Raw genomic sequence first — 57,671 nt, forward strand, 5'->3', positions numbered from 1 at the left:
TCTGGGCCTGGACGCCCTGACCGTCGCGGTCCAGGGCGTGCTGGACCACCACGACATGCTGCGCGCCCGGCTGAGCGGGGACGGGCTGGTCGTGCCACCGCCGGGCACGGTACGGGCGGCCGACGTCGTACGCCGCGTGGCGTTCACGGGCGACGAGGCGCTCGCCGAGGAGGCGCGTACGGAGGCCGGGCGGCTGGACCCCCGGCGGGGCGCGATGGTGCGGGTCGTCTGGCTGGACGCCGGTGCGGGCGGTTCCGGCCGTCTGCTGGTCGTGGTCCACCACCTGGTGGTGGACGGTGTGTCGTGGCGGGTGCTGGTGCCGGATCTGGAGGTGGCGTGGCGCGCGGTCTCGGCGGGGCGTGCGGTGGAGCTGGAGCCGGTGCCGACGTCGTTCCGCCGGTGGGCGCGCCTGCTGGCCGCGCGTGCGCACGAGCCCGGCCAGGTCGCCGAGCTCGACGCCTGGAAACGCCTGCTCGACGGCGACGATCCGCCGCTGGGCGACCGCCCGCTCGACCCCGCGCGTGACACGGCGAGCCGGCTCCGCACGGTGACGGTGACCCTGCCTCCAGAACGCACCGGGCCGCTGCTGAGCAGCGTGCCCGCCGCCTTCGGGACGGGCGTCGACGAGGTTCTGCTGACCGGCCTCACGCTCGCTCTCGCCGAACACCGCGGCCTGCGGAGCGTCCTGGTCGACCTCGAGGGCCACGGCCGCGAGCAGCTCGGCGACGCCGACGTCTCCCGTACGGTCGGCTGGTTCACCAACGTGCTCCCCGTTCGCCTGGACCCGGGCACCGCCGACGTCGCCGGGGTACGCGCCGGCGGTCCCGCCGCGGGCGACGCCGTCCGCCACGTCGCGGAACGGCTGCGCGCGGTTCCGGGCGACGGCCGCGGGCACGGGCTGCTCCGCCACCTCAACCCGGAGACGGCTCCCGCTCTGGCCGCGCTGCCCGCGCCGCAGGTCGGCTTCAACTACCTGGGACGCTTCACCGCGGGCGACGGCGGCGACTGGACGCCGTCCGGGCGGACGGTCCTCGGCGGAGGAGACGGCGCGGACACCCCGGCCGGCCACGCCCTGGAGGTCCTCGCCCACGTCCGCGACCTGGCCGGTGGCCCCGAGATGACCATCGCGCTGTCCTGGCCGGAGGGGATTCTCACCGAACGGGACGCGCGGGAGATCGCCGGCACCTGGCTCGCCGTTCTGGACGGCCTGGCCGCACACGCCGCGGCCGCCGGTGAGGGCGGCGCGTTCGCGAACCTCCTGCCGATCCGGTCCGAAGGGACCCGCTCTCCGCTGTTCTGCGTCCATCCGCTGGCGGGACTCGCCTGGTGCTACCGCGGGCTCGCCGACCTGCTGCCCGGCCGTCCCGTCTACGGGCTGCAGGCGCGCGGTCTCACCGCGGGCGCGCCGCCGGGCAGCGTCGAGGAGATGGCCGCCGACTACACCGCGCGGATCCGCGAGATCCAGCCCACCGGGCCGTACCACCTGCTCGGCTGGTCCTTCGGCGGCCTCGTCGCGAACGCGATCGCCGCCCGCCTCCAGGCCGGCGGCGAGCGGGTCGCGCTGCTCGCGCTGCTCGACGCCTATCCATCCGGCGGTCAGGACACCCGTACGACCGACACCCGCGCGCGGATCCGCTCCATCCTGGAGGCACTCGGCTTCGATCCCGAGACGGCGGCCGGCGTACGGGACCTGGACGGCGTCCTCGGCCTCTGCCGCCGGACCGGCGGGCCGTTCGGTGACCTGGAGGAGGCGCGTCTCGCGGCCGTCCTCGCCGTCTGGGCGGCAGGCATCGAGCTCGCCGCGGCCTACACCCCGGCTCCCCTCGACGGTCCCGTGCTCTTCTTCACCGCCGCCCGCGACCATCCCGAGGGGGCCGCAGGGGTCTGGGAGAAGCTCACCGGGGCCTCGGTGGAGGATCACCGGATCGACTGCCACCACGGCCAGCTCACCCAGCCCCGGCCTCTCGCGGAGATCGCCGAGGCCATCGAGAGAAAGGTCGGCTGAATGCCCGACAACACCAACCCCTTCGAGGACGAGGACGGCCGCTACCACGTGCTCGTCAACGACGAGGGCCAGCACTCCCTCTGGCCGGCCTTCATCGACGTCCCGGAAGGCTGGCGCGTCGCCTTCGAGGACGACACACGCGCGGCCTGCCTGGACTACGTCGAGAAGAACTGGACGGACATGCGCCCGAACTCCCTCATCGAGGCGATGCGGGAACACGAGGAGCGATCCTGAGGGCCACCGGGGCCATGCCGTACGCCGTCGGCGCGGCCCCGTGAGCACCCCGACGCTCGTCGACCTGTTCGCCCCGGAATGGCTCGCCGACCCGTACCCCTTCTACCGGCGGCTGCGCGAGGACCATCCTGTCTACCACGACGAAGTATTGCGCAGCTGGGTGGTGAGCCGGCACGGCGACATCGCCGCGCTCTCGACCGACGACCGGCTGACCGAGGACCGGGTCACGGCGTTCCAGGCGCGGCTGACGCCGGAGACCCGCCGGCTCATGCGGCCGCTCGCCGGTCTGCTGACGGACATGATGCTGTTCGCGACCGGCCCCCGCCACGCCGCCCTGCGGAACATGGCCAAGGCCGGCTTCTCCCGCCGGGTCGTCGCGGACCTGCGCGCCTCGATCGAGCGGCGGGCGGCCGCGCTGTGCGACGAGGTTCTGCCCCGTGGCGAGATCGACCTGGTCGGCGACCTGTCCGCGCCGCTGACCAAGGCGGTCATCGCCGAGATGCTCGGCCTCCCGCCGGAGCACCGGCACCTCCTCGACGACTGGCAGAGCCTCCTGCACGTCTACTTCACCCAGTCCGGCGCCGAGTCCGGGCGGCTCCGCCGCCTGCGCGAGGTGTTCGACGCGCTCGCGGCCCAGGACGAACCGCCGGCGCTCCTCGGGCACATGCTGGCGGCCGGCTCACCGGAGAGCCGCGATCCCGGCGTCGTCTTCGCGAACTTCCTGCTGATCATCGACGCGGGCCAGGTCACCACCACCCACCAGATCCCCAACGCCGTACGCGCCCTGCTGGCGGACCCCGGCCAGCTCGAGCTGCTCCAGGGGCGGCCCGAGCTGCGGGCCACCGCCGCCGAGGAGCTCCTCCGGTACGACAGCGCGGTGCAGTTCACGGCGCGGACCGCGCGGGAGGACATCGAACTGCACGGCCGGACGATCCCGGCCGGCGACCAGGTGACACTGCTGGTCGGCTCGGGCAACCGGGACGAGGAGGCGTTCGCCGACCCCGACCGCCTCGACGTGACCCGCGACGCCAAGGCGCACCTGTCCTTCGGCCACGGCCGGCACTACTGCCTCGGCGCCGCGCTCGCGCTCGCCGAGACCGAGCTGGTGCTCGGCGCGCTGCTCTCCCGTACGCACGGCCTGCGGCTCACGTCCGCGCGGCTCGAATGGCACGAGACCATCAACTTCCGGTTCCTCAAGGAGCTGCCGGTCGCGTTCGAGCCCCGATGATCAGCAGCGGCCGAGGAGACGGCGCTCGACCTCCGCGAGCACCTCGGTGGCGCGCGTCCTGAGCAGGAAGTGCCCGCCGTCCAGCGGACGCGTCGTGCACGTGCCGGTGGTCACCTCCGCCCAGGCCCCGGCGTCCTTCGCGGAGACCTCCTCATCACCGTCGCCCCGGAAGGCGAGGACGTCGCAGGCGATCCTTGGCTCGGTTCCGGTCGCGTACGTCTCCGCGGCCTCGTAGTCGGCGCGGATCGCGGGCTCGGTCACCTCCCAGAACTCCTCGTGCTCCAAGACGATCGGCTCGGTGCCGCCCATCTCCCGCAGGGCCTCCTTGAGCCGCGGCGTGGGCAGGTCGTGCACCGTCGCGGCCGGCGCGTTGCGGTGCGGGGCGGTCTGGGAACAGACCGCGAGCAGGGCCGGTGTCGCCGTCATCCGCCGCGCCGTCTCGAACGCCGCGAACGCGCCCGCGCAGTAGCCGAACAGCCCGACCGGCCCGCCGAGGCCGGCGACGACGCCGGCCACGGCCGCGCCGATCGCCGCCATGTCGCGCATCGGGGTCTGCTGGAACAGCGACTCCCGGCCCGGCAGGCGCACGGCGATCAGCTCGATGTCCTCGTCGACCCGTTCGCTCCAGACCTTGAAGGCCGCGACGCCGGCCCCGGCGTGGGGCAGGCAGACCAGGTGGGCGGCGGGGGAGTCCCGCGGGGTCAGGCGTACCAGGTTCTCGTCGGTGAGCACGGTCCTCCTACGTCGTGTGCCGGTCCTCAGGCGGTGCCGGCGACCGCGACCGCGTAGATCTCGGCCAGGCTGGATGCGGTCAGCGCGTCCGGCAGCGAGATGCCGTGCCCGGTGTCGCGCTCCAGCAGGGTCACCAGCTCGACCAGGTGCGCCGAGTCCCACTCGGTGACGTGGTCCAGATGCTTGTCCAGGTCATCGCGGGTGACCGCCATGCCCAGCTCGTCCCGCAGGAGGGCGAGGAAATCGTCGATGTCGTTCACGGGCTCCCGCCGAAGGTCAGCGTGATGTGGTCGGGCGGTGGTGCGATCTCGGCAAGGTCGTGCCGGAACGTCGCGACGTCGTCGCCTCTGTCGACGGCCGCGAAGCCGTGCCGCGGGTAGAACTCCGCGACGTTGGCGTTCTTCGGCGACCGCCGGTACGCCCCGGTCACGGCCGTGGCACCGCTCGTACGCGCGTGCTCCAGCAGCGCCGACAGGGCGGCCTGCTCCACTCCGCGGCCGAAGACCCGGCAGCTGAGCAGGAAGTTGCGGATCGCGAGGACGCCGCCCTCCCGGCGCGCCAGAATCGCGCCGGCGATGCCGCTGTCGCCGAACCGGTCGGCCACGTGCACCGCGAGCGTCAGCGCGTCCGGATCGCCGAGGAGCTCCTCCACGTCGGCGGGCAGCAGCCGCTCGGTGGTGAGGTTGAACTGGTTGGTACGCAGCGTCAGCTGCGACAGCCGCCCGGCCTCGCCGGCGACGGCGGGCGCGACGCGTACGGTGATCCGGAGCTCCCGCAGGTAGTCCTGGACCGTGGTGAACGAGCCGAGGAAGTCCCTTCGGGACAACTCGTCCCGGTAGCGCGCCGGGCGCTCCCGGTCCTCCGCCGTCAGCTCCACGCCGTCGAACCAGCCGTCCGCGAGGAGCCGGGACACGTGCCACGCCGGCTCGTCGTCCACCGCGACCACCGCGACCCCGGGCAGCTCGCGGCGGACCAGGCCGGTCTCGTGCGGGCTGTCGTCGACGAACACGATGGCGTCCACGCCGAGCCCCAGGTCCTCGGCCAGCTCGGCGAGGTTCTCGTGCTTGGGCCGCCAGTTCGCGGCGACCCGTACGACGTCGTCCTCGCGCAGCAGGATGTCCGGATGCTCGCGCAGCATCCGGCGTACGGGCTCCACGTCGTTCTTGCTCACCACGGCGACCAGCACGCCCTGCGCCGCCAGCTGGCGCACCGTCCGCTGGAACGCCTGGTAGGCCGCGCCCCGGTGGCTCCCGGCGACCTCCAGCCCGTCGGGACCGTCGTCGCCGAGGACACCGCCCCACACCGTGCCGTCCAGGTCGATGGCGAGGACCTTCTTCGCCCGCCCGGAGAGGTGCCGGGCCAGGTGCCCGGCCTCGCGGGCGTACGCGGCGAGCAGACCGGGCGTCAGATGGGCTCGGGTGTAGACGCTCAGGCGCGGGTCGGTGACGGCGACACCCTCCGCGGCGAGGGTGTCCAGGTCGAGCACGACGACCCGCGGATGCGTCTCGGCCAGCCGCAGCAGCCGGGCGTTCGCCTCGCGCCACAGCGCGCCGAGCGCCGCGCGGGACCGGTGGTCGACCAGCTGGGCGGCCATGAGGCGCGGGAGCGGAATCGTGTTGAGCACGAGCGTGCCGTGCCCGGTCTCCCCGAACCGCGCCGCCAGGCCGTCGAGCAGCGCGAGCTTGTCCGCGAGGACGCGCTGGACGTCGTCCGGGCGCCAGGGCGAGGGCACCTCGTCGAAGACGACCGCCGGGTCGAGCAGGCACAGCGCGAGGTCCGGCTCGGCGGCGTACAGCCGGCTGCCGGGGTCACCGAGGTCGAAGACGTACGCGTCGAAGTCGCCGATGACGGGCCGCAGGAGTAACCCGTGCCGGGCCGTCTCGGCGGTGAGCGGGGCGACCAGCGCGTCGAGCGTGCCGTGCCCGGTGATTGCGATGGTGGTGACCGGGACGTCCGGGTGGGCACGGAGCACCTCGTCCGCATCGAGCCGCGACAGCAGCCGCCCGGCCCGGTGGAGCCGGTCGTCGGGAAGCCCGTCGAGCAACCGCCGGACCTCGGGGTATTCGGCCAGGAGACGCCCGTCACGGTGCAGCCGGAGTATCGGGTCCTCGGGGTCGGCCGAGGACGAGTCCAGGGAGGAGGTGCTGCTCATCGCGATGACGCTCACCCGCCGGCCGGTCACTCGACGCCCGTTCTCGATCATGCAGTTTAGCCCGGCGGGCGCGGCCCGATAAGGCCGGCGTGGACAAGACCCTGGAGGACTGCCGCCGTGGGATCAGCGCCGCCCGTCCGGCTGGTCCAGATGTGACGCGACCGGCCTTTCCGACGCCCGGCCGGCGACGCGGGCGGTAATCCAGTCATCGATCGCGGCGCGGACGGCGGTCAGGTCATAGGCTCGCTGGTCGACGTTGTCGACCCGCAGTTCGAACACCAGGTACGAGTTGGTCAGGTGCCCGGTTTCAGGTGGGCGCCGAGCCAGCGCAGCGCCGGCGGGAGCTCGCGTTGCCAGGTGGTGAAGTTGTGGCCGCCGAACGGCAGCGTGATCGAGGCGACGTGGGTGGGCGGGTGCGCGAGGGCCAGGAACTCTCGCGTCTGGCCGTAGTCCTTCTCGCCGGTGCGGCTGGTGGTCAGCAGGAGGTTCGCCGGCGGCGGTGGCAGGTGCCGGAGTCGCCAGATCAGGTCGCACTCATCCCGGTACGCCCTGCTGTGACCGTAGAGATCCCCGGTGGTGAAGTCTCGGAGGGCGTGGTAGTAGCCGGCGAGTGACACCGCGGCGGAGTAGCGGTCGGAGTGCCGCATGGCGAGCTTGACCGCACAGTAGCCTCCGGTCGAGTCGCCCAGCGCGCTCCAGCCGGACGCGCGGTCGGCGGTCCGGTAGACGGCGGCGAGTGCGGCCGGCACATCCTCGGCGAAGAACGTCTCGGCCTGGGGACCGTGCGGGATGTCGGTGCACTCGGTGTCGCGAGGCGGGGCGACGGTGGGGCGCACCATGACGACGATCGTCGGGGGCATCCGACCTGCGGCGATCTCCTGGGCGACCGTCTGCGGCAGCCGCAGATGGGTGATGAGGTTCTCGGCGTTGCCCGGGTATCCCGTGAAGGCCACGGTCACCGGGAATCGCCGGGCCTCGTACGCCGGTGCGAAGTACTGCGGCGGAAGGTAGACGAACGCGGGCTCGCTGATCGCCGTGCGCACTCCGTGGATGACGACGGAGTCGATGCGGCCCTGCCCTGCCGGAAGCCGGTACCTCGGCGCCGAAGGGTCCGAGGTGACGGGCGCGGTGCGGACCGCCGAGGTGCCGAAACCGCCCGCCCCGGCCGCCATGGGTACGCCCGGACCGCTCCGCCCGGCCTGCGCGCCGATGAGGTCGCCCCACGACCCGTAGAAGTCGAAGGTGGCGTTGACCATGGTCAGTACGGCTACGACCAGGAAGAACTGGCAGCCGGCGACGATGCCGAGGCGCGCCAGCACGTGCGTGGACCGCCGGCCTGCCACCCGCGGGGCGAACCAGATCGCCGCGGCGAGCACGATCACCGCCACGATGACGAGCATGACCTGCAGGGGAACTCCGGTGAGTCTGATCACGGCCGGCTCCCCGGCGAGAGGTGGGTGCCCAGCCAGCGCAGGATCGCGGGAACGTCCTGCGCGGCGGTCACGGGCAGCGGTTCGGCACGCATCGGCGGGCGGGCGTCGGCGGAGAACCCGTCGTCGGCGATGACACCGACACTGATCGGCGGAGGCGGCCGGTGCCGGAGCCGCCAGCGCGGGTCGTACTCATCACGGATGGACCGGCTGTCGCCGTACAGCCTCCCGGGAGGCGGCGTGAGGGAGGGCGCGGCGAAGACCGCCGAGCCGAACCGGTCGGAGTGACGCATCGCGAGCAGCGCCGCGCAGTACCCCGCCGGCCCGCGGATGCCCGGCCCCGCCACCGACCAGCTCCCCGGGGCGGTGCCGACGCGGTACGCGGCGTCGACCGCGGCGGGCAGATCCTCGCTGAGGAACGTCTCGCCCTGCTTGCCGCCGGGCACGTCCACGCAGCCGGGGCCGGTCGGCGCGATCACGATCACTTCTGGACGCAGCCGCCCGGCGGCGATCTCACGCGCCGCGAGTTCGGGAAGGCGCCGCCGCAGGATCGTGTCGCGTGGAGAGGCGAGGAACAGCACGACGGGGAACCGCTGGGACCGATCCTGCGCGTACTGCGGCGGCAGGTACACGTACGCCCGGGTGCCGATCCCCGACCGCGAGCCGCGCAGGCTGAGGACGCGCAGCCGTCCCTCGCCGGCCGGCAACCGGCGGGTGAGGGCGTCATGCGACGGCCTGACGCGTGGCGCGGCCGGGGGCGGCTGCGCCACGGGAGACTGATCGGCGATCCGTACGGTGCCTGAGTCCGCACCGAACAGGTCCTCCCATGAAGAGTAGAACTGCATGTCGGAGTTGATCACGACCAGCAGCGCCAGCAGGAGCAGCACCTGACTGCCCACCAGCAGCCCCGCCCGTACGGCCGCCTGCCCGAGACCCGTACCGGAGTATCTCGGCAGCAGCCGGACGCAGACCACCACCGCCACCAGCGCGATGACGAGCGACGATGCGATGAAACCGGCTTTGGTCAAACCCAACAGCTCGGCCACAGGTCCCCTAGCGCGGTGAGGTGATGCCAGCCGCCGGCGCGGTGAGCGGTATCGCGACACTAGAAGAACGCAGGTCAGGGGAACCCTAGCGTTAGGCAATTCCGCCTTTGCCTACGTGTGGGCCCCGCCGTCTGTAGAAGGCAATTGCCTCTTTTACCTCGCCCGGATGCCTCACGGGGCGATGCGGGTGTCCTCTCGTTCTGCGTGCCCGGCGCAGAACAGCTCGACCAGGGCATGCAGGGCACCATGCGGTACGGCCTGGGCCTCATGCGGTACGCCGGCCCATGTGGGCCGGTGTGGGGACACACCGGTGGCAACCAGACGACCAGGAGGTCATGGCGGCAGATCCGGGTGTATCACTAGAGCCATCCTTGCTGACTTGCGATGATGGCCGCGTCGGTGCGGTTGCGTGCGCCGAGCTTGTCGGTGGCGGAGGCGAGGTAGTTGCGGACCGTGCCATAGGACAGGTACAGCGTGTTCGCGATATCGCGGGGACCGGCGCCTTGGGCGTGGAGGCGGAGTACGTCGGTCTCGCGTGCGGTGAGCGGGCTGGGCCGGGTTTCGATCGCGGCGATCGCCACTTCCGGGTCGACGACGCGGCCGCCTGCGGCGATGGTACGGATGGCGGTGATGAGGTCGCGCGCCGAGGTGTCCTTGGCGAGGAACCCCGCGACGTGTGCGTTCAGGGCGGCTCGGAGGTTGGCGGGCCGGGCGTGAGCGGTCAGGATCAGGACGCTGCAGGCGGGGAGCTCTGCGGACATCTGCCTGGCCGCGGTCAATCCGTCGATACCGGGAAGGTCGATGTCGAGCACGGCGACATCCGGGGCGTGCAGGCGGGCCGCGGGCACGATCTCGGTGCCTGTCGCGACATCGGCGACCACGGTCAGGTCGTCTTCGAGGTCGAGCACCGAGACGAGGGTGTCGCGGAGGATGGCGGAGTCCTCGGCGACCAGGATGCGGATCATGCCGTCGTCCCTCGTCCGGAGGGCACGTAAGTGGCGAGCACGAACCGGTGCCCGCCGGCTTCGGTGCTCATCGAGCCGCCCATCCGGGCGGCGCGTGCGGCGATGTTGGCCAGCCCATGTCCTTGCGCCGCCTCACGGCCGGGCGGGGCGCCGTCGTTGTCGATGACGAGGGACACCTGGCCGTCGCCGCAGACGAGCTCGATGCGGCATTCGCGTGCGGCACTGTGCCGGAGGATGTTGGTGATCGCCTCGCGGAGGACCGCGGCGAGTTCGGATTCGGTGGTCGCGTCCAGCGGGATGTCCGTACGTGTGATCGTGGTCGTCACGCCGGCGGTCGTGAGCACGTCGCGCGCGGTGGCGATCTCCGCGTCCAGGTCCAGTGCGGGCGCGCTCTGCACGATGGACTCCGCGTCGGAGGCCACCGTCCTTGCGAGGTGCAGCATGTGCACCATCTCACGGTGCGCGCGAGGGTCGCCGCGGTCGAGGAGCGTCTGGGCAAGATCGCTCTTGAGGGCGATGGTCGACAGGCCGAGGCCGAGGGTGTCGTGGGCGTCCTGTGCGATCCGGAGCCGCTCGCTTGTGACGGCGACGAGGGCCAGCTGCCGCCGCGCGATGTCGAGCTCTCCGGCGGTCCGGTTGAACCGCGACAGCCCGTAGACCAACAGTCCCGCTCCGCCGAGGGTGGAGGCGGCGTAGACCGACCACTGGAGCTGGAACGGCAGGCCGGCCAGATCGCCCGGGTTGAGCAAGGTCAGCATCGGCAGACTGGCCATGATCGCGCCGAAGAGCACCCAGCGGATCGGACGTTCGATCAACAGCAGGATGCTGCCGCCGAGGAACGCGAGGAACCCCGTGCTCGCCACGCCGAATACCGGGTACGCGACGAAGCTGAGCACGGCCTGCGCCCCGAGCGTCCATGGCCATCCGGGTGGGAGTCCGCCTCCGGGGCGGAAGCGGGCGTGCCGGAGTTGCAGAAGGACCATCGTCACCGCGACCAGTACGGCCGGCGCCGTCGTCGCGACGCCGGCCGTTGCTCCACCGGCGGAGGGGGCGGTCAGGTTCAGCAGGTACTGGACGCCGTACAGGACGACGACAGCGGCGACGATCCGGCGCGCCAGCGCGGGCGTGACCCGTTCTATGCCGTCCGCGGTGCCGAGTTCCGGCGGGGCGGGCATCTCGGTGACGATGCGGCGTGCCGAGGCGGCGGCGGCGCGCGCCGCCTCGCCGGCCAGCCGCAGCTCGGTCCGCTCGGCGGCCGGCCCGTTGGTGAGGGCGTTGCGGACGTGCTCGCCCAGCTGTTCGAGACGTCGCATGATCGTGGATCGGACGTCGTTCGCCGTCGCGAGCCGCTGTGCCATGACGGCCGCACCCGCGAGAACGTCCTGGGTGGACTCGAGCCGTTCGACCAGGGACGCGAGCCGGGTGAGGCCGAACAAGCCCATGCTGACGTTGCCGAACGCGTTCAGCACCCACCACGCCGCGTTGACCGGCGGCTGATAGGGCAGCCCGACCACCAGCCACACCGAGATCTCGGCACCGGCGAGAAGGCCGAACAGCCACCAGGACCAGGGCGACCGCACCACCAGCAGCACCAGCCCGCCGAGCAACCCGGAAACGCCGCCCACCCAGCGATCCTCGAAGACGGCGAACCCGAGGTAGGTCACAGCGCACTGCGCGAGCAGCAGCAGCCAGGGCCACCGCAGCCACGGTCCTCGCGCACGTCCGCTCACATACCAGAACGGCAGCACGAAGCACACGACAACGAACGGGCCGTACCTGAAGTCGGGATGTTCGTTTCCATCGGCGAGCTTGCTGACCAGCACGCAACCGAGATAGGCGAACACCAGCGTTTTCGTCGCCATGCCAAGACCCGCGACGCGGCGATCGGGGCGTCGTCCACCACCGCACGACGGGTCCCCGCCGAGCGCGACGTGCTGGGCGATTGTCTGCACAGGTCGACTCTAAGTGCCCACGTCCACATCGAGGATCGGGCGGGCCGCAGTCATGCAAAGTGCACGGTCGCCGCATGCAGAACCACCGGAACCCTCGTGTCGTCGCGCACTACCAGGCGCCCCCGGCACCGGCGGAGAGTGAGGTCGTCATGCACCAACTCAGACCGTCTGAGATATGTCGGATCACACCAAATAGGACAACGCTGTGAAAATCGCGGTATGGATCGCATCGTCGCTGTTGGCGTTCGCATTCCTCGTCGTCGGCGGAGGCAAATTGCTGGCGCCGGCAGGCGAGCTCCAGCAAATGGCTGAGGGAGTACCCGTCGCCCTGCTGAAACTCGCCGGCGCCGCTGAGGTACTGGGCGCCATCGGTCTGGTGATTCCTGCGGCAACGAGGATCATGCCGATTCTGACGCCCATCGCGGCGACCGGCCTCGTTGTGACCATGATCGGCGCAACGATCACCAACGTCGCCATCGGTGAGCCCGCGAGTGCCGTTCCGACCATCGTTCTCGGCGCCTTCGCGGCCCTCGTGGCCTTCGCCCGTTTCGGGCCCTGTGCCATCGAACCCGGGAGGACCGGCCACGACCCCCTGACGTCAAGGGCCGCAAGGTCGTGACGAGCCGGCACGCAATCCACCTTGGGAAATGAGGAGAATCCGATGGGCGCCGTGGTCATGCACAACGTGGTGTCGGTGGACGGCTTCATCGCCGATGAGAACGACGATCCCGGACCACTCCACGAGTGGTACTTCAGCGGGGACACCCCGATCGGCGTCGGCGGCGGTGAGGGGTTCGATCACTCCGGTGTCGGAAGCCGTTTCAAGGTCTCCGGCGCATCCTCGGGCTACGTCCGGTCGACGTGGGACTCACTCGGCACGATCGTCATGGGCCGCAGACTGTTCGACCTGGTCAACGGGTGGGAAGGCCATCCACCCGCGGGCGACCACGTGGTCGTGGTGTCCCACCGGCCCAAGCCAGAGGGTTGGCACCCCGAGGCGTCGTACCACTTCGTCGACGGCGTGGCGGCGGGGATCGCCAAGGCCCAGGAACTCGCCGGGGAGCGAACCGTCGCCGTGAACGCCGGTGACGTGGGCGGCCAGATCCTCGCGGCCGGTCTCGTCGACGAAGTGGCGATGGACGTGGTGCCGGTGGTGTTCGGGTCGGGCAGGCGCTACTTCGGCACCATCGACCGGCAGCACCTGCTCGAGGATCCCGACGTGGTCATCCGGGGCGACCGGGTGCTTCACCTGCGATTCAAGGTACGCCGGTGAACCGGGGCGATGAGGCAGCCGGAACGATCGACCGTTCCGCGATCGGCCGTGTTCTCGCGGCGAACCGCTACCTCGTGCCCGGCACGGCCGACGACAAGGGGGACCCGTGGGTCAGGCCGAGGCGGTCTACGCCGACACCGACGCCGGGCCGGCGGCGCCGGACGAGACCGGGGCGGCACCGCTACGTGCTCCTACGAGGGGGCAACCGCGTGTTCGGAAACGCCGTCGACATGACGGTGGAGGTCTGAAGCCGCAGTTCCAATACCAGCGACGAACAGGAGGACCCCGATGACCACGATCACCGACACCACCGTCGGCCCGCAGACGCCCGACGGCTGGGCCGCGGGCACCTGGACCATCGATCCCGCCCACACCGTGGTGAGCTTTTCGGTCCGCCACCTGATGAGCCGGGTACGCGGAACATTCACCGATGTCAGCGGGCAGATCGTCACCGACCTCGACTCCGCCCGCTCGGCCGCCACCGCCGTGATCGCGACCGCCTCGGTCAACACCGGCAACCAGACGCGCGACGGCCACCTGCGGTCGGCCGATTTCTTCGACGCCGAGCGGTATCCGCGGATGAGGTTCGCCAGTCGGGCACTGCGCCCGGTGGCCGGCTCCTGGACGCTGTCGGGTGAGCTGACGATCCGCGACGTCACCCGGCCGGTGGACCTTGAGGTCGAGTTCCTCGGCTCCGACCCGACCGGGCTCCAAGGCGAGCCGCGGATCGGCTTTTCGGCGCGGGCGACCCTCAGCCGCCGCGACTTCGGCATCACCTTCGGCCTGGTCGCCGACGGCACCAAGATCGTCGTCGCCGACGAGATCGACATCGCCCTGGACATCGAGGCGTTCCTGAACGCCTGAGCCGCCGGTCCCACCGTGGTGAGACGGTGAGTCGGAATCGGGCCCGCCGGGTGGCGCCGGCGGTGCGCCGATTCCGCCCGTGCCGCTCGCCGTCAGTTCAGCAGAAGGGCCGTGTCCCAGCCGGTCCTCGAAGGTTCGTCGTTCGCGTAACCATGCAGCGCGAGGGCGACGCCGGCCGCGCCTTCCAGGAAACCCGCCCGGTCCGGTGCGACCGCCGCGTCGGCCCCCGCGGCGTACCGGAAGCCGAACGGCGCGTCGGGGTCGAAACAGCCGATGACCCGGCGAGCGAGCCCATCGGCCGCTTCCAGCAGGTCGGCGGCGTCGCCGTCGGAGGCCATCAGGCGCGTGATGTGCAACATGCCCGCCCAGCCATGGCACAGGCCCGCGTCGATCATGTCCCACTCCTCCCAGGGACGCGCCAGCACGCGGCGTAGCACCGAGACCGCCGTCTCCCGCCATGAGGGCCGGTCGAGCGCGATGCCGGCCAGCTGGAGGGCACGGGCGATCCCCGGCACGCCGTAGCACCAGCTCGGGCGGTCGGGCCGTGCCGATCCGTCCGGGCCGCGCAGCTGCCGGTGGAGGCTGACGACCGGTGGCCATGAGGCCTCGTGCAGCCATTCCAGCAGCCACGCGACGATCGCCTCGATCGCCTCCTCGTGTCCCGGCAGGCGCAGCCCGTCACGGTGGGCGATGGCCAGCAGGGCCAGCGGACCCGCGATCCCGTGTGCCAGACCGAGGTTGAAGTGGCCTTCTCCGTCGGGTGTGTTCTTCAGCGGAGCGTGGGACACCCACCAGCCGGGCACGCGTACGCCCGCGACCTCCACCGGCTCGGTGAGAGCGATGAGGTAGCTCACCGCCGGCTCGGCATCGCCGGTGCCCAGCAACAGCCGGCCCAGGCCGCTGAGCCCCTGCACGACGTCGTACGCGGCGAAGCCGGTGCCCGGCCGTCCGGCGGCGATGCGCGCGGTCTCCTCTCGGGCTCGTTCGCCCGCGGCGGCGCGGAGCTCCGGTTCGGCACGGCCGAGCAGGTTCGCGTAGTCGCCGGGCCGCGTCACCGCCGCCCGCGTGGCGAACACCACGGCGGGCAGGCCGGCGAACAGGCCGCTTCGACCGGGCATCGCGGCTCTGGCCCCCAGGGACAGGTACACGTGCGCGGCCGGCCGGTCGCCCAGCTCGGCATGCAGCAGCGCGACCCCGAGACATCCCTCGTTCAGGGCGGCCGGATGCCAGGTCGCGGGTGTACGGCCGTCCGGGAACCGGTCGACGGCGGCCTCGGTGATCCGGGTGACGGCGGCCGGGTCGGCCAGCCTCCGCGCCACCTCCGCGACGATCGCCGCCGCGTCCGTCCGCACTGCATGGGCGGCGCCTGTCGTCATCTGCCCCGGCCTCACTTCGCGTGCCGTTCTCTGCCCAGCAGAGCCTGGAGAGCACCACGCGCGATCGCGTACGAGGCGCCCTCCGCGTCCGGCGCCGCCCCGATGAGCCGGTTGTGGTGCATGTGCAGCAGCGCGTGCAGCGGGGTGCGGTGGTTCAGTGATCGGATGAGACGGCCGTACGCGGCCACGGCGGTCCGGCGGCGCCCCCAGATCTCGGTCAGGCGAGCGTCGAGGTCCCGCCCGTCGATGACCTCGATCGCGGTTCGGCGTATCGCCTGGAATGCCGGGTGGTGCTCGCCCTTCGGGTAGGCGTGCAGGAACCAGTCTCGCCAGTCCGGGTCGCCGAAGCCGCGTACCAGGTCCACGTAGTTCGCGGCCGCGAGCAACTCGGGCCGCATGGACAGGCGCAGGCGTAGCTGCTCGATCACGGCCTCGCTGTCCGCCTGGAATACCCGCTCGGCCGCCTCCAGCGCCTCCGGCCCGCCGTACCGTTCGACCTCGGGCTCATAGGTGTCGAGCACCAGGGTCCGGGCGAGCCCGGACCGGCACAGCTCCGCCGCCCAGTCGTGCACCAGCGGCAGGACGTCGGCGTTCAGGCGATCCGGGCTGCCGTGGAACCGGAGTCGAAGATGCGGTTCGGGATCGAAGTACCGGATGAAGAACCACCGATCCACCGACGGCGGAAGTGACGCCCGCAACGTCGGCAGCCGCCGGCCGATCAGGTCCGTGTGCCGATCGGCGGAGGCGTACAGCTTGGCGAACAGCCACTCTCCCCCCGGCCGGTGCGCCGACGGGCGGTCTCGGACCGTCGCGGACGTACGGAGGGCGGGCTCGGGAGAGCCGGTGCTCAGCGTGACGACGATCTCGTTGGCGCGCCCGTTCGACCATCCGGTGCCGAAGCCCTCCCCACCGGGCGACTCGACGAGCAGCGTGCTCGGGCGGCGGCCGAGCTCATGGCGGAGGATTCGCCGGTGCAGTGGCGCGTCGAGGTCGAGCCCGATGCGGTTGTCGCCGTTCGTCATGAACACCTCAGCGGGCACGCGCCAGCGCTCGCGCCAGGCGTCGAGGCGCCGCGACCATTCCGACTCGGTCAGCCCGGCGTCGATGAGGCCAACGTCGGGCCGCCAGGTGGCGGAGGCCAGGATCGTACGGCCATGGCGGACCCGGGGCAGGAACGGCAGCATCGCGTCGAGTTCGCCCCAGGTCCACGCGTTGCACGCCCGAGCGCGGGCATCGGTGATGTCGTAGAGAAAGCGGGCGACCTCCGGGCCGACACGGCTCACGACGAGCATGTGAACGGTCGTCGGAGCGATCTCGGCGTCACGGGCCGGCGAGTATAGGAACAGGCGTCCGTCCGCCGCGCCGACGACCAGGTCGTCAAGGTCGATCACCGAGGGGCCGCCCGGGTCGGCGAACGTTCCGACCGGCAGGCTGTGGTCGGTCAGCAGCGGCACTCGGGCCACATTGGAGACCCGCGTCCAGTTCGCCTGGAACGTGAGCTGTGGCCGGACGGTTCGGTCGTCGTTCAGGATCCGGCGGGTCTGGTCGCGAAGACCGTCGAGGAGGTAAACGAAGCGGCCGCTCAGCGCGCCCGCCCGGCGCGACAGCGGCATCGTCGCCAGGGCGAGACGGAAGTCGCCGTTCTCCAGCGCGGTCACCGACTCGGCCAGGACATGGGCTCCGATCTCCAGCGTCGGCGGTACGCGGCCGTCGTCGGTGCCGGAGAGGCGCTCGATCATCGCCGCGTCGAGTTCGACCTCGTGCACTCCGTCGAGCAGCGCGCGCTGCGCGAGCTCGCCGAAGACGCGTTCGCGATATCTGTCCGGCTCCGGCCGGGAGACGTTACGGGTCGACGTGCGATAACCGGCCGGGGTGCCGAGTCCCTTCTCCGAATCCAGGAGCTCCTTCACCGGCACCAACCGGCCGGTCCCGTACCTGTCCATGAAGTCGTCGTAGTAGGCGCGCATGTGGGGAGCGGCGCGGTCGGGCGGGGTGACGCGAGTCAGTACCGCGGCGACGGACTCGAGTTCTTCGGCCACCGCCCAGGGAAGCGTGACCTCGGCGTCGAGTCCCACGTCCACGTGGGGGGCGTGCTGCTTGTCACCGAGCCGCCGGGTGGTGCGGAGGACGTCGTTCCACGCCGTCAGCCCCTCGGCCATCGGCGTCGCCGCGTAGGTGTCCAGCGCGGCGGCCGCCTCTTCGAGCCCGGCCCCCTCACCTGGGGGAAGCCGGTCGAGAACGTGCCGGACGGGGTCGGCGTCGTCGGGGGGTATCAGCTCGGTGAGCAGCAGGTACCGCTCGATGAGCTGGAGGAGCACTCGCTCCACGGCATCCGGTGAGCCCTGGGGGAAGACCGCGCGCAGGTGCTCGGCCAGCTCGGTGAACGGCACCGGGCGGCGGGCTCGTTCGATCACCGCCTCGAGCACCGGCGTACGGCGCACGGACACCTCGATCGCGGGTCCGTCGTCGCCCACGGGCAGGTGGGGCAGGACGAGCCGGTCGCCACGGATGAAGCAGAGGTTGTTGCGGACCACCCGCAGGCGCCGTACGACCTCGGGCCGGTGTTCCCAGTCGCGTACCAGGGCGTGCAGCCAGCCGACGTCCGGCCTCGCGCGCTTACGGTGGTCGTCGCCGAACTCCACCTTGGCGGCGTGGTCGAAGTGCGCCTCGGACACCCCGGCCATGACGCCGAAGGGCGTGGCCCGGGTCGCCATGCGAAGGACGTAGCGGGACACCGAGACCACGGCGCGCCGCAGCTTCTTGGGATCGACCGGGCGCCCCGCCTCCAGCGCGTCGAGCGTGTGCGTCAGCGACGGGCTGGACACCGCGATCGCCTCCCGTACCAGCGGGTCGGCGATCAGCGAGCGGAGATACCCGACCGGGTCATCTCGATCGCTCCGGGTCCGTGCCGCCGAGTCCGCCGACAGAACGCTCATCCGCACCAGCACGCGTTCGGCGGCCTTGAGTCTCGGCATATCTGTCATGCAGCATCTCTCCGTGCACGCTGATTGAACTCTGCCATCTGACCGGGTCGGTAAATTGAATCGACGCCGATATCCGGCCAAGAAGGTATCAGGGAATTGGCCGAGAAGGCCCGCATTTGTGAGGTCAGCGATCGGTAAGCGCCGGATGGCAGACTTCTCGACGCGCCGCCACACTGCGGCGTTCTTCAATGACTGAAAGGAAATCGAATGCCGCCGGTCGCATCTCCCGATATGGATAAAAGCATTTTCGATCTGGACATCGAATTGCTGATGGAGTCGGACTCCGTCACCCCGATTCAGTCCTGTAGCGGTAGTGAGAACACCTGCGGGACGCAGGTGTCCTGGAGCGGTACCTGTGGCGCGACGCAGGACTGCGGGACCTGCAGCCCCACGTACGGCGCCATGGCTCCCGGCATGTGCATTTGATCGATGCCGTACGGCGAGCCGCCGCCAGGAAGATCGCTACCGAGGTGGCGGCTCGCCTGGCTCGCCGGGGAACACGCGAAGGCACGGCACCGAGAGGACACCGGCCGGATCACCTCGGATGCGCACAGCTTTATGCGGCGCTGCACCGGCTCGAGCCCGAGGCCGGTTGGGACGAGATCGGCCAGCGGTTCCTGGAACGCGGGCTCACGCCGGCCGGACCGGCCGGGCTCTTCACCGGCGGCCTCGCCGGCCTCGGCGTCGCAGCCGCGCTTCTCAAAGGACGGACCGGTCGCTACGGGGGCCTCTTGGCGAAGGTGGACGGGGCGATCGCTCTGGTGGAAGACCATGATCTCATCGAGGGAGTCACGGGCGTCGGGGTGTACGCGCTGATGCGGCCACTGCCGTCGAAACGGCAGGCCGTGATCCGCGCCCTGGCGGAGGCCGCCGCCGGCGACCCGCCGTTCCACGTGCCGCCGCATCGGGTTCCTCCGGCCTGGTCCCTGCCCGCGGGCTATGCCGACTGCGGCCTGGCCCATGGCGCCGCGGGCCCGCTCGCGCTCCTGGCCCTGCTCAGCGAGGAGTGCGCCGACGTACCCGCCCGTACGCTCGTGCGGATCGCGGACTGGCTCGTGGACACGGCGCACACCGATGAGTACGGCCTGGCGTGGCCGGCCGGAATCGCGGGGCGGGACCGGCTGCCGTCGCCGCGCCGGGCGTCGTGGTGCTACGGCGTCCCCGGGACCGCCCGTGCGCTCTGGCTGGCCGGACGGGCCCTGAACGAGCCCGCGTACCAGAGCATCGCCCGCGAGGCGATGACGGCGTTGCTCGACCATCCGGAGGCGTGGGGCATCGGCACTTCGCCGAACCTCTGCCACGGACTCGGCGGGCTGTTGCTGGTCACGGCGGCCTTCGCGGCCGATGACACGCGGTTCGCCACGGCCGCGGACGATCTGCTCGGCCGGATCCTCGATGCCTTCGACCCGGACCTGCCGCTCGGCTTCGACACCGACGGCGAGGGCCTGCTGACCGGTGCGGTGGGCGTCGCGCTGACGCTGCTGGCGGCGACCGGGGACTCACCGGATCCGGCCGCCCGCCCGTTCCTGGTGGCGTGATGGGACGCCACCGCACGGGTACCACGGCCGAGGCGGCCCGCGACGAACTCTTCGGATCCGGCATCCGCCTGTCCATCGGTCAGCTCCGCCATGAAGGTGCCGGTCTGCGGGTCGGCTTCCTCGCGATGGTCCGCGAGCTGCCGCGGCTGATGGCCGTCACGATCCGGCTGGGGCGGGCATCCGCACCCGGGGCGCTGGCCGGCATCGTGATCGCGGAACTCGTCGGGGGCGTCGCGACCGCGGTGACGCTGATGGCGACCTATCGCGTCCTCGTGCCGCTGATGGCCGGCGGGCCGTCCCGGGATCGGCTCCTCGCCGCCGCGCCCGCGTTGGTCGCGATCGCCCTGGCCGCCGGGACGGCCAGCCTGATGCGCGCGTGCAGCAAGGCCGCGGCGAGCCGCCTCGGCCCACGGGCCGAGCGCCTGGCCTACACGCGGCTGCTGGAGAGGGCCGCGAACGTGGAAGTCGCCGCCCTGGAGGATGCCGGTTTCCACAACCTGCTGGGAGCGGCCCGGCAGGGCACCCGGGCGACCCGGATCGTCATCACGAACGCGGTCGCGCTCCTCACGGGCCTGACGAACCTGGTGGCCTCCGCCGGTGTTCTCGCGGTGCTGCACCCGCTCCTGGTGCCGTTGCTCATGGCGACGATCGCGCCGAAGGGCTGGAGCGCCGTACGGGCCGCGCGGGCCAGGTTCGCCTCGGCCAAGCGTTACATGGACCTGACACGTCAGCTCGAAGTCCTCGGTGACCTGCTCAGCAGCCCGAACACCGGCCCGGAGATCCGGGCGCACGGCGCCGCGCCGTACCTGCTCGCGCAGTACGACCGGCTGTCTTCGGTGGCCGAGGAGGAACAGGAACGGCTGGGCCGCGCAGAGGCGCGCGGCCTGCTGGCCGGTGACGCGTTGTCGGGGCTGGCGAGTGTGGCGACCTACGCCGCACTCGGCGCGCTCCTCTTCATGGGGACCGTTCCGCTCGCGGTGGCCGGGGCGGCGGTGATGGCCATCCGGACCGGCCGGACGAGCCTGATCGGTCTCATCATGTCGACCAACCAGATCTACGAGCAGGGACTGTTCATCCTCGAGTGGGAACGGGCGTGCGGCGAGGCGGAGCAGCGGGCCATGCGCACCGGCGAGCTGGCGCTCCCGCCGCATCCGGTCGAGATCCGCGCCAGGAATCTGAGCTTCGTCTATCCGCACAAGACGCGGCCGGCGCTGGACGGTGTCGACGTCGTGATCCGGCCGGGCGAGATCGTGGCGTTCGTCGGGGAGAACGGTTCGGGCAAAAGCACCCTGGCCAAGCTGCTCTCCGGCCTCTACCTGCCGAACAGCGGGCAGGTGACCTGGGGCGGGGTGCCCATCGAGCTGCTGGACCGGCGAAGCGTCTTCGAGCGGGTCGCCCTGGCCGCGCAGGACTTCCCCCGCTGGCCCTTCACCGCTCGGGTCAACCTGACCATCGGCCGTACCGATCACACCGGCGACCGCGAACGCCTGTGGTGGGCCGGGCTGGCCAGTGGCGCCGCCACCGTGGCCGCGTCGCTGCCCGACGGCTGGGACACCCTGCTGGCCCGGGAGTTCATGGGGGGCACCGAGCTGTCCGGTGGGCAGTGGCAGCGCATCGCCCTCGGGCGAGCGTGGTTCCGTGACGCGCCCGTTCTCGTCTTCGACGAGCCGACCTCCTCCCTTGATCCCCGGGCGGAGGCGGAGATCTTCGAAAAGGTCGGGTCCCTGGCCGCGGACGGCCGGGCGGTCATCCTCATCACTCATCGGCTGGCATCTGTTCGCCGCGTGGACCGGATCTACGTCCTGCGGCAGGGAAAGGTCATCGAGCACGGCTCGCACGAAAGCCTGATGGCCGACGACGGCACGTACGCCGAGATGTACCGGCTGCAGGCCGAGCAGTACGCGCCGCTCCCCACAGCCGACGACAAGAAGGAGTTCTCGCAGTGACGGCACTCTCCACTCTCATCGGGGACGTCGACGAGTTCTTTTCCCGGCATCTCGGAAAAGCGGTGCTCCACAGACCGGGTGCCGCGTCGAAGCTCCAGAACCTCGTCTCGGCCGAGGACATCGACCGGGTTCTCACCGGAAGCGCGCTTCGTACGCCTGGCATCCGGATCGCCAAGGACGGGGCCGTCATCCCGGCGGACCGTTACGTGTCGAAATCGACGCTCGGGTACGCGGATCTCGGCGACGTCGTCGACCCGGTCAAGGTCGTCCGGTTCTTCCGCAACGGTGCGACCATCGTGCTGGGTACGGTCAACCTGCTGCTGCCTCACCTGCACGCGCTCTGCAAGGACATCGAGACGGATCTCGGGCACCCGGTGGACGCGAACATCTATGTCGCGCCGCCGCACGCGCGTGCCTTCGAAGTCCACTGCGACGCCCAGGACATCATCATCATTCAGATCCACGGCGGGAAGCGGTGGGAGCTGTTCGACGCGATCGCGGCGAATCCCGGCGGCGGAAAGGTCGTCTCCGATCCGGGCGCCTCGTCGTCACTGTACGAACTCCAGGAAGGCGACGTGCTGTACGTGCCCCGGGGCATGCCGCACCTGGTCCGCACGGCCGACTCGTCATCCATTCACCTGACGATCAGTATCAACACGCTGACCTGGGCCGATCTCCTTCGCGGCATGGTGCTGGAGATCCTCCGGTCCGACGACTTCGCCGGCGCGTTGCCGCTGGGCCGCGACGTCGCCGAACGGGCCGCGCCGATGGTGAAGAAGCATGCGGACCTGCTCTTCGCGGCGGTGATCGACCGCGCGGACCCGGAGGCCGTGCACCGGATCGTCTACGGCAGGACCGCGTTCGGCGACGGGCTCCAGACCGGCCTGTTCCAGCAGGCGCTGCTCGACGCACCGATCGCCCTCGCGGACCGGATCTCGTTGCGGCCGGGAACCTGGCCGGTGACCGACGACGACGAGCGAATAACGGTTGGAGACAGCCGATTCCGCCTGCCGCAGGAAGCCGCCGAGACGTGTCGCCGCCTGGGGAACGGGCCGATGAGGGTCGGCGATATCTCCGCTGTGGCGGACGAGGCGCTCGAAATCGCGGCCACGCTGGTCACGCTGGGCCTCTGCACGACCTGTCGCCCCTCGGCCGTGGCCGGACAGGAGTCCGGCCGGCACGGCGAACCGACGTGAAGCCGATGTGAAACGGCGGCTTGTTAACTTCCGTCACAGCGAAGGGCAATGGCAACCGGCTGTTGGCCTCGTGGATGGAAGGAGAAACAGATGGACAAGCTCGAGGTGACTTCTCTTCCGGAGATCCCACTCTCAGTGCAGGCGTCGTCGGCCACGGTGTTCAGCGGCTGAGAGGCATCTGATGGAGCTGCATTGGCAGCCCGATCCGGCGAGAGCGCGGCTCGAACGTGCCGCGCTCTCCCGTTTTCTCGGGACGCAACTACAAGAACTGTTCGGCTGGGAGCCGCTGGAGCTGGAGCAGGAGCTCGGGGGAGACCTTGTTCATCCGGTGACGACCTCGATCGCGTACGCGAAAAAGAACGGCGTTTCTCTGTCTCTTCCCAGGCAGGCCATGGTCCGCGCCATCGGCGAAAGCCGCAGTCGGGCAGAGAAGGGCGTGACGGGCGGATCGTTCGCGGTTGATCTCCTTCCTCTGGACGAGACGGTGATGGCGGCCACCCTCGACCGGCACGTGGACATGGCACGGCGAATGGGCGACGTAGAGACGATCAGCTTTCACCGGCCCGAAGAAATAGAGCCCGACGACGCCCTCCGCGAGGCTCGCCGGCTGGTCGGCGACTACTGGCCTGCGATGCTGGCGGAAATGTCGGTCACCCTCTCCTGCCTGACGTTCTTCACCGCAGGGAGGGCAATAGGCTTCGCCGACATCTATACCCATGGGCTGATAGCACTCCGGGCGATCGAGCTGACGGCGCCGCTGGCCAAACTGGCAGAGGAGATCGTTCACGAATCCTCCCACGTACGCCTGAACAGCCTCCTCGCCAGCACGCCCTGCCTCCTCGACGACGGAGGCAAGGTCTATGAGACCCCGCTACGGGAAGATCCGCGCCCCGCGGCCGGTCTGCTCCACCAGCTGTTCGTCCTCGCGCGACTCTGCGAATGGCATGACCGACTGGGCGAGCGCGCCATTCCCGAGCGGGTGACGGAAGCGCGCGAAGACTTGATCGCCGCACACGCCGCCGTCTGCGCCGAGCTTCCGTTGACCGAGGCCGGGCGAGCACTCGTATCAACGATCGAACCCCGCCGAGTACCAGAATCGTCATGACCCTCACCCAGGTCGCGACGGCGGCCAGAACGCCACTACCCCGCGACTTCAAGAAGTGGTTCTGCGGCACGATCATCGCCACAACGGGAAACGTCGCCTTCTCCGTCACCTTGCAGTGGACGGCGACCACTCACGGTGGGATCGTCGCGGGAGTCGTGCTGGCGTGCGGCACCGTCCCGCAGATGATCCTCCTGCCGATCGGAGGCGCCGTCGCGGACCGGGTGGGCGTGCGCCGTGTCATGCTCATCACCCTGGTGTCAGAGGTATTGGCGTCACTGAGCCTGGCCGCCGTCGTCGTGGCCGCGGGCCCGGCCGTGTGGGTGCTGATCTCGTACAGCACGATCATCGGAGCCGGCAACGGCTTCCATCTTCCCGCCACGACCTCGATGGTTCGCAGGCTGGTAGAAAAGGATCAGCTGCCGCGTGCACACGCCACTCAGAAGGCGGGCCAGCAGATGGCCGCGTTCGCCGGTGCCCCGCTGGGCGGCCTCATGGCGACCGCCGGCGGCCTCGTGGGAGCGGCGCTCATCAATGCGATGGCCTGCGTCCTGGTCATCGTGACCCTGCTGGGCGTCCGGCCGGCACTGACGCCGCCACCATCAGAACCGCGGGCAAGCCTGGGCCGCGAGGTCCGGGACGGGATACTGCTCGCGGCACGCGACCCGCTGCTGCGGCCTTCGTTGCTCGTCATGGCCGCGACAGCCGCGTTCTTCGCCCCCGTGGCGCCCCTGCTCACCCCACTGCTCGTGAGGATGCACCACTGGGAGGCGACCGCGGTCGGGTGGCTCATGGCCTCCCAGGGCATGGCCTTCTTCCTTCTGGCGATCCTGATCTCGCGCCGCGGTGCGCTGAGACGTCTGGGGCTCACCTCGGCGGCGGGAATCGCCGCGATGGGCGTGGGAGTCGGCATCATCGCCCTGACGCCCACCTTGGCCGTCGGGATCGCCGGAGCGTCGGTGGCCGGCCTGGGCTACGGCCTCGCCGCCACCCACCTCACCCCACTGGTGATCAACGCGTCTCCCCACTCGCATCTGTCTCGCACCGCAGCCGCGATGACCCTCGTTCAAAACCTCAGCGTCGTGATGACGTTCGCGCTGGCCGGAGGGCTCGCTGAGGCGACCGATCCCGGCACGATCGCCCTGATCGACGGGCTCCTCCTCACCGCCATCGGCATCGCGGCGCTTACTTCCCGTTCCTTCCGGCGAGCCTGACCTGTCAGATAAGCCATTTGAACGGACCGTCACCGGACTGATCAGCGAGAACCCCAGAGCCGACTCACGAAAGCTGCGGCAGTACCTCCTCGGCGACGAGCCGGAGGTGATCCAGGTCGGTCAGGTCGAAGAGTTGAAGGTAGACGCGGTCCGCGCCGGCCTCCTTGAAGGCGTGAAGGTGCTCGGCGACCTGGGCGGGCGTCCCCGTCGCGCCATTGTCGACATGGCCGTCGAAATCGCCACCGCTCTTTGCGGCGATGGCCTTCTTCCGCTGCGCGATCTCCGCTGAGCCGGTGCCGCAGCAGAGCGTCACCACGGCGGAAAAGGTCATGTCGGCCGGGTCACGGCCGATCTCCTCGCAGGCGGAGCCGACCCTGTCGTACGCCTCGGCGCATTCCGCAGGAGACACTCCGTCGGTGTTGTATTCGGCGGCGAACCGCGCGGCCAGGGCCGGCGTGCGCTTCCGTCCCTGGCCGCCGACCAGGATCGGCGGGTGCGGTGACTGCACCGGCCGTACCAGAGCCGGGTAATCGTGGACCACGTGGTACTGCCCGTGAAACGAGTACGGCTCGCCGGGGCAGGCGGTCCACAGTCCTGTGATCAGGGCGAGCTGTTCTTCCAGGCGCTGGAACCGTTCCCGGGCCGAGGCCAGCGGGATGTCGAGCGCATGGTGTTCGCCGGCGAACGAACCTGCGCCCAGTCCGAGTTCGACCCGGCCACCGCTCATCGCGTCGACCTGGGCCACCATGAGGGCCAGGTGCCCGGGGTTGCGGAACGTGGAGCAGGTCATGAGTGTGCCCAGGCGAATCCGGGAGGTCTCCCTGGCAAGACCGGCGAGTGTTATCCACGCATCCGTCGGCCCTGGCAGGCCGTCGGCATTGCCCTCCCGCTGCAGGTGATCGGTCCGGAAATAGCCGGTGAAGCCGCATTGCTCGGCGAGCTGCGCCATCGCAAGCTGCTGGTAGTAAGTGGCTCCCTGCTGCGGTTCGGTGAGGACCCGTAACTCCATACAAGCAGAGTAACGGTTCACCACTTGACCGTAAAGAATGCGGTAAGTTCTGATACGTCGCCAGGAAACCGTCCTCGCCCGCCGGGATGGAAGAGGAGGACTTCGGCCCCGATCACCTATTCGATACACCGGAACGGCACGTCCGTTGTGGTGTTGATCGGCCTTTCCGTCCCCACTCCGAAGAAAGGTGCACCCATGGAATACCGTCACCTCGGCCGAAGCGGCCTGAAAGTCAGTGAGATAATTTACGGGAACTTCCTCACGCATGGTTCACAAATCGAGGAAGACGCCGCGCTCGGCTGCGTCGCGACCGCCCTCGATGAGGGCATCACCACCTTCGACACCGCGGACGAATACGCGGAGACCAGGGCCGAGGAGGTACTCGGCAGAGCGCTGCATGGCGTACGCCGTGAATCCGTCGAGATCTGCACCAAGGTCTACTGGCCGACCGGCTCCGGGGCCAACGACCGCGGCCTTTCCCGCAAGCACATCATGGAGTCCGTGAACGCGTCGCTCAGGCGACTGCAAACCGACTATGTGGACCTTTACCAGGCTCATGCATTTGATCACGAGACGCCGCTTGAGGAGACACTCCGGGCCTTTGACGACCTGATCAGGCAGGGCAAGGTGCTCTATGTGGGCGTCTCGGAGTGGCGGGCCGAGGAGATCGCGGCGGCACTGAAGATCGCTGGCGAGCTGGGCCTGGACCGGATCGTCTCCAACCAGCCGGAGTACAACATGATCTGGCGGGTCATCGAGTCCGAGGTCGTGCCGCTGTGCGAGAGGGAAGGAATCAGCCAGATCGTCTGGGCGCCGATCGCGCAGGGCACGCTCACCGGCAAATACCTGCCCGGCGCCGCGCCGCCTGCCGGCTCACGGGCCACCGACGACCGCGGCGGCTCAGAGTGCATTGCGGAGTATCTGACCCACGACATCCTCAGCCGAGTACAGCTGCTGCGACCGGTCGCCGAGGAGGCGGGACTGACTCTGGCCCAACTCGCCGTGGCGTGGACGCTGCAGAACCCGAATGTCGCCGGCGCGATTGTGGGTGCCAGCCGGCCTGAACAGATCCGGGAGAACGTACGGGCCGCCGGGATCCGGCTGGACCAGGAAGCGCTGCGGCGAATAGACGAGATCTTCGCGGGGCAGATCGTCACGGACGGGGCGAAGACCGCCAGCCCGGCGGTGCGGCCCTGACCGAACACGCACTCAGACGGATGTCGGGTCCCGGCGGGACCAGTGCTGCCAGCTGAAGAGGATCATCACAGCGGCGATGGGTATCGCGCCGAACAGCATGGGGGCACGGATTCCCGCGGAGCTCGCCAGCGCGCCGCCGGCCATGGCGCCCACGACCTCCGCGCTGCGGCTGACCGTGAGGTACAGCCCGGAGACGCGGCCGAGCATCCCCGCGGGTACCTGTCGCTGTCGCATCGTTACCGCCGTGATGTTGAACAGGGCGAAGGCGCCGCTGCTGGTGAACAGCATCACTGCGGCGACGACGACGTTGCCGGTGAGGCCGAGCCCGGCCTGGGAGAACGCCATTGCCAGCCCGGCGGTCAGCAGTGTGGGCCAGGACCCGAGGCGCCGCAGGACACGGGCTCCGGCCGCGCCGATCGCTATCCCGCCGAGTGCTCCAACGACCAGCAGCAAACCGTAGGCACTGGCCCGCTGATGCAGGATCTGGATCACGTACAGGACGAGCACCGCGAACCAGGCGGCATCCATCGCGCACACTACGGCAGAGGCGATCGTGACGTTCCGCATCTCAGAATGCCGCCACAGCCACCGCACGCCCTCGCGAAGGTCGCGGCCGATGGCCACCAGGGGTGACACCTGGTCCTGCCCGGCCGGCTTCTGTGACACCGGCTGGAAAACGCTCGGTAGCGTGAGCAACAAAAGCACGCCGATTCCCAGCGTCCCGGTGTTGATGGCGAAAGGCAGAACAGCGGCCAGGCCGAACAGCCAGCCGCCTGCCGCGGGTCCCGCCAGTTCGTTACCCACGATCTGCCCGGTGACCACCCGTGCGTTGGCCCATTCGAGGTCGGCGGGCTCGACCAGACGGGGCACGCAAATAATGGCCGCGGTCCCGCGCAGCGCCGAACCTGTCCCTGTGATGAACGCCGCCAGGTAGATAAGTCCGAGTCCGGCGTGATGCGCAAAGATTGCCACCGCCACACCCGAGACGATGACGGCTCGTGCACTGTCCACGATCACCATGAGCAGCCGACTGTCGCTGCGGTCGACAATAACGCCGATCCCCGCGCCCATCAGCAGCCAGGGGAGTTGCTGGACAGCCGTGACCGCGGCTACCGCCGTTGGTGAGCGGGTGAGCTGGGCGGCAAGAAGGGGAAACGCCGCCAGCCGGATACCGTCGCCGAAATCGGAAAGAAAGCCCGAGAGCCAGTACCAGGAAAAAGGCTTCGATAATCTGCGTATATACGCAACCATCTCGGCATTATGCCACGGCGGGTGCCCACCCGCCGCCCCATGACGCGCGGAACCGGACGCCGATTATTCCGGGTGCCGCTCCCGATCGCATCCGTACCCACATGCCGGCATATTTTCCGTCTACCTGAAAAATCCCGACGACCGGTTGCCAGGGTGAGACGGCCACCCGGCCCTCGTCGAGCGAGGGAAACAGGACGGGGCCGGGCACGATGAGGTCCTGGACGACGTGTGTCCGATCCTCGCGGGCCGCCTGCTCGGCGGAACTCCAGAAGACCCGCGCCGGTGTGCTGACACCGAGCACGACACCCGCGCCGGAGGAGCCGATGGTCGGCTTGAGGACGAGTTCGCCGTGATCGCGGCCGCGTAGCTCATCGAGGCCGAGGCAGGGACCGTGCCGTCCGGCACCCTCGCCGTCCAGCAGCCAGGTGGGCGGGACCAGGGAGGCCACCACCTCTGAAGCCTCCGGATCGAGCAGCCCGCGCCTCCGCGCGTCATGCAGCATCGCGAACGCCGCCTTGCCCGCCAGCCACTCATCGCGGAACGTGGATATCAAGACGGTCGCGCCGTCGGCAGCGGCCTCCAGCACCGGCATGGCCGACGCGGGATCGGTGGGGATGTCTTCGAGAAGAAAGGCGCGATGGACCACATGGATCGGACGCCGGCCGTGCCAGAGTCGTCCGTCCCGGTAGCGGACCTCTCGGTGATGGCAGAGCACCGCATCGAACCCGTGCGCCTGATAGAAGTCGGCGATTCTCCGCTGTTCTGCCTCTTGGGCGTCCCCGACTCCTTGCCAATCCATCACGGCCACGGCGGGCCGGTCGTCAATGGCAAGGCCCGCACAACGCTCGGTGGCGGCGCCGGCGAGCATGCTGAGGGGCGAAACGTTGGACAGGCGATGCTCCGCCAGGAAATCGGCGACCAGCGGGTAACGGCGGACGACATCGTCATAGTCCTCGACGATGAGCCCGCCGGCCCCGCCGGTCAGGTTGATCTCTCCCATGCGCCAGCCGGCCGGCTCGTGCAGGAAATCGCTCCGGGCCAGCCGCACGCTCAGCGGTATGTCCTCCTCGACGAAGGGTGCGATGGCCTGCTGCACACGCAGCTCCCGTACGGCCGTCTCCAGATCGCCGAAGACCAGCCGCGGCAGAGCGGCGAGTCCCGCGGTGAGAACGTCGGTCCCGCGGCACATCTGGGCGTGGTCATCCGCGTCGACCAGGAAAGGGACCGTAGCCACTCCCGCCGACGGAAAATACGCGCCCACGACTTTCTGCAGTTCCGCACTCAAGTCCTGAAGGACGGGCGCCGCCGCAGGCCGGCAAGCGGCCAGGTAGTCGACCAATGCAGCGTTCAGCCGCACTTTGTTCTCCATTCCTGTCGGTCTGCGCCGGCCACCGCCTCGGCCGGCCGCTCCCGGTTCGCCAGGGCACGTACGTCTCGGCCTGGCGCGGCTCGAGCCCGTCAGTCCTTGGTGTCTCCCAGCCGGGCCTGCTCGTCCCCGGAGGAGAGAACCTTCTGGCCCCTCATGATGTACTCCGCCACCTGCAGCGGAGGCAGGGCCTCGCCGGTCCGCGCGACGCAGTTCGGAGCGGGTGTCACGGTCGTGTCCCGCGCGGGGTCGAGGTAGAAGATGGCCGACTGGCGCCGCGGGATCGTCGCGCCCGCGTCGGGCGGGTACACCACCCGGTGCTCATTGGCGTGGATCACCCGGTTGGTCCACCTGGCGAGCAGGTCTCCGGGCTGGATGAACACCGCGTCCGGCGGGAGGACGACGGGCAGCCAGTCGTCCTCGGGCGTGTGCGGGCGCCGGATCTGCAGCCCACCGGGGTCCTTCCTGGCCGTGAGGATCGTGATGCCGTCTTCGTCGGTGTGCGGGCTGAACCGTACCTGCCCGGGCAGCGGCGCCTGGTTCCTCGCCGGGTAGTTGTTCGCCGCCAGGCCGCAGTAGGGCCGTTCCGTCCAGGCCGCCACATCCTCCCGGGGGAGGTCCAGCTCGGCGGCGACCATGTCGATCACCCGGGTGGACAGGTCGCGGAACAGCAGGAAGACCGCCAGCCACACCGACCGCATCCGGGCCGGCCGCTCGGGCCACAGGCCGAAGGACTCGAACTCATATCCCTGGAACCACTCGACGAGATCGGGAACCACCCCGGGCTCGACGAGGTCCGGGTCGCCACGGTAGATCGGCACCCATCCCTGCCACAGGCCCTCCCCGGGCGAGCGGACCTTGGCCTTCTCCTGCTCGGGCAGGTCGAAGAACTCGGCCGAGACATCGGCCAATTCCTGCTGGAGCTCCTCGGGGATCCCATGGCCGGTGAGCAATACGCACGACCAGTCGATCAGGGCCTGGGTCAGCTCGCCGGCGCTGGTCGTGGCCAGGTCGAGGACTGGGACGGTGGCAGCTGTCATCTTGCTGGCCCTTCTCCCTTGCCGGTGGCGAAGCGTGAACGATAGCGAGGAGCCGGCCCGGTGGCTTGTCGATGGTCCGGGCGTTAAATAGAGGCCCATTCAAGGCCGGTCTTACGAATATTTAACTTCAGTCTTACGAATGGGACAGGAGCCGTCAAGTGGCCCTGAGCTGCCGTAGCGAGGTTGCCCGATCGAACGACGCGGCATCCACCACAACGGCCGACCACTCCGGTCCTTGGCTCCGGGGAGCCAGCCGTGCATACTTGTGACTGCTGCGCGGGCGGAAGGACGCTGGATCGAGGCCCGCAAGACGGTTTGGAGGACGCCAGGAGTGTGGATTCTCGGCCTTTCCTGCTTCCGAGATGATGCGACGGCCGCCTTGCTCAAAGATGGCGCGGTGGTGGGCATCTCGGAGGAGGAGCGTTTCCTGCGTGTGAAGCACGCTGTGGAGCGGCCATCGGGAATTTTCGTGTCCTCGCTCGGCGAATCAGAGGCGCTCGACGGCTTCGAGCTCCGCTACTTTCCGGAACAAAGCATCAACTACCTGCTGTCCGAGGCGGAAATCGGACTCACGGACGTCGACATCGTCGCGTACGACTTTGATTTCGACCGGCGGATCAGACAGTGGGACCGTTTCCTTCCGGTCAGTGAGTTAGCGTCCGCGCGCCAAAATGAGCAATCCGTGGCGGCGCTGCGGTACTGGCAGCGAATGCTGGCGGATTTCGCCGAGCGCTGCGGGGCTCGGCTGGAATACGTGCCGCACCACCTGGCGCACGCGAGCGGCACCGTGTTCGGCTCCGGCTACCGGGAAACAGCGTTCCTGGTAATGGACGCGCTCGGTGAACTCGAATCCAGCACGTTCGGCTACTTCGACGGCGACTTTCACGTCGCCCGGCAGGTCGCGCTTCCGCACTCGCTGGGCATTTTCTACGCCGCGGTCACCAGTTTCCTCGGGTTCCGGCCGTTCAGCGACGAGCAGAAGACGATGGGCCTGGCCGCCTACGGTGACCCCGCGGTGTTCGCGGCCGACTTCGGGAGGATCCTCCACCCGGCCGCTGATGGATTCGCGACCGACCCGGACGCGATGTGGGGCAGCGACGTGATCGAGATGGACCGCCCGCCCCCGCTGGCCGGTGTCCTCGGCGTGCCGGCCGGCCCGTCGGCCGCCGAGGTCTGCCGTCCTCCCTACACCCACGTCGCGGCCGCCTCGCAGCAGGTCCTGGAACGCGTCGTGAACCACCTCGCCGACCAGGCCCTGGCCACCACGCGCAGCCGGCGACTGTGCCTGGCCGGGGGAGTGGCCCTGAACTGCGCGGCCAACGGGACCCTGTTACGCAGGGGTGACATCGACGAGCTGTACGTCCAGCCACAGGCCGGTGATTCCGGGACGGCGCTGGGGGCGGCCTACTACGCCCATTTCCGCGCGTCCGGCAGCAGGCCGGAGCCGCTGCCCCACGCGTACTGGGGACCTGGTTACACCGGCGGCGAGGTCCAGGCGCTGCTCGACCGTCTGAAGCTCCCTTACCGGCGGATCGAGCAGCCCTGGGACGCGGCGGCGGAACTGCTCGCCGACGGCAACATCGTCGGCTGGTTCCAGGGCCGGTCGGAATGCGGTCCACGCGCGCTCGGCAACCGCAGCATCCTGGCTCACCCCGGGGACGTCGCGAACCGGCACCGCATGAACATGGTCGTCAAGGATCGGGAATGGTGGCGGCCGTTCGCGGCGTCGGTCCTCGACGAGCAGCGCTCGCGGTACCTGGCCATCGACACGCCATCTCCGTTCATGCTGCTCACCATCCCGCTGACCGAGCTCGGCCGGCGGGACCTGGCGGCGGCCGCGCACACCGACGGCACCACCCGGCCGCAGACGGTCTCCGCGGCGGCGAACCCGCGCTACCACCGCCTGATCCGGGCGTTCCAGGACCGGACGGGTATCGGTGCGGTGCTGAACACCTCGCTGAACGTCAAGAGCGAGCCGATCGCCAACGACCCCGTGCACGCGATCTCCGACCTCTACACCACGGCGATGGACGCGCTGGTGATCGAGGACTTCGTGCTCGTCAAGCAGCCCTCCCCGGCAGGGCCACCCGAGCACCGGGCGGCCGGGGCCATGGTCCGGCCATGACCGGGCCGCAGTGGTCCTTCAGCAGGCGTGTGGTGGTCCGGATGGCGGGGTTTCCGGTCTCCTGGCTGCTGCGACTCCAGTCGCCGACGGCGACCGGGTGGGTCCGCGACTTCCTCGCTCTCGAAGCAGACCTGCTCAGCCGCCGGAGCGAGTACCTCGACTGGCTCTTCGAGGAGCGGCGGACAGCGGCCGACGCCCTGGTCCGCAGCGGGGCCAACCGGGCCGCGCGGCGGGTATGGCGGCTGCAGCCGGTGCCGCCGGACAAGCTGCCCGGCACCTGGCCGGAGCGGCTGGAACCATGGAACGCGGTGGCGCGCGAACGCCGGCGGCTGCTCGCCGCGGCGTCGGCCGGATGGCCGGCCGAGCTGGAGCGCCTGGAGGCAGTCCTCCGGTGCACCGCCTCATCGCCGGACCTGCAGGAGGCCGTGTTCCTCAACAGCCCCGACGCGCTGACCGGGATCCGCCGCTTCGCCGGCGGGCAGAGGTCCGCGCCACTGCGCCGGTTGGTCATCCGGTACCTGCAGCGGTTCTGCGTGAAGGTGGAGACCGGGGGCTTCTACGGCCCGATCAACCACGGGCAGCTCGTGCCCGGCTCGCCGGATCCGGTGTCGCTGGAGGCCGGCGGGGACGGCCGGGCCGGGCGGCGGCGTACTCTCCTCAGCTACTGGACGGCGCAGCAGATCGCGTCCGCGTGGGCCCGCGACGAGCGGCTCACCGGCCTGCTGCGGCTGTACCGCGCGGCCCGCAGCGACGAGGGGAGCGGCCCGGCACCCGAGCCCGCGCTGCTGGCGCTGGCCACCGGGGAGCACACCCTGGAGTCGGTGGCGCGGCGGCTCGGCATGGCGCTGGACGCCCTCCACGCCGTCGTGCTGGACGCGCAGTCCCGCGGATGGCTGCGGACAGGCATCCGGGTGCCCGCCACCGCCGGCGATCCACTGGCCGCGCTGCGCGGCCTTGTCGAGGACTCCGAGCTCGCGGCCCGCGTGGGCCTGCCCGGCCAGCTCAGCATGGTGGGCCACCTGCTCGGCGACTTCGAGCAGGCCGACCTGCCTGAGCGTGAACGGTTGCTGGCCGAGGGGAGCAAGCTTCTCACCGACCTGACCGGAGTACCCCCGGCCCGGGGCGCGGGATCGTTCTACGCGGATCGCTTCTGGTACACCGAGGAGGCCGTCGGCAATCTCGGGCACGTGACCTTCGGGCGGCCTGTCACAGGAGAACTGGCCGGCGCGCTCGCACCCGCCCTGGAGATCCTGGCCAGCAGCGCCGTGGACGAACGCGAGGCCCAGCACGAGAGCGTACGGGGGCTCCTTGCCTCGGCCGGCGGCGTGATCGGGGCGGAGCAGCTCCTGGACATGCCCGGTCCCGGGCCGGGAGACGGCACGGCGACATGGCCGGGCGTGCGGCTGACCGGGGCGCCGCGGCTGGAGCTCACTCCCGATGACCTTCGCGATCTCGGGCTGATCCGCGGCGACCTGGATCAGTGGCCGCTGTTCTGTGCCCCTGACGTGATGCTGGTGGCCCGCGACAGCGAGCAGCTCCGCGGCGCGGACTGGCAGGTCGTGCTGTCGGAGGCGCACCACATCTGCCCGCCGACGCAGCTGCCGTTCGTCACGTTCGACCCGGAGCCGGCCAGGGTGCGGGAAGAGACCTGGGACGCCGTACGATCTCTGGCCGGGACGGCGCGGCCACTGCTGCAGGGGATCGACCGGCAGAACAAGGTCCGGGACTACACTCCGGCCGGCCATCCGGTGCTCTGGCTGAACTGGCAGGCCCACGAGCCACGGGCGGACAGCGTGCGCATCGGCGACTGCCGGGTGGACGAAGGCCCGGACGGCAGGCCGGTCCTGCGAGACGGTGACGGTCGCCGGCTGGCGCTCTTCCCCGAGTACGAAGACGCTTATCCCGACATGCGCATGCTGCGGGCCGTCGCGCTGCCGGGGGTGGACAAACAGCCGGTCCGGCTGTCGACCATGACGCCGCGGATCACGATCGGCAGGCTGGTCTACCAGCGGCAGCGGTGGGACCTGGCCGCGGACGACCTGCCCCGCTGGCAGGTCCCGGCCGGGTCGTTCGAGGAGTATCTGGCCGCGTGGCGGTGGAAGACCGAGTGGAAGATGCCCGACCAGATGTTCGCCCGGCTGCCCGGCGAGGAAAAGCCGATGTTCCTGGACTTTCGCAGCCCGCTTTCGGTGGACACGTTCCTGCGGGCCGCCGCCGGATGCGACCGGCTGGGCCTGGATGAGATGCTGCCGGGCTTCGACGACCTGTGGCTGGAGATCGCGGGGGAGCGGTACTGCTGCGAGCTGCGGCTCACCGCGTTCAGGGACGGCGGCGGGCAGCCGCGGTGAGCGGCGACGATCTGGTGAGCCCGCGGTACGAGCCATGGCGCTTCATGCTCACCGTCGACGACGTCAATGAGAATCCACGCGAGGCGGCGGCGCAGGCCGGTGGCGCAGGCGCACCCGCGATCATCAACCTGTCGTCCGGGATCAACTCCCGTCACCCGCCGCAGCGGCTGGTGTCGTTCGTGGTCGGTGCGGCTAGTGACCCGCTGTTCTGGGAAGACTATGACGGTCCCTACGGTCACGTGGTCGGCCGGGCGGCCGTGGCCGCGTGTGAATCACTGCGCGGCGACGGGCGGCTCGAGCTGGGCATCGAGAATGTGATCATCACCGCGGGTGCCGGCGCCGCGTTGAGCGTGGCCGCTCGCGGGTTGCGCCACGTACGGTCCGCAGGCGCGGACGGGGAGCCGCCGCAGGCCATCGTCCCGGTGCCCGCCTTCCCGATGGCGGCCGCCTGCCTGGCCCAGGCGGGCTTCGGAATCGCCGAGCTGCCCGCCGCACCGGGGCATCGCTGGCTGCCTTCGGTGGCCGAGGTGATCGCGGCCGCCACACCGCGGACCCGGGTGCTGTATCTGAGTACGTTCAACGACCCGAGCGGAGAGCGCTACGACGGCACCGAGCTACGTCAGCTGGTGACGTGGGCCAGGGACCAGGACGTCACGATTCTGCATGACACCGTCTCGTCCGACATCTCCTGCGCCGAGCCGGTCTCGCATCTGCTCTCGATCGCCGCCGCGGCGGACTACCTGAACGGCGTGGTCACGGTCGGCGGCATGTCCCGATCGCGGGCCATTCCGGGCTTCCACGTCGGCTGGCTCATCGCCGGCGCCGCGCTGGCCCGGCAGTTCGCCCGGCTCAATGACCTCGTCGCGCCGTCGTCACCCGCGATCGCCTCCCCCGCGTTGTTGATCGACCGGCTGGCCGCCGCCGCCGGGGCGCGGTCCGGCGGCGGCCGGCCTGCGCCGGACGCTCAGGACCTGGCCACGGCGTGGAGCCAGGTGCTGGAGCTGACCGGCCCGTACCTGCCGGCGTTCCCCGGATTGGAGGAGTTCCTGGGCACGGCGGCGGCCGAACTGGCCGAGGACGGTGCGGTGAGCGAACTGGCCCGGTGGCGGGCGTCGCTCCGGGAGCTGCTGGGTGGCAATGCCGCGATCCTCCGCGAGGAGTTCGGCGACCTGGTCGGGGAGGTGCCCGCCTGGCACGGCGACTTCAGTACGTTCGTGGAACTGCCGGCGCTGCGGGGCCGCGACTACCTCGCCACCACCCACCGCCTGTTCCGAGACGACCGGCTGCAGACCCTGCCCGCCCCTGTTTTCGGGTGCGACAGCGCGTGGTGGGCTGAACGGGGCTACTTCACCCGTCTGTCGTTCGCACTCCCGGCGGAGACCTGGGCGGAGGGCCTCCAGCGCCTGCGCCGGGCGGTCACGCGGGTCGGCTAACGACGCCGAAGGCGCACGTCGAACGAGTCACGCAGGGCGTCGCCGACGAAGTTCAGGGCCATGACCGTGGCCACGATGCAGGCGGCGACCGGGAAGACCAGCCACCAGTAGCCGTCCTGCACGTCCTCGATGCCGTCGGAGAGCTGGTTTCCCCAGTCGACATTCGGATAGTGCAGCCCGAAACCCAGGAACCCGATGTAGGAGACCAACAGGATCGCGTCCGCCACCTGGAAGGTGACGCTGACGATTATCACTCCCAGTGAGTTCGGCAGCAGGTGACGGAAGATCAAGCGCCAGTTGCCCGAGCCCGCGCCGCGCGCTGCCGACACGAAGTCCATGGACCGCAGGGAGAGCGCCTCGCTGCGTATGATCCTGGCGGCGAACAGCCAGGAGAAGGCGCCGATCACGATGCTCAGGGAGAGTACGGTCGCGCCGAACTTCACCGCCAGGATGAGCACGACGAATACGATCGGGATGGAGAGGAAGACATCGACGACACGCATCAAGACCGAATCTATGATGCCGCCGAGAAGTCCGGCCAGCGTGCCCCAGAGGGTGCCCACGGTGATGGCGATGAAGGCTGCCAGGAAGCCGATCTCAAGCGCGGTCTGGCCGCCCTTCATTATTCGGCCGAGCTCGTCGAAGCCGTTATTGTCCGCCCCCAGGGGGTGTGCGGCGCTCGGTGGTGCGTAGGAGTCGGACAAGTTGGGGGTGATCTGATCAGTGTGATACACAAATGGCCCGATAAAGCAGAAAAGCACGAAGAAGACCAGGATCGCCAGGCCGACGACCGCCAGCCTGTTCCTCGCGAACTCGCGCAGCGCACGTCGCCAGCTGCTCTGAAAGACACCTACCTCGCCGCCCTCGGGGGTCGGCCCCCGCTCAGGTAGTGCCTGGATCTGTCCGGTCATGTCCTGCCTTCCCTGCTCGGCCGGTGTCAGGTCAGCTGAATTCGAGGATCAGTAACGGCGAGAGCGATGTCCGCGAGGAAGTTTCCGGCAATCACCAAAATGGCGCCGAGCATGCTGAAGGCCAGCAGCAGGGGATAGTCGGCCTTTTGCAGGCTGTTGAAGAAAAGCAGCCCGAGCCCAGGATAGTTGAACAGATACTCTGTTATCAGGTCGCCGGTCAGCAGTGTCGGGATGAACAGGCCGATCAACGTGATGATCGGTGCCGAGGCGTTGCGAACGAGATGCCGCAGGAGTACGAGGCGTTCTGGTAGCCCTTTTGCTCGCGCCACCCTGATGTAGTCCTGGGCGAGTACGTCGAGAGAAGACGAGCGCATATAGCGTGAGAAGGTGGCGACGGAGAGGCCGGTGAGCGTTGCTATCGGCAGCGTCATCTCGCGCCATGCGCCCATGACGGTCAGCACCGACGATGATTGGCTCGCCTCGAACGAGAAGATGGGCAGCCAGAGTGCGAAGACTTGTATCAGGATGAGGCCGAGCAAGAACAGCGGCGTCGAGTAGGCGATGAACGCCAGACTGGTTACCACGTTGTCGCCGATGCTGTTCCGTCTTACCGCCTGATAGATGCCGAGTGGTAGCGCGATGAGCACGGCGAAGAGCAGTGAGATGCCAGAAAGAAAGGCGCTGCGTGCGGCCCGCTGCATGAACAGGGCGGTAACGGTCTGGTTGGCGGCATACGAAAATCCCAGATTACCGTGCAGGACGTTATTGAGATAGTGAAGGTACTGCACGGCGACCGGGTCGTCATATCCGTTTGCCTTGTTCCAGGCATTGACTGCCGTCACGCTTGCGCGCAGTCCTATCACGTCTCTGGCGGGCGAGGGGTAGACCGCATGTAACAGGCCGAACATGACAATCGAGATGCCGAAGACAACGATGACCGATGCCATCAGTCGGCGAGCCAGGTAAGAGATCAAGGCCACCCCGGAGTGAGAAGGAGATGACGGACCCGGTCCAGGCGTGCGGGCCTACCGGGCACTTTGAGTTGAGTTAATGCTGGGGGGTGGTGAGATACCAGAATTCCGGTGTCACATAGTATTGACTGAAGTTCTCGAACGCGGCGCGAGGCCCTGAGATGCTGTTCTTCCAGGCGAAGATGATATCAGGGATCGGTTGCCACAGGACTGGCTCGTCCAGAGTCAGGAAGGCCGCCTCCTTCCGCACCGCCTCAGGGTCGTTCCCGTAGATCGAGGCATTGATGAGCTTGTCCGCCGTGGGATTGCTGTAACTGCCGGCCTGGTAAACCCCGCCTGTGTTCAGAAACCCGAACTGCGTGGGGTAGGGCAGGTTCGGTTCTCCTGGGCGTCCCCAGATCTGCATGGCCCATTTGTTGATGGTGGCCGGTGTGTACGGGTTGGCGTAATGACTGGCGATGTAGGGGCCGCTCGCGCTGGAAAGGGAGATGGTGATGCCGGCCTGCTTGGCCGTCGCGGCGAGGTTGGCGGATTCCTGCCCGTACAGCGCAGGGCTGTTGGCGTAGATCAGGTTGAAGGCGAGGCGGGTGCCTGCCGGGATGCCGGCACCGCAGGCGTCCGGACCGGTGCCGGGCCGGGTGCAGGTGTCGGTGCCGCCGGGCCGGATGGTCCAACCGTGGCTTTTGAGCAGGCGGATGGCCTCGGCCACGTTGAAGGGGTAGGGGTTGGTCTTGGCGACGTCGGGCACCCAGTGGTTCGGGGGGACGGTGGGGATGGGGCCGAAGTTGGGGACGCCGGCGCCGTGCATGTAGGCCTTGATCCAGCCTTCCTGATCTTGCAGGTGGGCGAGGGCCTGGCGGAAGTACAGCTGGCTGGCGATGGCGCCGAAGTGGCCGGTGGCGTTCTTGAAGTTGAAGGCGGCCAGCGCGCTGCCGAAGGTGGGGATGCCGAAGACGTTGTAGCCGCGCCGGCGGACCGAGGGGATCTGCGGGACCGCGGTGTAGTCGATGTAGCCGACGTCGATCTTGCTGGTCTTGAGGGCGTTCTGCTCGGCGGTGTTGGAAGTGAACGGCACGCCCTGGAAGTTGGACACGCGGGCGGCGTGGGGGCCGCCGTAGGAGGGGTTGGGGACCATCGTGAAGGCGCCGCTGGTGGGGTTGTAGGCGCTCAGGTGGTAAGGGCCGTCCACGACCTTCCACAGCGGGTTGGTGGCGTACGTCTTGAGCGACTTGTTCTGCGCTATCAGAAAGTCGTAGATCTTCTTCGCGTTGGCCGGTTTGGTGAAGTCCAGAATGGAGCCGTCGACCGAGTCTTTCGCCCATGCGTGGCTCGGGAACGGAGTGCCGGCGGTGGCGAGGATGTCCTCCTCGAACCAGGTGGGGTTGACCGGCTTGGAGAGCTTGAGCACCAGTGTCGACGGGCTCGGCGTGGTGGCGCTTACCAGGTTGTCCGGGAAGTATCCGGGAGTGTAATAAACCCAGTTCGCGGGGTTCTCCTTGACCGCGGCCTTCATCAGGTCGAGGTCGAACAGGACGTCCCTGGAGGTGACCGGCTGCCCGTCGGACCATTTGTAGGCGCTGTTCATGGTGATGGTCAGCGTTTTGTTGTTATCCGACCACACCGGCCGCCGAGCCAGGCTCATCGATGGGACGATCTCTGGGACAGCGCCGTTCTGCGTCCAGTACAGAGGCCGCCACATCTGCCACTGGAACGGCTGGACATTGTAGGCTGAGGCGCTGAATGAGCTGTTGAGAGGGAAGATCCAGATGGGCACTGAGTTCGGTGCCAGCGCGTAGGTGATCGTGCCGGCGTACTGCTTTCCCGTGGCGGGCTCGGGCACGGACCCGACCGAGCCTTTCATCGTCGAACTGTCCTTGGCCGTGGGGCCATGGCTCCCGCTGCAAGCGGCGAGGGCTAAGAGCGCTGCGATCGCGATGACGAGTGCGGGCGTTCGGCGCGCCTTCCCCGGCCGCGCTTCATGAGCCTGGTCGCTGGAGTAGACCATCGGCTTATCCCTTCAGTTCATCTTTTCCGCATGGCGCGTCAAACTTCCTAAGACGGGACATTCCGGCGCATCGCTGGCCAGGCCGGCGCGAATCAGGCTCGGTTCCCCTCGTCACCCACGCGACAGTTCCCCATAGTGACATGTAAGCCTATTTAGGCCTATGCCATAACGCAATCATGCACTGTCCTTGCGTGGATGGATAGCCCCCCGCCCGAAGCGCCGTGGCGGGCCGGGCGGGGGACCGGAGCATGTCTCGACGGCGGGACTTCAAGGCACGCTCACTTCGAGGTGGGCTCTCGATCGTTGGTGGGATATATATGTGCTGGTCAGTGATCGTTTGACAGGTGCGTAGATGAGCCAGTTGTGCCGGATAGCGGAACTTAAGGGCCAGGACGCGTTGGTCGACGCGCGGCGGCGGCATCTCTTTGGCCTGCCGGTGCGGCGATCGGGCACACTGGTGATGTGCTGACCCGCCAGTCCCTGTGCGCGTGGTGTGAGTCCGCGCTGGGCGCACGCGTGGTCGACGTGGTCCGGCGGACCGGCCACCTGTCCCAGGTCCTCGTCGTGGTGCTCGCCGATGGTCGTCAGGTCGTCGTGAAGGTGCGCCCGTTCGAACCGAGGCTGCGGGGATGCGTCGAAGTGCAGCGGTCGCTCGCGGCGGGCGGCTTCCCGTGCCCTGCTCCGCTCGCCGGTCCCGACCTGATCGACACACTCGCGGTCACCGCGGAGACGCTGGCCGACGTCGGGGTACAGCACGGCGTGGCGGATGGGGCCGAGGCGTTCGCCGGGCTGCTGGCGAGGCTGGTCGCGGCCGCGCCCGCTCCTGCCGCCGTGCCGTCGCTCGACCCGTCTCCGCCGTGGAACGGCTGGGACCACGGCGGAGCGGAGCTGTGGCCGGACCGCGATGACGAGGGTCGCAACCTCAACCGCGTCGGTGGCCCGGCATGGCTCGACCGGGCCGCGGCCGACGTACGGCGCCTGCTCCGCGACCATCGCGCGCCTGACCGCGTGGGACACGGCGATTGGGAGTCACAGAACATCCGGTGGCTGGACGACGAGGCGACCGCGGTCCACGACTGGGACAGCGTGATCGCCCAGCCCGAGGCGGCCATCGTGGGATTCGCGTCCGCCGTATGGACCAAGCAGGGCAAGCCAGACGAGGTCGCGAGTGTGGAGCAGAGCAGTGCCTTTCTCGACGCCTACGAGCGGGCGGCCGGCGTGCGCTGGACCCGGCCCGCCCGGCGGGCCGCCTGGGCCGCGGGCCTGTGGGTGCGGCTCTTCGACGCCAAGATGGAGGCCGCCTCGGGCGGAGGACCGGAGCTCGACCGGCTCTCCGGTGAGGTCGCGCGGCGGCTGGAGCGAGCAGGGCTTCCGGCCTGACCCCGCAGCTCCCGGACGTCAGGCCGGGAGTACGCCGCGGAGTCTGGCGGCGACCGACCGCAGGAAGACGACGGCGCCGGCGATCAGTCCGGCGCCGGCGAGCGCGAGCGTCACGCGGAACCCGAGCAGACCGCCGACCGCGCCGCCGGCCAGTGCGCCGAGCGGCATCGCCCCGTAGGTGATGGTGCGGTAGCCGGCGTTCACGCGGCCCAGCATGTCCGGCGGGACGTGCAGCTGGCGGAGCGTGACCGCGTAGATATTGAAGACCACCAGGCCGAGGCCGTAGAGCGCGAATATCGCTCCGAACGCGATGGGCGTCCACAGGCCGATGTCCGCGACGGCCGGCAGTAGCGCAAGCGACACGGATGCGATGGCCATCCCTCCGCCAAGGGCGAGCCCGGAGCGCAACGTCGGGCCCACCCGGCCGCAGAACACGGTGCCGGCCATCGTTCCGATACCCCCTGCGGCGAGGGCCAGGCCGATGGTCCCGGCGCGCAGGTGCAACACCCGAGACGTGTAGAGGAGAAAGTTGGTCATCACCGCCTGCTCGAAAAAGTTGAAGGACGCGCTCACCGCGATCAACCCGCGCAGAATCGGATCCTGGAGCGTGCGCCGCGCACCGTCCGCGATGTCGCGAGCCATCTCGCGGACCGTCGCCCTCGGTGCGTCCGGAGCCGTGGCGCTCGACGCCTCCCTCGCCGGCTCTCGCGAGCGCACGGCGAGCACCGTCCAGCCCGCGACCGCGTACGACACCGCGTCGAAGAGGATGGCGCCGGGTGCGGTCACGAGTTGGATGAGCACGCCGGCCAGGCCCGGGCCGAGCGTGTCGGCGACCGAAGTGGTGCCTTCGATCGCGCTGTTGGCGCGGACGAGGGCATCACGATCGACCAGGGTAGGCACGTACGAGAGGTAGGCGATCTCGAAGGCGGCGGAGAAGCCGCCCACGAGCAGCGCGACGGCCAGCAACGTCGGCAGGGTGAGCATCGCCGCCCAGGCGAGCAGCGGGATCGCCGCGAGCGTCACCGCACGCGCGATGTGGGCGACCAGCATGAGGGGGCGCGACCGGTGCCGGTCCACCCAAACGCCCGCGAGCGGAGTCACGATCAGGACGGGCAGCGTCGTGCCCGCCGTCACCAGCCCGACCCAGGCCGACGTGGCGTGGAGCGTCAGGATCGCCGCCAGGGGGAGCGCGAGGTAGGTGACCTGGGTGCCGAGCGCGGACACCGTCTCGCCGCCCCAGAAGAGCAGGAAGTCCCTGGTCCGCCACTGCGGGCGCGCGATAGGAGGGTCAGCTGCCATTGGTCTCATGCCGCCTCGTCAGCGGCTGCGGGCATCGCAACGCGGGCAGCAGGGGATCGGCCTCGTCGGCGAAGTGCGCCGCCGCCCGCTCACCGATCTCGGCCCGTAACCCGTCAGTGACCCGCCGGACCGCTCCGTCGACGACGTCGTCCGGCCACGCCCATCCGATCGGCAGCGCCCACAGCGAGGTCAGCCGGGCGCCGCGCCGTACCTTGGCAAGCAACGAGCTGACGCCCAGATGCAAGGCTCGCGCGCCGGTGGCGTAGGCGTGGGAAATCGGTGCGTAGTACATGATGTTGAAGTACGCGTAGGCGGCCTCGGGGGCCAGGTCGTAGTTCAAGCCGACCATCCGGATATACAGGGCGTCGCCATGCCGGTACGCGAGCGCGAACGCGCCGATCTGGCCGCGTAGCCGGCCGACGAACGCGATCGCGCGGTCCCCGAAGGCCTGCTCCTGACGCGCGAGCAGCCGCGCCAGCGCGCGCGGCTCTCCCCGCGCACCGTGCTTTTCCTGGAGAGCCGCCACCAACGGCACCACGTCGTCGATGACCGCGCCCAGCGGAACGACCTCCGTGCGCCATCCGCACGCGTCGTACGCCTTGAGCTCACGCCGGATACTCGTCCGCTGCTTCTTCGGCAACTCGCCCAGCCAGTCGGCGAACGATCCGTCGGGAAGGGCGATCGTCGCGTCGCTGTCGACCGGGGCGCCGCGGCTGCCGACGTCCGCGGCGAGCTGGGAGTAGGCGTTCCCTGGAACGTACAGCAGCACCGCCTGCCGGTCATCATGACCGGCGCGCTCCGCGGCCTCGCGCAGGAGACGCGTGCGGACCCCGCTCGTGTCGGCGGGGGCGAGGCGGTCGCTCACGGGGACGTCGCAGCGATACCCGGACCTGGCCCCGGCGAGCACCAGCGCACGTGAGCGAGGGACGTCGTCACGCTCCAATAACACGCGCAGATTGTAACGTTCGTTACCGGCCACCCGTGGCCGGTAATACGGAAGTCCGCCCATGAGGGCGCCATTTCCGTCACGGGCGATTAGATAAGATACGTCCGCGGATGGATCTGCCTCATCACTGAGCAGCCATGTGTGCGCGGTGTAGAACCCGGCGGCGGACTTCAGGGCGTCCCACTCGGCCGGCTCGACAGATCGGAGCGAGGAGGCGACATCGACATGTATCTCGCCAATCATGCGGACGATGCTATCGAAGGCATTTCGGTAGCCGAAGGCATAATCGCGCCCGAGTTCTGGCGGTGACCATGTCGCCGAAGCCGCACGGCCCGACGCTGCTGGTCATCGGGGCTGACGCTTTCCGCACGGCCGCGTTTTTGACCTGGGCCAGGCAGGGCCGGCGGGTCGTGCTGGCCGACGGCAGCTCGCACGCGCGGTACGAGCACGCTGTCAGTGAGTTCCACGCGCTCGATGCCCGAGACGAGAGCAGCGACATCGAGGCGCTCGTCCGGCTCGGCGCCCGCGCCGACGCGGTGGTGACGCTCTCGGACGGCTCGCAGATCACCGCGGCGACGGTGGCTCACGAGCTCGGCCTGCCCGGAACGGGCGTCGGCGCGGCCCGGGTCGCGAGGTCGAAGGCCCGCCAGCGAGCGGTGGCCGCCGCTGCCGGCCTCGCCGTCCCGGCCTGGCGCGAGGTCCGCGGCCGGGACGACATCAGTGCGTTCTACGGAGGGCGCCGTCGCCCCGCGGTGCTCAAGCCGATTGACGCGGCGGCGAGCACAGCCGTGTACCGGGTGGACGACGAGGCGTCCGCGCTGGCGCGCTGGGGTGAGGTCCGCCGTTTCTCGCCGAACGCGACCGGCATCGTCGAGGAGTACATACCGGGGCTGGAGATCAGCGTCGAAGCCGTGTTCGTACGGAGCCGCCTGGAGTTCTCGTCCCTGACGCGGAAGCTGACCGGCGGTCCGTCGGGCTTTTTCGAACTGGGCCATGTCGTCCGCCCGGACGCGGCCGAGCCCGATGCCGACCGCGCCGCAGCGGAGGTCGAGCGGATCGCGCGGGCGTGGGAGCTCGGGAGCGGGATCATGCACGCCGAGTTCAAGATCGGGGCGGACCGGTGGACGCTGGTCGAGGCGGCCGTGCGCCCGCCCGGCGACTTCATCCCCGAGCTCGTCCGCCGGACCCACGGCGTCGACCTGTACGCCCTGCAGTGCGCCGTGGCCGGCGACGCCCAGGAGACCCCGGTGGCCCGCGACAGAGAAGGCGTCACCTCAGCGGTCCGGTTCGCCATCGCCACCGGGACGGCCCGGCGCCTTGTCCGCCCTGCCGAGGTGCTCGCCGACCTGCCCGACGTGCACGTCGCCAACCAGCTGGTCGAAGCCGGGCAGCGGGTCGGCCGGATCCATGGCAACTGGGGACGGGTGGCCTACGCGCTCGGCGCGTCCGTGGACGCCGACCGGCTCGACGCTCAGCTGACGAAGGCGATCGACCGGCTGGTCGCCGAGCTGGGGCTGGTGGCCGACGGCGGATGACGCCTCAGGCCGGGCAGGCTCTCAGTGCTTCGTGTCCTCCAGAAGCGCCCGCTCGTCCCCGGCCGAGTAGACCTGCTGGTTCTTCAGGATGTGGTTCCCGACGTGCAGCGGAGGCAGGACCTCGCTGGTCCGCGCGACACAGCTCGGCGCCGGTGTCACGATCGTGTCCCAGGCGGGGTAGTGGAAGAAGACGATCGACTGGCGTCGCGGGGTCGGCGTGCCCAGGCCGGGAGGGTTCACCACGCGGTGGTGATTGGCGTGGATCACCCGGTTGGTCCACCTCGCCAGCACGTCCCCGGTCTGGATGAACACGAACCCCGGCGGTATCAGGACCGGCCTCCAGTCATCCTCGGGCGTATGCGGGCGCCGGACCTCCAGCCCGCCGGTGTCGTTGCTGGACATGACCAGCGTGATGCCGTCCTCGTCGGTGTGCGGGCTGAGACGCACCTGCCCGGGCAGGGGCGCTTCGCGCCTCGACGGATAGTTGTTCACCGCCAGGTCGCAGAACGGCCGTTCCGTCCAGGCCGAGACGTCCTCGTGCGGCAGGTCCAGCGCGGTCGCGACCATGTCGATCACGCGGCTGGACAGGCCGCGGAACGACTGGAAGGCCTCCAGCCACACCGGCCGCATCCGGGCCGGCCGCCCCGGCCACAGATCGAAGGACTCGATGTCCTGCACCTGGAACCACTCGACCAGGTCCGGGACCTGGCCCGGCTCGACGAAGTCGCGGTCGCCGCGGTAGACCGGCGCCCATCCCTGCCACATGCCGTGCGCTCGCGAGTGAACCCTGCCCTTCTCCTGCTCGGGCAGGTCGAAGAACTCGGCCGAGACGTCGGCCATCTCCTGCTGCAGCTCGTCGGGGATTCCGTGACCGCTGACCAGCACGCATGACCAGTCGACGAGAGCCTGGGTCAGCTCGTCGGGGCTCGTCACCGCCAGGTCGAGTACCGGGACAGTGGTGGTGCTCATCGCGTAGTCCTTTCCGTCAGGAGGTCGGCCTGATCAGCGTGCTCTTCATGCCGGTCCAGAGCGCGTCGGCCCGTGATCGCGAGTACAGGTCCGCGTCGTAGGTGAGATCCCCGATGGCGTGGTCGGACATCATCATCAGCGTCAGCTCGAAGTCGTGGAAGATGGTCCCGTTGTGCACCGGGATCTCTGTCAGGTCGATGCCGGTCAGGCCGTAGGAGATGTCCTGCGGGGACTCGACGTTGAGGCAGAAGGTCAGCGGCTCCGGATCCGTCAGCCCGTACAGCTCTCGCATCAGCACTTCCGGAGGCACGCTCGGATAGCGCAGGGCGGCGGCGATGACCGACTTCGCGTAATCCAGGCGATCGTGATCCGTGCCTCGGCGGCTGATGTCGGTCATGGTCATCGGAAGCATGTTGGCGATGAACCCGACGAGGGGACGCTGCTCGCGTTTCACCCGGTTGTGGAACGGCACACCGACAGTGACCTGGTCGGTGTCTCCGTGCTCGGCGAGCGTCACCCCGACGGCGTCGAGGATGAGCGTGAAGACCGTGCAGCGTGACGCGCGAGCGTGCCGGTTCATGTACGCCGTCGCGGATGCGTCGAGGAACGTGTCCAGCGCGTCGGCGCGCGCCTCGGCCCCGTCGATCCGCTTTCCGTCTCGGGGGAGGTGGAGTTCCGGCGGAGTGGCGGGCAGCAGCTTTCGCCAGTGCGCCAGGATCTTCGTGAACTTCTCGCTGTCCGAGCGGTACCGCTCCTCGTGGCAGTAGTCGCTGTAGGTGTACGGCAACGGGGCGAGCGAGGGGTCGCGACCGGATACCGCCTGCCCGTAGGCCTCTCCCAGGTCGGCCAGGAAGACGTACACGGACCAGCCGTCGACGACTATGTGGTGGAACACGAGTCCGAGGATGTGGTCGCCGTCAGGGAGCCTGACGAGGCTGATGCGCCACAGCGGCAGCGTGTCCAGGGGGATCCGGGTGTCCGCGTCGGCCCGGATGAGGTCGATGGCCTCTGCCTCGCCGGCCACCTCGATCGGCTCCAGGCTCGAGGAGACGGAGTCAGAGATCAGCTGGACCGGCTCTTCGTCGACGACCATTCTCGTACGCAGCGGCTCGTGCCGGGCCACCACGGCGGCCAGCGCACGACCTAAGGCATCGACGTCGAGACGGCCGTGCAGCTTGAAGGCGCAGTAGACGTTCTCACGCGCGGACCTCGTGGCCTGTTCGGCGTGCCACATCTCCAGCTGCACCGGTGCCATCGGCACCTTTCGCTCTGCCATACCGAGACTGCTCTTTTCTAGGGTCTGAGCCTGCGAGCAGGCGACTGACATCAATGGCCGGTATCGGGTCAGGAGTCGCCGCGTACGCCATTCCAGACCAGCATCGACAGATCTGCCGCACCCGACACCTGGAAGATGTCCTCGATGGACAGCTCGTATCCGAACTCGTCCTCGATCGTCGCCGCCACTTCGATGGCCGCCAGCGAGTCGCCGCCCAGCTCGAAGAAGTCCTCGTCCGGAGCAAGCGGCCCCCGGCCGAGGACGGTGCCGAGGATCTCGCTGACGCGGCTGGTGACGTGCCCGGCGGACCGGGCGGTCTGGTCATTGCTCATGTCCAATTTTCCATTCGGGCTCATGGGTATCTTTTCGAGGACCGTGATGGCCGACGGCACCACCGGAGCGGGCAGCAGTGCCGCGACGTGTTTCTTGAGTTCCCGCTCCGTGAGCCCGCTGCCGGGCTCGACCACGACGGTGGCATGGACGGACGGGCCGGCATCGGACGGCGCTGTCGTCGCGGCGGCCAGGACGACTCCCGGGCAGGACCGGAGGTGGTGCTCGATCTCCTCGAGCTCGACGCGGGCACCGCGGATCGTGACCTGACGGTCTGACCTGCCCGCGAACACCAGGCGGCCATCGGCGTCACGGTAGGCCAGATCCCCAGTGGCGTACTGAGACCCGAACGGCTCGAGCCGCAGTCGCGCACCGTCCCTGTGCAGGTAGCCCAGCGCGAGATGGGGAGTCCGCACCACCAGCTCCCCGCGCTCTCCGGCGGGCACCTCCCGGCCGGTCGCCGAGACGATCTCGACCTCCAGGGCCGGCGCCGGCTCACCGAGCGGGACCACCGCGGCCGCGTCACCCGCAGGCTCATCGGAGGCGGCCGTGTAGTGCATCGCGACCTGGGGAGTCTCGGTGCAGCCGTAGACGACGGTGAACTCGGCCCCCGGCGCGACCTGGGCGAAGGAGCGAAGATCACCGGCATGGACCACCTCGCCGCCGAGGAGCACGCGTCGCAGGTCAGGCAGTGACACCTTCCCCGGGACGAAGACGCGGCGCGCCATCGTGGGCGTCAGGTGCGTGGCGGAGATCCGGCGCTCGCGCAGCCAGGTCGCCAGTGCCTCCGGACGCGCCCAGGTGCGCAGGTCCGGGATGAACAGCTGAGCACCCAGGGAGAGCGGGCTGAAGACGTCTCGGATCAACGGGTCGTGGGACAGGCCGGAGAGCATGCTGAAGCGGTCACCGGCCTGTAAGCCGAACGTCTTCGGAGACCACGTGAGGTAGTGGACGACGGCGGCGTGTCCGCCCTGCACGCACCTCGGCGTTCCCGTCGTGCCGGACGTGAACGCCAGGTAGGCGGGCGGTCCGGCAGGCGCCGGATCGGGATCCGCGAGGCATGCGCCGTCCTCGGCCCCGGGAGCCTCCGGGGCCCGCTTGTCCAGCCGGTCGTCCTCCAGCACGGCATGGGGCCGGCACGCGTCCACCATGGCCTGTACCCGGGCACGCGGGTATGTCCGGTCCAGAATCGCGAACTGGCACCCGGCCAGCAGCACCCCGAGTAACTGGATCACGAGGCGGGGGTTCCTCCTGGCGAGGATCGCCACCCGGGAACCGGGCGCCAACCCCAGGTCCGTCAGCGCCACGGCGACACCTCGACCGGACGTGAGGAGCTGGCCGTAGGAGAGACACTCATCGCCGGAGAACAGCCCGGGCCGGTCGGGGCCGGCCTCGGCCAGTCGTACGAACCGGGAGTGAATGAGCTCAGGCGATGCGCTGATCACCGGTGACGGCGCGGTCAACGAGTCCGCGGCGTCGGCCTTCCGCCACGGATCCTCCGAGCCCGAGGGCACGCTCGCACCTCCCGTGTCTCGTCGGCTCCGTGTGGCCGGCGACAAGTGCGTCATCCGGCGGCTCAACGATGCAGCGGCAGCCTATAGCGGGTGCAGTGGTGCCTTCTAGTATATGAACGGATTCGTGGTCATAGGTAGTTGAACTGGCCTCCGAGGCCGGTGACGCACCTGCTCATCGTGATGCGCAGCTGACTGCCTTCCCACGGGTGGCAAATTGTGATAGATCTAACCTTAAGATGCGACAAGGGGCGGCGCCTGTCCTTCAGGTCAGCGATCTATCAACACATATTCACCTGACCAGTTCGGTCGTGCACGCGGTCGGCAATGTGGATCTGCGCATTGCGCCGGGTGAGACCCTGGGGCTGGTGGGCGAATCGGGCTGCGGAAAGTCGATGACGGCCCTTTCCATCATCGGGCTGCTACCGCCCGGCGGAGCGATCGTCGGCGGCTCGGTCAAGCTGGACGGCAGGGAGCTGGTGGGCCTGGCCGAAAATGAGCTGCGCGGGATCCGCGGCAACGAGATCGCGATGATTTTCCAGGACCCGCTCACCTCACTCGACCCGACGAAGACGATCGGCTATCAGGTGGCGGAGCCGGTGCGGCTGCACCAGGGCGCGAGCCGGGCGGCCGCCATGACCCGGGCCACCGAGGTGCTCGGCCTGGTCGGCCTGCCCCGGCCGGCCGAGCGGCTGGGCGACTATCCGCACCAGCTTTCCGGCGGCATGCGACAGCGCGTGATGATCGCGATGGCGCTGAGCTGCGAGCCCAGGCTCCTGATCGCCGACGAGCCAACAACCGCGCTCGACGTCACCACCCAGGCGCAGATCCTCGCACTGCTGCATGATCTCAAAGACCGCCTGGGCATGGCGATGTTGCTGATCACGCACGACATGGGGGTGATCGCCGGCCACGCGGACCGGGTCCAGGTGATGTACGCGGGGCGGATGGTGGAGGTCACCGAGACGCCGGAGCTGTTCGCCGGCATGCGGCACCCTTACACCCAGGCGCTGCTGGCATCCATCCCGCGGCTGAGCCAGGACAACAGTCGGCAGCTGCTGACGATCGCCGGGCTGCCACCGGACCTGTCCCGGCCGTCGACGGGCTGCCGGTTCGCTCCGCGCTGCGCCCGGGCCATCGGCAAGTGCGAGGAAAAAGAGCCGCCGCTGACGGGGGAGACCGCCGGGCACCTGTACTCATGCTGGCACCCGGTCGAAGGGCCCGCCGATGCCCCGGCGGAGAACGGCGCCGTCGTCCGCGCCCGCCCGGCTGGGCCCGGCGGCGAGACCGAGGCGCCGGCCGGCCCTCCTCTTCTGGAGGTACGGGACCTGGTCAAGAAGTTCCCGGTCACGGTGGGAGCGATCTTGCAGCGCAAGGCCGCGTTCGCGCACGCGGTCTCCGGCGTCTCGTTCACGGTGGCCGCGGGGGAGACGTTCGGCCTGGTCGGGGAGTCGGGTTGCGGCAAGACCACGATCGGGCGCCTGGTCGCGGCGATGGAGCGCCCGAACGCCGGGTCGGTGCTGTTACACGGCCGGGACGTGGCCACGCTCAGGGGCGGTGCGCTGCGCAGGCAGCGGCGTGACCTGCAGCTGGTGTTCCAGGACCCGTACTCCTCGCTCGACCCGACCATGCGGGTCGGCCCGATCATCCGCGAGCCGCTCGGCATCCAGGGAATCGGGACCCGCCGGGAACAGCGGCAGCGCGTCTTCGAACTGCTCGATGAAGTCGGCCTGCCGCGAAACGCCGTGGAGCGTTACCCGCATGAGTTCTCCGGCGGGCAGCGCCAGCGAATCGGGCTGGCCAGAGCACTCACTCTCAGCCCGAAGGTCATCGTCGCCGACGAGCCGGTCAGCGCGCTGGACGTCTCCATCCGGGCTCAGGTGCTCAACCTGATGAAAAGGCTCCAGGCCGACCACGGCCTCACCTACATCGTCATCTCCCATGACCTCGCCGTGGTCAGGTACATGGCCGACCGGATCGGCGTCATGTACTTGGGCAAGCTGGTCGAGGTGGGCCCGACGCAGGACATCTACCAGAACCCGGCACACCCCTATACGGCCAGCCTCATCGCGACCATCCCGGTCCCCGATCCGGCCGAGGCGCGGGCGCGGGAAGGCGCAGGGATCAAGGGCGAGCTGCCCAGCGCCATCAACCCGCCGTCAGGCTGCCGGTTTCGGACCCGGTGCCCGTTCGCCCAGAAGCTGTGTGCCGAACAGGAGCCACAGCCGCGCTCGTTCGGCCCCGGCCACATCGCCGCCTGTCATTTCCCGGTGGCTCTTTGAGCGGGTCGGTCAGTGCGCCATACTGGTGCGGGCATCACCTTCTCCTGCGGCCGTAATGGGGTGGCAGCCCTGGTCTGGACCGATCTCGTAAGCCCCGCCTATGCGCCTTGGCAATTCATGCTCGCGGTGGACGACGTCAACTACGACACGCAGGAAATCGCCGCACTTTCAGACGACAGAAACACCCCGGCGGTAATAAACCTCTCTTCCGGTATCAACTCCTGCCGTCCGCCTGAGCAGTTCGTCTCCTTCGTTGTGCGAACGGCCAGTCACCCGTGGTTCTGGGATGACCGCGACGGCCCCAGGGGACACGTGATCGGCCGGGCCGCCGTCGCCGCCTGTGAGTCGGTGCGCGGCGATCGGCGGCTCCCGCTCGGGATCGACAATGTGATCGTCACCGCCGGTGCCAGTGCCGCACTGACCATGGCCGCCCACGGGCTGCGTCGCGTGATGGCCGGAGAAGAAACCGCTGAGACTCCGGAGGCCGTCGTCCCGGTCCCCACGTTCTCCATGGCCGGTGGGTGCCTGACGCAGGCCGGATTCAAGATCGTTGAACTGGCGTCGGCCGAGGCTCACCGGTGGTTGCCCTCCGTCGATGAAGTCATCGGAGCCTTGACGCCGGCGACCCGCGTGCTCTACATCAACACCTTCAACAATCCCAGTGGTGAGCTCTACGACGCGACAGAACTGCGCCGGCTGGTGATCTGCGCGATGGAGCGGGGCATCACCATCCTGCACGACACTGTTTCTTCCGACATCTCCTGCGCGGAACCCATCCCTCACCTGCTGTCGATCGCCGACGCCGAACACTATCTGGACGGGGTGGTGACGGTCGGCAGCATGTCGAAGGCGCGTGCCATTCCCGGATTCCGCGTTGGCTGGCTGATCGCTAAGGCGGGCCTGGTGCGTCAGTTCGCCCGGCTCAACGACATCGTCGCACCATCGTCGCCGGCGATCGCGTCCCCAGCGCTACTGGTGGACCGGATGGCCACATCCTCGGCCTATCAGTCGGACACGGTCGAAGACCGGAGCTCGCCCGAGGGGACGAAAAGCATCTCTCCCGATGGCGACGTAACCGGCCTGATCCGCCGGCAGATCGAGCCCTATCATGCGGCATTCCCAGGGCTGGAAGCGTTCATGGAAGATGCGGCGGAAAGCATGGCGGCGGGCGGGACCGTCAGCGCCTTGTTACTCTGGAGACGCTCTCTTCGGGAGACTCTCGCCGCCAACGCCGGCCTGCTGACGGCGGAGTTCTCTGACCTGGTCAGCGATGTGCCGCAATGGCACGGCGACTTCAACACCTTCGTACAACTGCCGGCGCTTCACGGATACGACTACTTGAAGACGACCTATCAGCTCTTTCACGACTACGGGCTGCAGACGCTGCCCGCGCCGGCGTTCGGCCACGACGCCGCATGGTGGAGCAGGCAAGGCTACTTCACTCGACTGTCATTCGCTCTCCCGGAAGAAGAGTGGGCGGAAGGACTGCAACGCCTGCGTCATGCCTGCGGCACGGGCATGGCGGCTGGTCGCCGATGAGGTGACTCAGCGGGAGTCGGCACGCGCGCGGTGCCGCCAGGATAAGAGGATCATGACGGCGGCGGTCGGTACGGCACCAGCCAGCATCGGGGCACGGATTCCGGCGGTGGTGGCGAGTACGCCACCGCCGATCGCGCCCACCGCCTCCGCCCCACGGGTCGCGGTGAGATAGATGCCGGTCACCCGGCCGAGCATGCTGACCGGGACCGAGCGCTGAATCATGGTGACGGTCGCGATGTTGAAGAGCGCGAACGCCGCGCTGCCAGCGAAGATCATCGCTGCGGCGATGACGAGGTCGGCGCTGAGGCCGAGGACGGCCTGGGCTCCCGCCATCGCGATCCCGGAGAGAAGCAAGGAACGCCATGCTCCCAGCCGCCGGAAGATGCGGGCGCCGACGGCGCCGGTGAGAAGTCCTCCCAGTGCTCCGAGGGCCAGGAGAAGGCCATAGACACCCGGCTGCTGATGCAGAATCTGAATCACGTAGAGAATGAGTACCGCGAACCAGGCGGCGTCCAGGAAGCAGATGACGCCGCTGGCGATAATGACATCTCTGATATCAGAGCTGGTGCGTAACCACCGAAAGCCGTCCCAGAGGTCGCGTCGTAGCGACCTCACCGTTATGAGGACGTCGCGATCGGGCCGGCCTCTCGTCGCCGTCTGAAAGACGCTCGGCAGCGTGAGCAGCAACAGCGCCGACAGCCCGAGCGCACTCGCGTTTCCCGCGAACGGCATGACCGCGGCCACGCCGAACAGCCAGCTTCCGGCGGCCGGGCCGGCGAGCTCGTAGCCGACGATGCGGCCGATGACCAGCCGGCTGTTCGCGCGGTCGAGATCGGCGGACTCGGCGATGCGTGGCAGATATGTCATGGCGGCACTGTCACGAAGCGCTGAGCCGACGCCGGTCGCGAATGCGGCTACGTAGATGATGGCCATGCTGACGGCGTTGACGGCGATCGCCAGTGCCAACGCGGTGATGATGGCGGCCCGTACAAGGTCCACGATCACCATGAGCCGCCGGCCGTCGGTGCGGTCGACGATGATGCCGGCCCCGGTTCCCAGCAGCCAGGGAAGGCCCTGGACCGCCACGGCCACGGCCACGGCGGCAGGTGAATGCGAGAGTCGGCTGGCCAGGAGGGGAAACGCGGCAAGCCGGACGCCGTCGCCGAAGTCAGAGAGGAATGCCGACAGCCAGTATCGGGGAAACTGCGTCCTAAGCCCTGTCGCGAGTGTCACGTTTACCCCGTTGACCATCAGGCGGAACTGACGGTGTCATCCTGGCACGAGCGCTCCCCGTATGGAGGTGGGTAACCGCAACGGCTTTGGGCTCTTGACGTCTCCCGCTCAATTCGTAGGATCAGTTTTATATGTCCCCAACTTTAGTAAGTCCCGGACCATCGATTATCCGCCGGCCGGTCTTTCGTGACCACTCACGACCGGCATGGGAGAGGACCCGCGAAATGACAGCTGCCACCGTCCCAGTCCTTGACCTGGCCACGACGAGCGCCGGCGAGCTGACCCAGGCCCTGGTCGACTGGTCGTGTGTCATGGTCAGCGGCCACGGGATCCCCGGTGATCTGCAGCAGGAGATGGCCGATGTCTCGGCGGAGTTCTTCGACCTGCCAGAGCAGGAGAAGGACAAGGTCCGCTCGCCGGGGGAGGGCCTGTGGCAGGGGTGGGTGCCGATCTACCGCGGCGACCCGGAGTTCGTCGAGCCGGGCGTGGTTCCCGATCTGACCGAGTGGTTCCAGGGGCATGACTTCGAGTCCTTCCCCCTGTGGCCCGAGCGGCCGGCGCGGATGCGGTCGGTGTACCTGGCGTTCTTCCAGGCGTGCCGTGCCCTGTCCACTCGGGTGGTCGACATGATCGCGACCGGGCTGGACATGCCCAGAGAGGATGTCCCGGCCTGGACGGAACGGCCGTTCTGCGGCATAGCGGCGAACAACTACCCGGCGAGGAACGAAGCGCCGTTGCCCGGGCAGGTGCGGTTCAGCCCGCACACCGACGAGGACGGCATCACGATGGTCATGGCCAGGAAGGACCCTGGTGGGTTGCAGATCCGGCGCCCGCACTCGCCCGAGGACGACTGGCTGCCCGTCGTCCTGCCGCCGGATGCGGTGTTCATCCAGGTCGGAGACCTGATGGCCAGGTGGACCAACCGGGTGATCCACGCCAATGAGCACCGGGTGGTGTACCCGCCCGACGCGGGCGCGACGATCCCGCGGCGCCAGTCGGTCATCTTCTTCCTCGACCCCGCGCGGGACGCGACCGTGACACCCGCTCCGAACTGCGTCGCGCGGTCAGGTGAGGCTCTGCCTCCGCTGCATGTCGGGGAGTACGTCTTGAACAGCCAGAAGGTGTACTCGTCCGGGGACGAGCAGGCACTGCTGGGAGACATCGAGGACTGAGGCTGCCGCCCAGCCCGGCGCACCGCCTCGGAGCGCCGAGCCGGCCGGCACCCCGGGTTCAGGTGTCCCGCGAACCGATCGACCCCTGCATCGCGGCCAAGGACAGAGGGCCGATACGCCGGTCCTCGGCGCTTGACCGGCGCGCCAGCGAGCGCCCGAGATCGAGCGTGACCATGGCGTGGCGGAGCCACCTGTCGGCGCCGTCGTAGCGTGGCCGGAACGGCCGTCGGCCATGGACTGACCGGTAGTTGTCGACGAGCAGCAGATCTCCGGGTTCCAGGGCGAGGGTGGTCATCACGGCCTCCATCCGCGAGCGCAGGTCGGCGAGTCCGGCCTGCGCCCGGGTGTCACCGGGCACCGCGTCGGTGTAGGTCCAATCGAGGCACAGACCTGGTGCGGACCGGCTGCCGTTGAGCACCGGGCGCCTCACGGTCACCTCGTCGGTGATCCCCATGCCCTCCAGATGCTCGGAGTCGACCTGAATGAGGAAGCGCGGCTCGAAGAGCACCTCTGTGTCCAGGCCGGAGAGGTCGGCATCGTCGATCGCGGCCAGCATGGTCTCGGTCCGGTCCGGGTTGCGCATGGCGATCAGGCCGAAGAAGTCACAGCGGTCCTCATCGAAGGGGTCATCGACGTGGAAGTCGAACCCTCCGAGGCTGCTGAGCCCGAGCTGGGCATCCTCCAGCCCCTCGATCGGCAGGATGTCCTCGACCAGGCTGCCCTCCTGCAGGCTCGTGAAGGAGAAGATCTCGCCCAGTTGCCCGCACACCAGGGTCAGCCAGAAATCGTGCAGGAGCGTGTCCTCGGGCCGCCACTCCCGCCAGTGTGTCGGGGTCGGCGCGGTCACCTGAAGCGGCATGCCGCGGATCAGCAGGGCCGCCGTTGAACGCCGATCGCGCAATCGGGCCAGATGATCGGTGAGGTCGGGTGGCAGGAGATCCGCCAAGCGAGGGATCGCGTTCAGATAGACAGGGTCGTTTATCTCTGCGTATTTGCTCCCTAGCTGCCTGAGTGATTCCAGGAGGCGCGCTCCATCGGTGGCCGCGATCACATACTCTTGTACGCTTGACCTATCGTTGGAGTCGTCTAATCTCTTGGCCATCATCGGCTCCCAACCGGCTCGATTTGCAGGCCTGGCAAATACTGTGCGAGGCTCATGAGCACAAAGACCACACAGCAGTTAACTCTGCGTTGATTTCATTATTGCATCGGTGATCGAGAGCCCGCAATGGCCTGCCCGGACAGATCAGGGTGCGATTCCCGGGTGGGCGGAACACTGGCCCGGCGCCCCTGGGAGGCGGACACT

General features: G+C 69.3%; 44 protein-coding genes (1 of these 44 only partly in view). 20 read left to right on the plus strand and 24 right to left on the minus strand.

The features are described 5' to 3' along the window. The 3 genes in view from QWU11_RS38235 to QWU11_RS38245 are tightly spaced (at most 40 nt apart) and all read left to right on the plus strand, a layout consistent with a single transcriptional unit that may run on beyond the window. Positions 1 to 2,005 carry the 3' portion of a non-ribosomal peptide synthetase gene (locus tag QWU11_RS38235; protein WP_290119427.1) on the plus strand. Its footprint begins 3,188 nt before the window's first position, so 2,005 of the gene's 5,193 nt are visible here — the last part of the coding sequence; the start codon falls outside the window, past its left edge; it ends in the stop codon at positions 2,003 to 2,005. Next, complete coding sequence (locus QWU11_RS38240; RefSeq protein WP_290119428.1) at positions 2,006 to 2,239, plus strand: MbtH family protein; 234 nt, start codon at positions 2,006 to 2,008, stop codon at positions 2,237 to 2,239. Between the two features lie 40 nt (positions 2,240 to 2,279). After that, entirely contained in the window at positions 2,280 to 3,467 is a 1,188-nt protein-coding gene (locus tag QWU11_RS38245; RefSeq protein WP_290119429.1) for a cytochrome P450, read from the plus strand. Here QWU11_RS38245 and QWU11_RS38250 read toward each other — a convergent pair whose 3' ends face one another. From QWU11_RS38250 to QWU11_RS38285, 8 genes are all read right to left on the minus strand, one after another. Beyond that, a complete protein-coding gene (locus QWU11_RS38250) occupies positions 3,468 to 4,199 on the minus strand; it encodes an alpha/beta fold hydrolase (protein ID WP_290119430.1) in 732 nt (243 codons plus the stop codon). Between the two features lie 26 nt (positions 4,200 to 4,225). Further along, the gene (locus tag QWU11_RS38255) at positions 4,226 to 4,459 is read right to left on the minus strand and encodes a phosphopantetheine-binding protein (RefSeq protein ID WP_290119431.1); all 234 of its coding nucleotides are present in this window, start codon (positions 4,457 to 4,459) and stop codon (positions 4,226 to 4,228) included. After that, positions 4,456 to 6,351 carry an HAD-IIIC family phosphatase gene (locus tag QWU11_RS38260; RefSeq protein WP_290119432.1) on the minus strand — a complete coding sequence of 632 codons (1,896 nt, stop codon included), beginning with the start codon at positions 6,349 to 6,351 and terminating at the stop codon, positions 4,456 to 4,458. Before QWU11_RS38260 ends, QWU11_RS38255 begins: the two co-directional genes overlap by 4 nt. Positions 6,352 to 6,474: 123 nt before the next feature. Further along, positions 6,475 to 6,630, minus strand: coding sequence for a hypothetical protein (locus QWU11_RS38265; RefSeq protein WP_290119433.1), 156 nt, complete (start codon positions 6,628 to 6,630; stop codon positions 6,475 to 6,477). A 14-nt stretch (positions 6,631 to 6,644) separates the two neighbouring features. Next, positions 6,645 to 7,784, minus strand: a complete 1,140-nt coding sequence (locus QWU11_RS38270) for an alpha/beta hydrolase-fold protein (RefSeq protein WP_290119434.1) — start codon at positions 7,782 to 7,784, stop codon at positions 6,645 to 6,647. Continuing rightward, positions 7,781 to 8,809: an alpha/beta hydrolase-fold protein gene (locus QWU11_RS38275; protein ID WP_290119435.1), complete on the minus strand. Its 1,029-nt coding sequence runs from the start codon at positions 8,807 to 8,809 to the stop codon at positions 7,781 to 7,783. The genes QWU11_RS38270 and QWU11_RS38275 overlap by 4 nt, the downstream gene beginning before the upstream one ends. A 377-nt stretch (positions 8,810 to 9,186) precedes the next feature. Further along, positions 9,187 to 9,792, minus strand: a complete 606-nt coding sequence (locus QWU11_RS38280) for a response regulator transcription factor (protein ID WP_290119436.1) — start codon at positions 9,790 to 9,792, stop codon at positions 9,187 to 9,189. Continuing rightward, positions 9,789 to 11,654: a histidine kinase gene (locus tag QWU11_RS38285; RefSeq protein ID WP_290119437.1), complete on the minus strand. Its 1,866-nt coding sequence runs from the start codon at positions 11,652 to 11,654 to the stop codon at positions 9,789 to 9,791. The genes QWU11_RS38280 and QWU11_RS38285 overlap by 4 nt, the downstream gene beginning before the upstream one ends. A gap of 295 nt (positions 11,655 to 11,949) precedes the next feature. Between QWU11_RS38285 and QWU11_RS38290 the strand changes: the two genes are divergently transcribed. The 3 genes from QWU11_RS38290 (at position 11,950) to QWU11_RS38300 (ending at position 13,881) form a co-directional block, all read left to right on the plus strand. Beyond that, entirely contained in the window at positions 11,950 to 12,363 is a 414-nt protein-coding gene (locus QWU11_RS38290) for a DoxX family protein (protein ID WP_290119438.1), read from the plus strand. A 42-nt stretch (positions 12,364 to 12,405) separates the two neighbouring features. Further along, complete coding sequence (locus QWU11_RS38295) at positions 12,406 to 13,017, plus strand: dihydrofolate reductase family protein (RefSeq protein ID WP_290119439.1); 612 nt, start codon at positions 12,406 to 12,408, stop codon at positions 13,015 to 13,017. Positions 13,018 to 13,305: 288 nt separating this feature from the next. Beyond that, a complete protein-coding gene (locus QWU11_RS38300; protein ID WP_290119440.1) occupies positions 13,306 to 13,881 on the plus strand; it encodes a YceI family protein in 576 nt (191 codons plus the stop codon). A 92-nt stretch (positions 13,882 to 13,973) separates the two neighbouring features. Here the strand turns inward: QWU11_RS38300 and QWU11_RS38305 are convergent, their stop codons facing one another. Beyond that, positions 13,974 to 15,257, minus strand: a complete 1,284-nt coding sequence (locus QWU11_RS38305) for a lanthionine synthetase C family protein (RefSeq protein ID WP_290119441.1) — start codon at positions 15,255 to 15,257, stop codon at positions 13,974 to 13,976. A gap of 11 nt (positions 15,258 to 15,268) precedes the next feature. After that, positions 15,269 to 18,232 (minus strand): lantibiotic dehydratase, encoded by a 2,964-nt coding sequence (locus tag QWU11_RS38310; protein ID WP_290119442.1) that lies wholly within the window; start codon positions 18,230 to 18,232, stop codon positions 15,269 to 15,271. Positions 18,233 to 18,711: 479 nt separating this feature from the next. Here QWU11_RS38310 and QWU11_RS38315 point away from each other — a divergent pair, with 479 nt between their 5' ends. From QWU11_RS38315 to QWU11_RS38335, 5 genes are all read left to right on the plus strand, one after another. After that, on the plus strand, positions 18,712 to 19,779 hold the full coding sequence (locus tag QWU11_RS38315; protein ID WP_290119485.1) for a lanthionine synthetase LanC family protein: 1,068 nt from the start codon (positions 18,712 to 18,714) through the stop codon (positions 19,777 to 19,779). Continuing rightward, the gene (locus QWU11_RS38320; RefSeq protein WP_290119443.1) at positions 19,779 to 21,725 is read left to right on the plus strand and encodes an ABC transporter ATP-binding protein; all 1,947 of its coding nucleotides are present in this window, start codon (positions 19,779 to 19,781) and stop codon (positions 21,723 to 21,725) included. The genes QWU11_RS38315 and QWU11_RS38320 overlap by 1 nt, the downstream gene beginning before the upstream one ends. Continuing rightward, the gene (locus QWU11_RS38325; RefSeq protein ID WP_290119444.1) at positions 21,722 to 22,921 is read left to right on the plus strand and encodes a cupin domain-containing protein; all 1,200 of its coding nucleotides are present in this window, start codon (positions 21,722 to 21,724) and stop codon (positions 22,919 to 22,921) included. The genes QWU11_RS38320 and QWU11_RS38325 overlap by 4 nt, the downstream gene beginning before the upstream one ends. 181 nt (positions 22,922 to 23,102) lie before the next feature. After that, positions 23,103 to 24,026, plus strand: a complete 924-nt coding sequence (locus QWU11_RS38330; RefSeq protein ID WP_290119445.1) for an HEXXH motif-containing putative peptide modification protein — start codon at positions 23,103 to 23,105, stop codon at positions 24,024 to 24,026. After that, positions 24,023 to 25,237: an MFS transporter gene (locus QWU11_RS38335; RefSeq protein ID WP_290119446.1), complete on the plus strand. Its 1,215-nt coding sequence runs from the start codon at positions 24,023 to 24,025 to the stop codon at positions 25,235 to 25,237. The genes QWU11_RS38330 and QWU11_RS38335 overlap by 4 nt, the downstream gene beginning before the upstream one ends. A gap of 64 nt (positions 25,238 to 25,301) precedes the next feature. Here the strand turns inward: QWU11_RS38335 and QWU11_RS38340 are convergent, their stop codons facing one another. After that, positions 25,302 to 26,246 carry a TIGR03560 family F420-dependent LLM class oxidoreductase gene (locus QWU11_RS38340; RefSeq protein ID WP_290119447.1) on the minus strand — a complete coding sequence of 315 codons (945 nt, stop codon included), beginning with the start codon at positions 26,244 to 26,246 and terminating at the stop codon, positions 25,302 to 25,304. 195 nt (positions 26,247 to 26,441) lie between these two features. Here QWU11_RS38340 and QWU11_RS38345 point away from each other — a divergent pair, with 195 nt between their 5' ends. Further along, positions 26,442 to 27,443, plus strand: coding sequence for an aldo/keto reductase family protein (locus QWU11_RS38345; protein WP_290119448.1), 1,002 nt, complete (start codon positions 26,442 to 26,444; stop codon positions 27,441 to 27,443). A 12-nt stretch (positions 27,444 to 27,455) separates the two neighbouring features. Here the strand turns inward: QWU11_RS38345 and QWU11_RS38350 are convergent, their stop codons facing one another. From QWU11_RS38350 to QWU11_RS38360, 3 genes are all read right to left on the minus strand, one after another. Beyond that, entirely contained in the window at positions 27,456 to 28,694 is a 1,239-nt protein-coding gene (locus QWU11_RS38350; RefSeq protein ID WP_290119449.1) for an MFS transporter, read from the minus strand. 7 nt (positions 28,695 to 28,701) lie between these two features. Further along, entirely contained in the window at positions 28,702 to 30,063 is a 1,362-nt protein-coding gene (locus tag QWU11_RS38355; RefSeq protein WP_290119450.1) for a hypothetical protein, read from the minus strand. 89 nt (positions 30,064 to 30,152) lie between these two features. Next, positions 30,153 to 31,100, minus strand: coding sequence for a 2-oxoglutarate and iron-dependent oxygenase domain-containing protein (locus QWU11_RS38360; protein WP_290119451.1), 948 nt, complete (start codon positions 31,098 to 31,100; stop codon positions 30,153 to 30,155). Between the two features lie 331 nt (positions 31,101 to 31,431). Here QWU11_RS38360 and QWU11_RS38365 point away from each other — a divergent pair, with 331 nt between their 5' ends. Genes QWU11_RS38365 through QWU11_RS38375 form a run of 3 tightly spaced genes read left to right on the plus strand, consistent with a single transcriptional unit; the run spans position 31,432 to position 37,006 of the window. Further along, on the plus strand, positions 31,432 to 33,225 hold the full coding sequence (locus QWU11_RS38365) for a carbamoyltransferase C-terminal domain-containing protein (protein WP_290119452.1): 1,794 nt from the start codon (positions 31,432 to 31,434) through the stop codon (positions 33,223 to 33,225). Next, positions 33,222 to 35,573: a lantibiotic dehydratase gene (locus tag QWU11_RS38370; RefSeq protein WP_290119453.1), complete on the plus strand. Its 2,352-nt coding sequence runs from the start codon at positions 33,222 to 33,224 to the stop codon at positions 35,571 to 35,573. Before QWU11_RS38365 ends, QWU11_RS38370 begins: the two co-directional genes overlap by 4 nt. Then, entirely contained in the window at positions 35,570 to 37,006 is a 1,437-nt protein-coding gene (locus tag QWU11_RS38375) for a pyridoxal phosphate-dependent aminotransferase (protein WP_290119454.1), read from the plus strand. Before QWU11_RS38370 ends, QWU11_RS38375 begins: the two co-directional genes overlap by 4 nt. Here QWU11_RS38375 and QWU11_RS38380 read toward each other — a convergent pair. The 3 genes from QWU11_RS38380 to QWU11_RS38390 form a co-directional block, all read right to left on the minus strand. Continuing rightward, positions 37,003 to 37,917 carry an ABC transporter permease gene (locus QWU11_RS38380; protein WP_290119455.1) on the minus strand — a complete coding sequence of 305 codons (915 nt, stop codon included), beginning with the start codon at positions 37,915 to 37,917 and terminating at the stop codon, positions 37,003 to 37,005. The genes QWU11_RS38375 and QWU11_RS38380 overlap by 4 nt on opposite strands. Positions 37,918 to 37,943: 26 nt before the next feature. Further along, complete coding sequence (locus QWU11_RS38385) at positions 37,944 to 38,897, minus strand: ABC transporter permease (RefSeq protein WP_290119456.1); 954 nt, start codon at positions 38,895 to 38,897, stop codon at positions 37,944 to 37,946. Between the two features lie 67 nt (positions 38,898 to 38,964). Next, a complete protein-coding gene (locus tag QWU11_RS38390; protein ID WP_290119457.1) occupies positions 38,965 to 40,893 on the minus strand; it encodes an ABC transporter substrate-binding protein in 1,929 nt (642 codons plus the stop codon). A gap of 462 nt (positions 40,894 to 41,355) precedes the next feature. Between QWU11_RS38390 and QWU11_RS38395 the strand changes: the two genes are divergently transcribed. Then, positions 41,356 to 42,273 (plus strand): phosphotransferase, encoded by a 918-nt coding sequence (locus QWU11_RS38395; RefSeq protein ID WP_290119458.1) that lies wholly within the window; start codon positions 41,356 to 41,358, stop codon positions 42,271 to 42,273. 18 nt (positions 42,274 to 42,291) lie between these two features. On the opposite strand, the gene QWU11_RS38400 is transcribed toward QWU11_RS38395, so the two are convergent. Both QWU11_RS38400 and QWU11_RS38405 read right to left on the minus strand, forming a co-directional pair. After that, on the minus strand, positions 42,292 to 43,572 hold the full coding sequence (locus tag QWU11_RS38400; protein ID WP_290119459.1) for an MFS transporter: 1,281 nt from the start codon (positions 43,570 to 43,572) through the stop codon (positions 42,292 to 42,294). Continuing rightward, complete coding sequence (locus tag QWU11_RS38405; RefSeq protein ID WP_290119460.1) at positions 43,562 to 44,761, minus strand: GNAT family N-acetyltransferase; 1,200 nt, start codon at positions 44,759 to 44,761, stop codon at positions 43,562 to 43,564. The genes QWU11_RS38400 and QWU11_RS38405 overlap by 11 nt, the downstream gene beginning before the upstream one ends. Before the next feature lie 68 nt (positions 44,762 to 44,829). Here QWU11_RS38405 and QWU11_RS38410 point away from each other — a divergent pair, with 68 nt between their 5' ends. After that, the gene (locus tag QWU11_RS38410) at positions 44,830 to 46,053 is read left to right on the plus strand and encodes an ATP-grasp domain-containing protein (RefSeq protein ID WP_290119486.1); all 1,224 of its coding nucleotides are present in this window, start codon (positions 44,830 to 44,832) and stop codon (positions 46,051 to 46,053) included. A gap of 21 nt (positions 46,054 to 46,074) precedes the next feature. On the opposite strand, the gene QWU11_RS38415 is transcribed toward QWU11_RS38410, so the two are convergent. The 3 genes from QWU11_RS38415 to QWU11_RS38425 form a co-directional block, all read right to left on the minus strand. Continuing rightward, positions 46,075 to 47,022 carry a 2-oxoglutarate and iron-dependent oxygenase domain-containing protein gene (locus QWU11_RS38415; RefSeq protein WP_290119461.1) on the minus strand — a complete coding sequence of 316 codons (948 nt, stop codon included), beginning with the start codon at positions 47,020 to 47,022 and terminating at the stop codon, positions 46,075 to 46,077. A 16-nt stretch (positions 47,023 to 47,038) separates the two neighbouring features. Next, entirely contained in the window at positions 47,039 to 48,298 is a 1,260-nt protein-coding gene (locus QWU11_RS38420) for a condensation domain-containing protein (RefSeq protein ID WP_290119462.1), read from the minus strand. Between the two features lie 68 nt (positions 48,299 to 48,366). Beyond that, entirely contained in the window at positions 48,367 to 50,142 is a 1,776-nt protein-coding gene (locus tag QWU11_RS38425; protein ID WP_290119463.1) for a non-ribosomal peptide synthetase, read from the minus strand. Between the two features lie 206 nt (positions 50,143 to 50,348). Here QWU11_RS38425 and QWU11_RS38430 point away from each other — a divergent pair, with 206 nt between their 5' ends. Both QWU11_RS38430 and QWU11_RS38435 read left to right on the plus strand, forming a co-directional pair. Beyond that, positions 50,349 to 52,421: an ABC transporter ATP-binding protein gene (locus QWU11_RS38430; protein WP_290119464.1), complete on the plus strand. Its 2,073-nt coding sequence runs from the start codon at positions 50,349 to 50,351 to the stop codon at positions 52,419 to 52,421. 60 nt (positions 52,422 to 52,481) lie between these two features. Then, positions 52,482 to 53,960, plus strand: a complete 1,479-nt coding sequence (locus QWU11_RS38435) for a pyridoxal phosphate-dependent aminotransferase (RefSeq protein ID WP_290119465.1) — start codon at positions 52,482 to 52,484, stop codon at positions 53,958 to 53,960. A gap of 6 nt (positions 53,961 to 53,966) precedes the next feature. On the opposite strand, the gene QWU11_RS38440 is transcribed toward QWU11_RS38435, so the two are convergent. After that, the gene (locus tag QWU11_RS38440) at positions 53,967 to 55,193 is read right to left on the minus strand and encodes an MFS transporter (RefSeq protein ID WP_290119466.1); all 1,227 of its coding nucleotides are present in this window, start codon (positions 55,191 to 55,193) and stop codon (positions 53,967 to 53,969) included. A 224-nt stretch (positions 55,194 to 55,417) separates the two neighbouring features. Between QWU11_RS38440 and QWU11_RS38445 the strand changes: the two genes are divergently transcribed. Further along, on the plus strand, positions 55,418 to 56,365 hold the full coding sequence (locus tag QWU11_RS38445) for a 2-oxoglutarate and iron-dependent oxygenase domain-containing protein (protein ID WP_290119467.1): 948 nt from the start codon (positions 55,418 to 55,420) through the stop codon (positions 56,363 to 56,365). Positions 56,366 to 56,423: 58 nt separating this feature from the next. Here the strand turns inward: QWU11_RS38445 and QWU11_RS38450 are convergent, their stop codons facing one another. Beyond that, complete coding sequence (locus QWU11_RS38450; RefSeq protein ID WP_290119468.1) at positions 56,424 to 57,416, minus strand: TauD/TfdA family dioxygenase; 993 nt, start codon at positions 57,414 to 57,416, stop codon at positions 56,424 to 56,426. Positions 57,417 to 57,671: the final 255 nt, after the last annotated feature.

The organism is Actinomadura sp. DC4 (genome assembly GCF_030406325.1).
Lineage (GTDB): Bacteria > Actinomycetota > Actinomycetes > Streptosporangiales > Streptosporangiaceae > Actinoallomurus.

What these genes read in the sequence shown, in the direction of transcription:
- QWU11_RS38310 (WP_290119442.1), bottom strand. Translation starts at nt 18,232, where the DNA reads ATGCCGAGACTCAAGGCCGCCGAACGCGTGCTGGTGCGGATGAGCGTT.
- QWU11_RS38380 (WP_290119455.1), bottom strand. Translation starts at nt 37,917, where the DNA reads ATGACCGGACAGATCCAGGCACTACCTGAGCGGGGGCCGACCCCCGAG.
- QWU11_RS38410 (WP_290119486.1), top strand. Translation starts at nt 44,830, where the DNA reads ATGTCGCCGAAGCCGCACGGCCCGACGCTGCTGGTCATCGGGGCTGAC.
- QWU11_RS38260 (WP_290119432.1), bottom strand. Translation starts at nt 6,351, where the DNA reads ATGAGCAGCACCTCCTCCCTGGACTCGTCCTCGGCCGACCCCGAGGAC.
- QWU11_RS38420 (WP_290119462.1), bottom strand. Translation starts at nt 48,298, where the DNA reads ATGGCAGAGCGAAAGGTGCCGATGGCACCGGTGCAGCTGGAGATGTGG.
- QWU11_RS38355 (WP_290119450.1), bottom strand. Translation starts at nt 30,063, where the DNA reads ATGGAGAACAAAGTGCGGCTGAACGCTGCATTGGTCGACTACCTGGCC.
- QWU11_RS38340 (WP_290119447.1), bottom strand. Translation starts at nt 26,246, where the DNA reads ATGGAGTTACGGGTCCTCACCGAACCGCAGCAGGGAGCCACTTACTAC.
- QWU11_RS38295 (WP_290119439.1), top strand. Translation starts at nt 12,406, where the DNA reads ATGGGCGCCGTGGTCATGCACAACGTGGTGTCGGTGGACGGCTTCATC.
- QWU11_RS38330 (WP_290119445.1), top strand. Translation starts at nt 23,103, where the DNA reads ATGGAGCTGCATTGGCAGCCCGATCCGGCGAGAGCGCGGCTCGAACGT.
- QWU11_RS38285 (WP_290119437.1), bottom strand. Translation starts at nt 11,654, where the DNA reads ATGGCGACGAAAACGCTGGTGTTCGCCTATCTCGGTTGCGTGCTGGTC.
- QWU11_RS38360 (WP_290119451.1), bottom strand. Translation starts at nt 31,100, where the DNA reads ATGACAGCTGCCACCGTCCCAGTCCTCGACCTGGCCACGACCAGCGCC.
- QWU11_RS38240 (WP_290119428.1), top strand. Translation starts at nt 2,006, where the DNA reads ATGCCCGACAACACCAACCCCTTCGAGGACGAGGACGGCCGCTACCAC.
- QWU11_RS38335 (WP_290119446.1), top strand. Translation starts at nt 24,023, where the DNA reads ATGACCCTCACCCAGGTCGCGACGGCGGCCAGAACGCCACTACCCCGC.
- QWU11_RS38280 (WP_290119436.1), bottom strand. Translation starts at nt 9,792, where the DNA reads ATGATCCGCATCCTGGTCGCCGAGGACTCCGCCATCCTCCGCGACACC.
- QWU11_RS38370 (WP_290119453.1), top strand. Translation starts at nt 33,222, where the DNA reads ATGACCGGGCCGCAGTGGTCCTTCAGCAGGCGTGTGGTGGTCCGGATG.
- QWU11_RS38390 (WP_290119457.1), bottom strand. Translation starts at nt 40,893, where the DNA reads ATGGTCTACTCCAGCGACCAGGCTCATGAAGCGCGGCCGGGGAAGGCG.
- QWU11_RS38405 (WP_290119460.1), bottom strand. Translation starts at nt 44,761, where the DNA reads ATGATTGGCGAGATACATGTCGATGTCGCCTCCTCGCTCCGATCTGTC.
- QWU11_RS38345 (WP_290119448.1), top strand. Translation starts at nt 26,442, where the DNA reads ATGGAATACCGTCACCTCGGCCGAAGCGGCCTGAAAGTCAGTGAGATA.
- QWU11_RS38350 (WP_290119449.1), bottom strand. Translation starts at nt 28,694, where the DNA reads ATGGTTGCGTATATACGCAGATTATCGAAGCCTTTTTCCTGGTACTGG.
- QWU11_RS38305 (WP_290119441.1), bottom strand. Translation starts at nt 15,257, where the DNA reads ATGACGACAGGCGCCGCCCATGCAGTGCGGACGGACGCGGCGGCGATC.
- QWU11_RS38300 (WP_290119440.1), top strand. Translation starts at nt 13,306, where the DNA reads ATGACCACGATCACCGACACCACCGTCGGCCCGCAGACGCCCGACGGC.
- QWU11_RS38320 (WP_290119443.1), top strand. Translation starts at nt 19,779, where the DNA reads ATGGGACGCCACCGCACGGGTACCACGGCCGAGGCGGCCCGCGACGAA.
- QWU11_RS38445 (WP_290119467.1), top strand. Translation starts at nt 55,418, where the DNA reads ATGACAGCTGCCACCGTCCCAGTCCTTGACCTGGCCACGACGAGCGCC.
- QWU11_RS38415 (WP_290119461.1), bottom strand. Translation starts at nt 47,022, where the DNA reads ATGAGCACCACCACTGTCCCGGTACTCGACCTGGCGGTGACGAGCCCC.
- QWU11_RS38400 (WP_290119459.1), bottom strand. Translation starts at nt 43,572, where the DNA reads ATGGCAGCTGACCCTCCTATCGCGCGCCCGCAGTGGCGGACCAGGGAC.